This window comes from Shewanella sp. 10B (genome assembly GCF_023475885.1).
Taxonomy (GTDB): Bacteria; Pseudomonadota; Gammaproteobacteria; order Enterobacterales; family Shewanellaceae; genus Shewanella; species Shewanella mangrovisoli.
In genome coordinates this window covers 1-57,671 of sequence record NZ_JAMDJO010000010.1, presented here as the reverse complement: position 1 = coordinate 57,671, position 57,671 = coordinate 1, and the positions used below count along the sequence as shown (strand labels likewise).

The window sequence follows — 57,671 nt, the reverse complement described above, 5'->3', positions numbered from 1 at the left end:
AACACCTTGGTAAACCTGAGATTCTACATAACGAACCAATAAGGTATCCAAAAGGGCTTTTGGATCTGGCTCGTAGATGTAGTCCCAACGATGAGCAACCTCATCATCTTCCGATTTAGGCAAAGGTAGCAGCTGCTCGATCACAGGAGTCTGCGTCATAGTGTTTACAAACTTGTTGAACACTACGTACAGACGATCCAGTTTGCCTTCGTTGTAAGCATCTAGCATTACACGTACTGTCCCGATCAGGTCAGCGAGCTTTGGCGCATCGCCTAAACCTGAAGCATGGGCAGATACTTGACCGCCAAAGCTTTTGAAAAACTGAACACTACGAGCACCGATTGGGCAGAATTCAAATTCTGCACCTTGCTCTTTCCAGCTTTTCACGTCTGAAACAACCTTTTTAAAGAGGTTGACGTTCAAACCACCACAAAGGCCACGGTCGGTTGCTACAACAATGTAACCAACCCGCTTGGCCTCTCTCACCTCTAAGTAGGGGTGTTTATACTCGAGAGAACCTTGCGCTACGTGACCGATCACCTTACGCATGCTTTCCGCGTATGGACGGCTTGCAGCCATGCGTTCCTGCGCTCTGCGCATTTTGCTGGCTGCCACCATTTCCATGGCGGACGTGATCTTCTGAGTGTTTTTCACACTCGCGATCTTGGTTTTAATCTCTTTAGCGCCGGCCATCTCTACTCTCCAATCTGGACCTGAGGTGCCTTAAGACACCTCTATCATTGTTACCAGGTTTGGGTTGCTACGAACTTGTCGAGGCCAGCTTTTAATTCAGCTTCGATATCGGCGTTATAATCGCCAGTCTCGTTGATAAGCTTGATTAAAGCAGCATGCTCGCTGTTCATGTACGAGAGCAGAGCGGCTTCGAAATCACCAACTTTTTTCAGCTCAACGCCCTTCAGGTAACCTTTTTCAGCTGCGAAAATTGACACAGCTTGAGCGGCTACGCTCATAGGAGCATATTGTTTTTGCTTCATCAGTTCGGTAACACGCACACCATGCTCAAGTTGAGCACGAGTTGCATCGTCTAAGTCAGATGCAAACTGTGAGAACGCAGCAAGTTCACGATACTGTGCAAGAGCGGTACGAATACCACCAGACAGTTTCTTGATGATCTTAGTCTGAGCCGCACCACCAACACGAGAAACAGAAATACCTGGGTTAACCGCTGGACGTAAGCCAGAGTTAAACAGATCGGTCTCAAGGAAGATCTGACCGTCGGTAATAGAAATTACGTTGGTCGGTACGAATGCAGATACGTCACCCGCCTGAGTTTCAATAATAGGCAGCGCGGTTAAAGAACCGGTTTGACCTGTTACAGCACCCTTAGTGAACTTCTCTACATATTCTTCGTTTACGCGTGAAGCACGCTCTAATAAACGAGAGTGTAGATAGAATACGTCACCAGGATAAGCTTCACGGCCTGGTGGACGCTTCAGCAGTAACGAGATCTGACGGTAAGCAACAGCTTGCTTAGACAGGTCATCGTATACGATCAGAGCATCTTCACCGCGGTCGCGGAAGTATTCACCCATAGCACAACCAGAGTATGGTGCTAAGTATTGCAGTGCTGCAGCCTCAGAAGCTGTTGCTACTACAACGATAGTGTTAGCTAATGCACCGTGCTCTTCTAGTTTGCGTACTACGTTAGCGATAGTAGAAGCCTTTTGGCCTACTGCTACGTACACACATTTGATGCCAGAATCGCGCTGGTTGATGATTGCGTCGATCGCCATCGCTGTTTTACCAGTTTGACGGTCGCCAATGATCAATTCACGTTGGCCACGACCGATTGGGATCATAGCGTCAACGGCTTTATAACCAGTTTGAACTGGTTGATCTACTGACTTACGCTCGATAACACCAGGTGCGATCACTTCAACAGGAGAGAAACCATCGTTATCGATAGCGCCTTTTCCGTCAATTGGCTCACCCAGAGTGTTAACTACACGGCCTAACAGGCCGCGACCGACTGGAACTTCCAGAATACGGCCAGTAGTTTTAACTTTTACGCCCTCTGCTAAATCAGCATAAGGACCCATTACTACGGCACCGACAGAATCACGTTCAAGGTTCAACGCGATTGCAAAACGGCTACCAGGCAGTTCGATCATTTCACCTTGCATCACATCGGCCAGGCCGTGGATGCGGATAATGCCGTCACTTACCGCAACGATAGTACCTTCGTTACGAGATTCGCTAACGACTTCGAACTGCTCGATCCGCTGCTTAATCAGATCGCTGATTTCAGTGGAATTCAGTTGCATGCTCAAACTCCCAATTACGACTGCAGCTTTTCAGACAGACGCGATAACTTACCGCGGACAGAGCCATCAATGACTAAGTCACCTGCCTTAATAATTACACCGGCGATGAGCGCGGCGTCAGTGCTGCAATTCAGCTTAACTTTGCGTGCGAGACGTTTCTCTAAAGAATTACTGATCTGCTGCTGTTGTTCAGAGCTGAGCTCAGCTGCAGAAACCACATCGGCTTCCACTTCTTTTGCCCACTCATTACGGTATTGAGCAAAAAGCTCAGATACAGCAGGTAGTACCTTTAAGCGACCGTTTTCAGCCATTACCTTTATCAAGTTCTGACCTTGCTCATTGATTTGCTCACCACACACACTAATAAAGAGTGCAGCAAGTTTAGTACTGGCTAAAGAACCAGTTAGCAGTGGCTGCATGGTTTCGTTTTCACTCACCAGTGCGGCGAACGTGAGCATTTCTGCCCAGGTATCCACTGCATTGTGTTCAACAGCAACGTCAAAAGCTGCCTTTGCGTAAGGGCGAGCGATGGTGGTTAATTCAGCCATAACTCAAACTCCCTTATCAAATTTCAGCGACTAGTTTATTAACTATGTCACTGTGGGCGGCTGGATCAATAGAACGCTCAAGGATCTTCTCAGCACCCATGATGGCAAGAGTAGCAACCTGCTTACGCAGATCCTCTTTCACGCGATTACGTTCAGCTTCAATTTCTGCTTTACCCTGAGCGATGATTTTTGCACGCTCAGCGTCTGCTTCGGCTTTAGCTTCTTCAACTATTTGAGCTTTACGCTTGTTAGCTTGCTCAATAATTTCGTTAGCAGTCACCTTGGCTTCTTTTAGTTGGTCAGTCGCTTTCGCTTGAGCCAACTCTAGGTCTTTTACCGCACGATCAGCATCAGCTAGACCGTCAGCAATCCTTTTTTGGCGCGCTTCGATGGCATTCATCAAAGGGGGCCATACAAACTTCATGCAGAACCACACGAAGATGATAAAGGCGACCGTCTGACCGATTAGGGTAGCGTTGAAATTCACAACAGCCTCCTATTTAGAGTTAAGACAGAAGCGTTTTCTTACAGCATTGCACCCAGTGGGTTGGTGAACAGCATGAATAATGCGATACCAACACCGATCATTGTTACGGCGTCTAACAGACCCGCTACGATGAACATTTTAACTTGCAGCATAGGAGCCATTTCTGGTTGACGCGCAGCGCCTTCCAGGAACTTGCCACCTAATAAGCCGAAACCGATTGCAGTACCAAGAGCACCCATACCAATCAGCAGAGCAACAGCGATAGCTGTCATGCCTAAAATCGTTTCCATCTGTATCTCCAGTATCTAAAATCTAAATCTAATTAGTTGATGATTTAGTTTAAAATTTCTTCAGCAATCCTTAATGATCTTCATGCGCCATGCTTAAGTAAACAATGGTCAACATCATGAAGATAAACGCCTGCAGCGTGATAACCAAAATGTGGAAAATTAACCAACCTAGTTGCAGAGTCACACCCAGGGAAGATAATAACAAGTTGGTACCATACATCAGCGCAATAAGGATGAAGATCAACTCACCTGCGTACAAGTTACCGAATAGACGCAATGCCAATGAAATTGGCTTAGCAACTAAAGTAACAGTCTCTAATAGGAGGTTGACGGGTATCATTGCCTTATGGTTAAAGGGCTGTAGCGTCAGTTCTTTAACAAAACCAGACACGCCTTTGACCTTAATGCTGTAGTAAATAATCAGCACAAACACACCAATAGCTAAGCTGAAGGTGATGTTTACGTCAGTTGTCGGAACCACTTTCAAGTATGGAACGCCCGCTAAACTTGCTAACCAAGGCAGCCAGTCAACAGGAAGCATATCCATGAAGTTCATCATGAATACCCATACAAAAATGGTCAGAGCTAAAGGCGCGATCAGGGCATTGCGGCCATGAAAACTTTCTTTCACGCTGTTATCAACGAACTCAACGATCATCTCGATAAAGCATTGCAGCTTACCGGGAACCCCTGAAGTCGCTTTTTTACCAACACTACGGAAAATCCACAGGAACAGAACACCAAGACCAACCGAAAAGAACAACGAATCAATGTGCCATGTCCAGAAACCTTCACCAACATGTAAGTTGGTAAGGTGATGCTGGATATAGCCCTGCGGTGTTAACGCTTCACCAGGTGCAGCCATGATTCATCCCACTTAACTTTGCTTGAAGTATAAAGGAGCTGTCCAATGCACTATTAACGTCAGTACATAACAAACAAAAAGCGGCAAAAATGCCACCTCAAGCTTGCTAAACACCAATGAAAACATTGCGATGGTTAACAGCAACTTTACCGCTTCCCCCCAGTAAAAAGTTTTTATCACTTTTGCTGCTGAACTTGCTCCCGTATGAGAGAAAGCGAGGGTTGCGAATACAAAATTAGGGAGCACAGCAATTGAACCACCTGCTAACGCAGAATAGCCAAACTGAACTCCCCACACGACGAAAAAGAGAATTGAAGCACCCCCAGCCACCGCCGCCTGCATCATCACCAATTTATAGGCTGACCATCGGCCACGACGCGCTAAAACCTTACTCAACTCATCCTCTCCGCATTCATACTTTTTGTTTCGATGACCGGATGACAAATATCCGTATTTTTGTCGATGCACAAAAAGCTTGCGAAAGTATACCTTTTCACGCCTTCATTGCAACTTTGAGATAAGGAAAAACAGCACTTTTAACGTGATATAGCGCCAAAACAGTCAAAATCCAAAATTAACATATGTCACAAATTTACATTAAAAACTGTTAATCTACAGACATTAACGAATTTTGCTAAGAATTCCGTCTAATTCAGCCAGATTCTGATAGTTAATTACAATTTTCCCCTTACCCTTACTGCTATGAGCGATCGAAACCTTGGCACCTAATCTTTCAATTAACTGCTGCTCTAAACGACAAACATCTTGATCTTTAGTCGTAGTTTCGACGGGTTTGGGCGGATTTAAGGTTTGATTAATCAATCGTTCAGTTTCCCGAACGGTTAATTCCTTGGCAGCCACTAATCTCGCCAGATTTGTTTGTTCTTCACCCTCAATTGCGAGCAAAGCGCGTGCATGGCCCATATCAATGTCGCCATACTCGAGTAAACGCTTAACCGGTTCATTTAAACCGTTTAACCGTAACAAGTTAGATACACTCGCGCGAGATTTTCCCACAACATCGGCAACCTGTTGGTGAGTCAGCTCAAATTCTTGCATCAAACGTTGTAATGCAATGGCTTCTTCCATGGCATTTAAGTCTTCACGTTGAATGTTTTCAATCAACGCAATAGCAACCGCCGCTTCATCGGGAACCGGTTTAACGATACAAGGGATTTTTTCGACACCCGCCAATTGGGAAGCACGCCAACGGCGCTCACCGGCGATGATTTCATACTGGCTATCGCTGACAGGACGTACCACAATCGGCTGAATAATGCCTTGATTGCGGATGGAATGGGCGAGTTCTTCTAACGCCTCGGGAGACATATCCTTACGAGGTTGGTATTTACCCGGTTGTAGCAGGTCGAGATCTAGATGAATAAGTTCTTCTTTTTTATCGACAACAACCACTTCTTCCGTGTGTTTTTTACTCGCGGCGTGGCTGTTACTCAGTAAAGCATCTAAGCCTTTGCCTAACCCTCTTTTCTTTAACGTCATGGTTATCCTTTACGCTCGCTTAGCCTGAGTTTTCTGTTCGGAACGGCGGATCATCTCGCCCGCTAACGCTAAATATGCCTTAGCCCCCGCACTCGATTTATCGTAGTACATGGCAGGTGCACCAAAGCTCGGCGCCTCGGCCAAACGCACATTACGTGGGATCACAGTGCGATAAACCTTATCACCAAAATGCTGTTTTAGCTGATCGGACACATCATTAGACAGGCGATTACGCGGGTCATACATGGTCCGCAAAATCCCTTCAATACCCAAACCAGGATTCACCACCGCCGCTAATTTGGTGATGGTATCAATCAAGGCGGTTAAGCCTTCCAGTGCAAAGTACTCACACTGCATTGGCACAAGTACGGAATCCGCCGCCGACATGGCATTCACAGTCAACATGTTGAGCGAAGGCGGGCAATCGATAAAGATATAATCGTATTGATCTTTTATCGGTGCGAGCGCATTACGTAACCGCACTTCACGGGCAAAAAACTCCATGAGTTTAATTTCTGCCGCAGTCACATCACCGTTACTGGCAATCAGATCGTATTTTCCCGTGGTGTCTTTGACCACGATCTCATCGAAGGGCTTTTCTTCAACCAGCAATTCGTAAGCCGTGTTTTCGACTTCGTATTTATCGACACCGCTGCCCATGGTGGCATTGCCCTGAGGATCGAGATCGATCAGCAGCACTTTACGCTTAGTCGCGGCTAAAGAGGCGGCTAAGTTGACACAAGTTGTTGTTTTCCCTACGCCACCTTTTTGGTTGGCCACGGCAATTACTTTACCCACAATGTCACCCTGTATGTAAATTCTGGTTTATTGCCTACTTAAAAATCCATATGAAATGAGGAGCTTTAAGCCTGTTATTCTTTGATTATTTTGAGTAAATGTCTTTGCTCATCGAGTCTAGGCACTTGGAGTTCGATGGTTTCGGTCACCACAAATCCAGCGGGGATTTGTTGCATCTCTTCATCACTCAGTTGTCCCTTGAGCGCATAAAATTGTCCATGCTCGGCAGGCAAATGATGGCACCATGTCAACATATCATGGATTGAGGCAAAGGCGCGGCTGAGCACTCCATCGAACTTTTGCTCGGGTTGATAGGCCTCGACTCGGCTTTCTATCGAACTAATATTGTGGATCCCGAGCTCAAAGGCCACTTGCTTTTGAAAACGGATCCGCTTGCCTAAGCTATCGAGCAGCACAAAGGTTTTATCTGGATTCATAATCGCTAAGGGAATGCCGGGCAAGCCAGGGCCAGTACCTACATCGATAAAGCGCTCGCCCTGCAAATGGGACGACACTACTAAGCTGTCCATGATATGACGGACAAGCATCGCCTCAGGATCTCTTACCGAGGTTAGGTTATAGGCTTTATTCCATTTGTTGAGCATGCCAACAAAATCAAGCAGTTGTTTTTTCTGCTCAGCCGTGGCGGGCAGATTAATTTCGGCTAAATAGGCCTCTAACTGGGCAGATAACACTGAACAACCTCAATAAAGATACGATTATAAACTCGCTGGCTATTATGAAGCCCTGAAACGTCGAAGGGAAGCCTGAATGCTTCCCTTCTGCGACCAAACTGGCGATTAAGCTAGCTTTTACGCGCTCTTGCGTAATAAACCGCGTTTTTTCAGATGCACCAGCAGAATTGAAATCGCTGCTGGCGTAATACCTGAGATACGCGATGCTTGGCCAATGGTTTCAGGCTTATGGCTATTTAACTTAGCAATCACCTCATTTGAAAGCCCTGGAACCTCTTTATAATCAAGATTCAATGGCAAACCTGTGTTCTCATTGCGTACCGCTTTGTTGATCTCTTCCTGCTGACGTTGGATATAGCCAGAGTACTTCACTTGGATCTGTACTTGCTCGGCAGCGAGTGGATCGGCAAGCCCTGGACCAAAACCTTCAATCTGCATCAACTTGCTGTAATCCATTTCTGGACGACGCAGCAACTCTTCAAACGACGCTTCACGGGAGATCGGCGTGTTTAAATGCGGATTTAACACTGGCACCAATGGTGAATTTGGATGGATCCATTGGCTACGTAGACGTTGCAGCTCTAACTCGATCGATTCCATTTTTTCACTGAAAGAGGCCCAGCGGGCATCATCCACTAAACCCAGTTCACGGCCTTTTGCGGTTAAACGCAGATCGGCGTTGTCTTCACGCAGCAATAGGCGGTATTCGGCGCGGCTGGTAAACATACGGTAGGGTTCTTTAGTCCCTAAGGTTGATAAATCGTCAACCAATACACCTATGTAGGCTTCATCACGGCGAGGACACCAAGCTTCTTTACCCTGAACCTGCAGTGCAGCGTTCATCCCCGCGAGTAAACCTTGGGCTCCAGCTTCTTCGTAACCCGTGGTACCGTTGATTTGACCCGCGAAGAACAAGCCATTGATGGTTTTGGTTTCTAACGAGTTTTTAAGATCCCTTGGATCGAAATAATCGTACTCAATCGCATAACCAGGGCGAACAATCTCAGCATTTTCCATACCTTGGATCGAACGAACCAGATTTAGCTGCACATCGAAAGGCAAGCTGGTGGAAATACCGTTAGGGTAGATCTCGTTGGTGTTTAAGCCTTCGGGTTCGATAAAGATCTGGTGCGATGATTTATCTGAAAAACGGTGGATCTTGTCTTCGATAGAAGGGCAATAACGTGGACCAATCCCTTCGATCACGCCTGAATACATAGGGCTGCGATCTAAGCCACCACGAATAATATCGTGTGTCTTTTCATTGGTATGGGTGATCCAACAAGAAATTTGTTTCGGGTGATGGCTTACATCGCCCATAAACGACATCACAGGTAATGGCGTGTCGCCTTTTTGCTCTGTCATTTGGGTAAAATCGATGGTATTGGCATCGATACGCGGTGGCGTACCGGTTTTTAAACGGCCAACACGGATTGGTAACTCGCGTAAACGGTGGGCGAGTGCGATAGATGGTGGATCGCCAGCACGACCGCCACTGTAGTTTTCTAAACCAATGTGAATCTTACCACTGAGGAAAGTACCCGCGGTTAAGACCACTGCTGGTGCTTCGAAGGCTAAGCCCATTTGGGTCACTACGCCAACTACGCGATCGTTCTCAACAACCAGATCATCAACGGCTTGTTGGAAAATACGTAAGTTGGCTTGGTTTTGCAGAATATTTTGGATCTTCTGACGATATAAAGCGCGATCAGCCTGAGCACGAGTCGCTCTTACTGCAGGGCCTTTGCTCGAGTTTAGGGTTCTAAATTGGATCCCTGCATAGTCGGTTGCGATCGCCATTGCACCGCCTAAGGCATCGATTTCTTTTACCAGATGACCTTTGCCAATACCGCCGATCGCAGGGTTGCATGACATTTGGCCTAAAGTATCAAGATTATGCGTCAGCAATAATGTCTTAGATCCCATTCTTGCTGCAGCCAATGCGGCTTCAGTTCCGGCATGACCACCACCTACAACAATAACATCAAACCGTTCATGAAAATGCATGACCCTACCTTTAGTAACTTAAGAGACCCAACGTGAGCCGATCATTTTAGCATTTGCTTTGAATGAGGTGAATGATCATTTTTAGAAAATGGATCCATAGGATCGGGACTAATAGATCTTAAGATCTTTATATAGATCTTCTTATTATGTTTACTATTAGGATCGCATTTTCCTGTGGGTAAGCTTATTTTCTTATTTATATCAAACAGTAACGAGCTTTTATTCTTGTGATCTAGCCGAGATCTACTGCCAGAAAAGGTGGGGATAGATCGGCTATTTATCCACAAGGGGGATCTTTAAGCAGATCAGGTTGTGAATAGCACAGAGGTTGATCAGATCTAAATAATAGTTTATCCACAAAAATATACATTAAAGTAGTTTTTTGTGGATAAATAAGATCTAAACTGTGGGTGGTTTGGTATGTTTTCCAAGAGAGGATCTTAAATTTGATCTTGCCATTGTGCCAACCACGCTAAAGCTGGGTCTTCTGGCACTGGATCCTGTTGTACATCGATCTGGATCTTATCCACAATGACTTTTGCACCGCTGTATTCCAGCGCTTCAACTAACTTTTCTGGGCCTTGGCAAAAGGTGTCATAACTCGAATCGCCAACCGCACATAAGGCGAACTGAACTTGGGTCAGATCCGGTGTGTTTAGCAGCAGTTCTTTACTAAATGGCTGCAAATTGTCGGGCAGATCGCCGGCACCATGGGTCGACGAAACGATGATCCAAAGGGGATATGATTGCAATTCATCCAATGTTGGGCTCAAAAAGGTATCGACTTCATGGCCTAATGGAGTGAGCTGGGCCTGCATTTCATCCGCTATATATTCACTGCTGCCGAGGGTGGTGCCGACTAATATTGCGATCTTGGTCATTGTTACTGCTCTCTGTGGTCGTTAATTTCTATCATTTTTGGGGCTTACATCTACTTACAGTGTTTTGCTGTATAAATTTACTCACTATTGATTTGCAGTCTGCTAGTATCTTTGGCTGCAATCGAGGTTTTATACCTATGACTGTAAATTTTTATAACAATTATAATAGGATAACAGATGACTACTCCTGCCGATGCGCCAAAGTGGCCACGCCAAATACCCTATATTATTGCCAGTGAAGCGTGTGAGCGTTTCAGTTTTTATGGCATGCGCAACATTCTAACACCATTCTTGATGACGGCACTTTTGCTCTCTATTCCCGAAGATCTTCGCGGAGCTGTAGCCAAGGATGTGTTCCACTCGTTCGTAATTGGGGTGTATTTTTTCCCCTTACTCGGTGGTTGGATTGCAGATAGATTCTTTGGTAAGTACAACACGATTCTGTGGTTAAGCTTACTTTACTGTGTGGGCCATGCGTTCTTGGCGATTTTTGAGCACAGTGTGCAAGGCTTTTACACTGGCTTATTTTTAATTGCCTTAGGTTCAGGCGGGATTAAGCCTTTAGTTTCTTCGTTTATGGGCGATCAGTTTGATCAGAGCAACAAGTCTTTGGCGCAAAAAGCCTTCGATATGTTCTATTTTACGATCAACTTCGGTTCCTTCTTCGCATCCTTATCTATGCCATTGTTACTCAAGAATTTTGGCGCTGCAGTGGCTTTCGGGATCCCCGGAGTGTTGATGTTTATCGCCACGGTATTTTTCTGGTTAGGTCGCAAACGTTATGTGCATATGCCACCAGAGCCTAAGGATCCCCATGGATTTTTACCTGTGATCCGCAGCGCCTTGCTTACTAAGGTCGAAGGCAAAGCCAATATCGGTTTAGTGTTAGCCCTAATTGGTGGTGTTTCAGCCGCTTATGCGCTGGTGAATATTCCGACCCTAGGGATTGTGGCTGGTTTGTGTAGCGCTATGGTGCTGCTGATGGGATTTGTTGGCCTTGGGGCGTCATTGCAGCTTGAGCGCGCGAGAGGGCTTCATCCTGATGCGGCCGTGGATGGCGTACGTTCAGTGCTGCGTATTTTAGTGTTGTTCGCCTTAGTGACGCCATTTTGGTCATTGTTCGATCAAAAGGCGTCGACCTGGATTTTGCAGGCTAACGATATGGTTAAACCTTCGTGGTTTGAACCGGCGATGATGCAGGCATTAAACCCACTGTTAGTGATGCTATTGATCCCATTTAATAACTTCGTGTTATATCCTGCGATTGAGCGTATGGGCGTGAAATTAACTGCACTTCGTAAAATGGGGACGGGGATCGCGATCACTGGCTTAAGCTGGATTGTGGTTGGGACGATTCAGTTGATGATGGACGGTGGCTCGGCGTTATCTATCTTCTGGCAGATCTTACCCTATGCCTTACTGACCTTTGGTGAAGTATTAGTTTCGGCGACGGGTTTAGAATTTGCCTACAGCCAAGCACCTAAGGCTATGAAGGGCACTATTATGAGTTTTTGGACCTTATCGGTTACCGTCGGTAACCTTTGGGTATTACTCGCCAATGTGAGTGTAAAAAGCCCTGCGGTGACGGAACAAATTATTCAAACCGGGATGAGTGTGACGGCATTCCAAATGTTCTTCTTTGCGGGATTTGCGATCTTGGCGGCGGTCATCTTCGCGCTCTATGCTAGGTCCTATCAAATGCAGGACCATTATCGCCAAGTCTAGATAAACCATTTAAGACAAAGCGCTTTTAAATAAAAAAATCAGCCCCTAAGCGAACTTAGTGGGCTGATTTTTTTATGGCGTGTTTAACTAACCGCTAAAGCGAAATTATTTGCCGATACAGAATGAGCTGAAAATTTTGCCCAGTAGATCGTCTGAGGTGAAGCGGCCGGTGATTTCAGACAGGGCTAATTGCGCCATTCTCAGTTCTTCCGCTAACAGTTCGCCTGCGAGGTAAATCTCTAATTGTTCTTTACCGAGTTGTAGATGGCTTGCGGCAACATCTAATGCTTCGAGGTGGCGGCGACGGGCGATAAAGCCACCTTCGAGATTACTCTGATAGCCCATCAAGGATTTAAGGTGTTGCTTTAATTCCTCGACGCCTAGACCGGTTTTGGCCGAGATCCTATACACGCTGTAACCTTTTTCTTCGGTCATCGCGAGGTTTTCACCGGTGAGATCGGCCTTATTGCGGACAACGGTCACGCCTAAATTGGCGGGCAGGCGATTGATAAAATCGGGCCAAATATCGTGGGGATCGACCGCATCCGTGGTGGTGCCATCGACCATAAATAACACCCGATCGGCGCTGTTGATTTCGTTCCACGCGCGTTCTATACCGATTTGTTCAACCGTATCTGTGGTGTCGCGCAGGCCTGCGGTGTCGATAATATGCAGTGGCATACCATCTAAATGGATGTGTTCGCGTAATACGTCACGGGTGGTGCCTGCAATTTCGGTGACAATCGCTGACTCTTTACCTGCGAGCGCATTAAGTAGGCTAGATTTTCCGGCATTGGGACGACCAGCAATCACCACTTTCATTCCTTCGCGGATAATCGAGCCTTGCTTAGCACTGGCTTGCACGGCGCTGAGTTTGTCGATGATTTTGTAGAGTGCGTTGGCAATTTTACCATCACTTAAAAAGTCGACTTCTTCATCGGGGAAATCAATCGCTGCCTCGACGTATAAACGCAGATGGGTGACTTGATCCACCAGCTCATGGACTTCCTTCGAAAACTCACCTTGCAGTGATTGCAGCGCGCTTTTGGCGGCTTGCTCACTGGTGGCATCGATAAGGTCGGCAATGGCTTCGGCCTGGGTTAAGTCAAGCTTGTCGTTCATAAAGGCCTGTTCGCTAAACTCGCCTGGTTTGGCGATGCGAATACCTTCGACTTCTAATACGCGCTTGATCAGCATATCGAGGACGATTTGACCACCGTGGCCCTGCAGCTCTAATACATCTTCACCAGTGAAGGAATTAGGGCCTTTAAAAAACAGGGCGATACCTTGGTCTATCACTTGGCCTGAAGCATTTTTAAAGTCGCAGTAATCGGCGTAACGGGGTTTAGGTAAATGACCCAATACGGCCATGGCCACATCGGTTGCCTTATCACCAGAGATACGAATGATACCCACGCCGCCCCGTCCGGGCGCGGTGGCCTGTGCCACGATAGTGTCAGTTGTCACGGAAATACCCATTAATTCGATCAAATCATCTAAAGGAAAAGGCGGCTCATTAAGCCGCCTTTTTGCATATGCTGAGCCGTTAGCTCTTATCTAGCGCTTGGGCTTATTTTAAGCCTTTTTTCTCTAGACCTGCATAAATAATCTTCTGCTGGATGATGGCAACAATGTTACCCACTAACCAGTACAGTACTAGACCCGATGGGAACCACAGGAAGAATACGGTAAAGATCACTGGCATCCATTGCATCATCTTCACTTGCATTGGGTCCATGGTCGGTGCAATGGGTTGCATTTTTTGCATCACAAACATAGATACACCCATCAGCAACGGCAGAATGTAGTATGGATCTTGTACCGATAAGTCGTGGATCCATAACATAAATGGCGCGTGACGCAGCTCGAAACTTTCTAACAATACCCAGTACAAGGCAATGAAGATTGGCATCTGTAGCAGGATCGGTAAACAGCCACCCATAGGGTTCACTTTTTCCTTCTTGTACAGTTCCATCATGGCTTGACCCATCTTTTGACGGTCATCGCCGAAGCGTTCTTTTAGATCCTGCAGTTTTGGCTGTAGGTTACGCATCTTCGCCATTGAGGTGTACTGCGCTTTAGTCAGCGGGAACAGTAAACCACGAACGGTTAAGGTGATCAGAATAATCGCCACACCCCAGTTACCCACAAAGGATTGATAGAACATCAATAACCAGTGGATAGGGACGGCTAACCACCAAAGGAAACCGTAATCAACAACGAGGTTTAAGGTATCTGATAACGCAGATAGCGCTTTTTGATCCTTAGGACCAACATAAAACTGTGAGCTAATTTCTTGAGTCGCACCTGGTGCGATATCGTATACCGCGCCACGGAAACCAATGTTAGCTAAACCGCCAGCACTGACACTCGAGAAAATGGTGTTGCTATCGGTTGCTGGTGGGATCCAAGCCGATACGAAGTAATGTTGCAGCATAGCCGCCCAACCACCGAGAGTCGGTTGATTGAGGTTGCTCTTGCTCATATCTTCAAACTTGTACTTCTCGTAACGTACATCTTGAGTCGAGAACGCTGCGCCACGGTAAGTTGGCATCATCATGCTGCTTTCAGATGGCTTGATGGTCTGTTTAATCTGACCGTACATCTGAACTTGCAATGGAGCAGCTGAGGTGTTGTTGATTTTGTAATCGATATCAACGTTAAACTTGCCACGATGGAAGACAAACACTTTTGTGTAAGTCACACCGTTATCAGCCACATAGGTCAGTGGTACTTCTAAGGTGTCTTGGCCATCGGCTAAGGTAAATTCAGTTTTGCTGGCGGCAAATGCGGCGCGACCTTTAGCACTGCTATCGATACCATCACGGCCAATCAGGCCACTCTGAGCGATATAGGTGAAATCTTTGGTTTGCTCAAGCAAAACAAATGGCTGGTCTTTACCCTGTTCCAGTTTGTGTGAAACCAGAGCTGCAAAAACGATGTCACCACCCACTGGGTTGATTTGTACATCGAGCTGATCGGTTTTAACTGTAATCAGATTTTGCGTTGCCGTTAAGGCTGCTGGCACACCTGTGTCTGCTTCTGGAACATCAGCACTATGATTTGTGGTTGCATTCGCCACTACAGACGATTCGGTTGCAACGGGTTTTGGAGCTTTGTCTGCTTGCCACTGTTGCCACAGCAAAAAGCTGACAAACAGTAGTCCTATTAGCAATATATTGCGTTGAGATTCCATAGCCTATTTATTACACCTGTCATTTTTAGGGGGGACGGGATCACTACCGCCGGGATGCAAAGGGTGACATTTTAATATGCGTTTCAATGCAAACCAACAACCTTTCGCGGTTCCGTGCACTTTTATTGCCTCAATGGCGTAATGCGAGCATGTGGGATTGAAACGACATCGAGGCCCTAAGAGGGGGCTGATGAAGATTTGATAGCCACGAATAAACGTGGTTGCTAGCCATTGTAGCGGCGACTGAGTTTGCGCCATAGCTTTTCTATCAACTTGTTGATCTCTGCATTTTCCATTTCCATCACCCCATTTCTGACCAGCACAACAATATCAAGGTGAGGGATGTCGTGTTGATTGAGGCGAAAACTATCTCTGATAACTCGCTTAATGCGATTACGCTGATTGGCGCGTTTTACATAGCGTTTAGCTACAGTAAGACCCAAACGCGGATGTTGTTCCGAATTAGGAATAGCAAGCAGAGTGATTTCAGCAGAAGAAGCTTTGATGGGATTGGAGAATACAGATTTAAATTGCGCGGGAGTTAGCAAGCGTAACTCCCGCGTAAAGGTATAGCTAGTCAACTAGTTACCTACTTAACTTATTAAGCAGATAAACGAGCGCGACCTTTCGCACGACGACGTGCAAGCACCTTACGGCCGCCTGCAGTAGCCATACGAGCGCGGAAGCCGTGAGAACGCTTGCGCTTCAGGTTGCTAGGTTGAAAAGTACGTTTACTCATGATGGCAATCCGTCTTTGTTATAAGTGAACATATCCTTATCTCTGGTGACAGAGGTAAGGGTAAAAAAGAGGCCGAATTGTAATCACTTTACCTGTCCCCGTCAACAACGAAAGTCAGCAAGTGGCTTATTTCTGCCCGTGTATCCTTTGATCAATTTCCCGCATACACCAGAAGATGTGGATAACTCTGTGTATTGGCACTACATGTAGTAGTGAAGGGGATCTATCAAGAGATCAAAGGGGCGCCATTATAGATCAATGTGGATCGCTTAATAAAGCGGGATTTGCCCTATTTGTTGAATAAAAGGATCGAATTTGATCTTTGATGATCGGGGATATCTCCATAGAATGATCTTGTTGGGGATAATTATTTTTTAAGGATAGCGATCATTGAGATCTCGCTATAGAATACACCTCTTTTTGATGATCTTTTGGGGATAACTTAGTGGCGGTTTCACTTTGGCAACAATGTATCGGAAGACTGCAAGACGAGCTTTCTGCTCAGCAGTTCAGTATGTGGATCAGACCGTTACAAGCCGAAATGGATGGAGATACTTTGGTGCTTTATGCGCCTAACCGCTTCGTGCTCGATTGGGTTAGGGATAAGTACATCAATATCATTAATCAGTTTTTTACTGAGCAAATGGGTAATGATGCACCTAAGTTACGCTTCGATATCGGTAGCCGTCCGTCAGCGAAAAAGCCCGAGCCAGCCCCAGTTGCGGCTGTGCGTGTGCCTAATCCCCAAACCAAAGCCTCTGTAGGGACTTCATTTAATACTACTGAGCCTGTTGGTAACGCTAATCATCGCAGCAATATCAATCCCACTTACCAATTCGACAACTTCGTCGAGGGTAAGTCTAACCAACTCGGTAAAGCGGCTGCACTACAGGTTGCTGAAAATCCGGGTGGTGCCTATAACCCACTGTTCCTTTATGGTGGTACGGGTTTAGGTAAGACCCACTTATTACATGCAGTGGGTAACGGCATCATCAAAAATAATCCCGATGCGAAAGTCGTGTATATGCACTCAGAACGTTTTGTGCAAGACATGGTGAAAGCGCTGCAAAACAATGCGATCGAAGAGTTCAAACGTTATTACCGCAGTGTCGATGCCCTGTTTATCGACGATATTCAATTCTTCGCCAATAAAGACAGATCGCAGGAAGAATTTTTCCATACCTTTAACGCGCTGCTCGAAGGTAATCATCAGATCATCTTGACATCGGATCGTTATCCCAAAGAGATCGACGGGGTAGAGGACAGATTAAAATCTCGCTTTGGTTGGGGCTTAACGGTTGCGATTGAACCGCCAGAGCTTGAAACCCGTGTGGCGATTTTGATGCGTAAAGCTCAGGAGAGCGGTATCAATCTTCCCGACGAAGTCGCCTTCTTTATTGCTAAGCGCTTACGCTCAAACGTTCGCGAGTTAGAAGGCGCGTTAAACCGGGTTATCGCCAACGCTAACTTTACTGGCCGCCCAATTACCATTGATTTTGTGCGTGAAGCCCTGCGTGACCTCTTGGCACTGCAGGAAAAATTAGTCACTATAGACAACATTCAGAAAACCGTAGCTGAATACTACAAAATCAAGATGGCTGATATGTTGTCTAAGCGTCGTTCGCGCAGTGTTGCGCGCCCTAGACAAGTGGCCATGGCGTTATCCAAAGAATTAACTAACCAGAGCTTGCCGGAAATTGGTGATGCCTTTGGTGGTCGAGATCACACCACAGTGTTACATGCCTGTCGTAAGATTGCTCAGCTACGGGAAGAGAGTCACGACATTAAAGAAGATTATGCTAACTTGATTAGAACCTTATCTTCTTAAAATCAAGGAATTTGGACACTATGAAATTTTCAATTGATAGGGACGCCCTATTAAAGCCGCTTCAATTGGTTTGTGGTGCGGTAGAAAGACGCCATAACTTGCCTATTTTGGCAAATCTCCTTGTAGAAGTTAGTGGGCACTCACTCAAAATGACAGGTACCGACCTCGAAGTTGAGTTGGTGGGCCAGGCGGTCGTTCATGGTGATATCGAAGAAGGTCGTACTACAGTTCCAGCTAAGAAGCTGTTAGACATAGTTAAATCCTTACCCGAACAAAGCGAGCTTAAGGTCGAGCAGCAAGATAACAAATGGTTATTGCGCTCAGGCCGTAGCCGTTTCTCGCTGGCAACCCTGCCCGCAGAAGAATACCCCAATGTGGAAGCCTTTCAGGCGGAAATCGAGTTCTCTCTTAAGCAGGGTGTGCTGAAGTCACTGATAGACGCGACTCAGTTTTCGATGGCGAACCAAGACGTTCGTTACTATCTGAATGGTTTATTACTCGAAACCGAAGGTAATGTGCTGCGTGCCATTGCCACCGACGGTCACCGCTTAGCCTTAAGCCACAGAACCATAGATGCACAATTACCTGAAAAACAAGTGATTGTGCCCCGTAAAGGCGTGATGGAAATGGCGCGCTTGTTGGAAGCCGATGATTTAGATATCGCAATTGCCATTGGCGATAATGCGATTCGTGCGACCACCAGCACTACAGTTTTTACCAGTAAATTAGTCGATGGTCGTTTCCCTGATTATCGCCGTGTGTTACCGAAAGGTGGTGATAAAATCGTTATCGCCAGCCGTAACCACTTCAAGCAAGCCTTAAACCGTGCTTCTATTTTATCGAATGAGAAGTTCCGCGGTGTACGCATTCAGTTAGAAGCGGGATTACTGAAAATCACCGCCAATAACCCAGAGCAGGAAGAAGCGGAAGAAATCATCGATGTGGATTACAACAATCAGCCACTCGAAATTGGTTTCAACGTCAGTTACTTATTGGATGTGTTAAACAACCTTAAGTCCGATGATGTGCGTATCACCCTAATCGATGGTAACTCGAGTGCTTTATTGGAAAACCACTTGGAAGAAGATTCCATGTATGTGGTTATGCCGATGCGCTTATAGTATTCCATTGCCTACTTTGTGCCATACGCCGCTTTTTAGCGGCGTATATGTCTTCAAGCCTTATCCCTTGTTGCCTTATTTACTCGAATGGATGTGAATTGCGGTATGATGACTGTTCTGAGTCTTGGCCTAAGCCGTCGATGCGGTTTGATGAGTAACGCATGAGTCTTATCCGTCTTAATATTGATTCTTTTCGCAATATTCAATTGGCGCAGCTGAGCCCGACTGCAGGGATCAATCTGATTTACGGTCAAAACGGCAGTGGCAAAACCAGCATACTCGAGGCTATTTACTTTCTCGGCATGGGGCGTTCGTTTCGCAGTCATTTATCCCAACGAGTGATCAATAACGAACAGGATAAGTTAACCCTGTTTGCGACCTTAAATTTGCCCCGTGGCGACAGTAAAATCGGCTTGCGACGTTTCCGTAGTGGCGAAACCGAAGTCAAAATCGACGGGGAAAAGGTGAAAAGGCTATCGACATTAGCCGAAACCTTACCCATCCAAGTGATCACGCCGGAAAGCTTTTCGCTCCTGTTTGAAGGTCCTAAATCCCGTCGGCAATTTATCGATTGGGGCGCCTTTCATTCTGACCCGCAGTTTTATGCGGCATGGGTGAACGTGAGACGGGTTCTAAAGCAACGAAATCAACTGCTTAGAAATAATTCTTCCTATGATCAAATCCAATATTGGGATAGGGAGTTTGTCCGTTATACCGAGCAGGTCACAGAAATACGAAACCGTTATGTAGACTCGTTAAATGAGCTACTTAAGGGTATAATCGGGGAGTTTTTACCGCAGGTAGATGTTAAGGTTTCATTTACTCGCGGCTGGGATAGCAAAACGGATTTTGCACAACTTCTCGAATCCCAATATCCCAGAGATTTGGCTACGGGTCATACCGTCAGCGGTCCCCATAAAGCTGACCTCAGACTTCGTGTAGGTAGTTTACCGGCGCAGGATGCCCTGTCCCGTGGTCAATTGAAATTATTAGTCTGTGCACTGCGTATTGCACAGGGAAAGTTGCTCAAACAACAAATAGATAAACACAGTATTTATCTTGTGGATGATCTTCCATCCGAGTTGGATGCACAGCATAGGCAGCTATTGCTTAAGCAGCTAGTGGACACTGGTGCACAAGTGTTTGTCACTGCCATTGAGCCTGCAGCAATAGTCGATTCGTTACACACTCCTCCCAGTAGGATGTTCCATGTGGAACAGGGACGTGTAACGGTAATTGAATAACCATTGAGAGAATAATATGTCAGAGAATAGTTACGATTCTTCGAGTATTAAGGTCCTTAAGGGCCTTGATGCAGTACGTAAGAGACCTGGGATGTATATTGGTGACACCGACGACGGTACGGGTCTACATCATATGGTGTTCGAAGTAGTCGATAACTCTATCGATGAAGCCTTAGCCGGCCATTGTACTGATATCACTATTACTATCCATGTGGATGGCTCGGTCTCCGTTCGCGACGACGGCCGTGGTATTCCTGTGGCGATTCACCCGGAAGAAGGCGTGTCTGCCGCCGAGGTGATCATGACCGTACTGCACGCGGGTGGTAAGTTCGACGATAACTCTTATAAAGTGTCAGGTGGTCTGCACGGCGTGGGTGTGTCGGTAGTTAACGCGTTGTCTAAAAAGCTGCAGTTAACCATTCGCCGCGAAGGTAAAGTCCACGAGCAGTTTTATACCCACGGTGTACCTGACGAGCCAATCAAAGTGATCGGCGATGCGACTAAAACTGGTACTGAAATCCGTTTCTGGCCAAGTGAAGAAACCTTCAGCGATGTTGAGTTCCACTTCGAGATTCTGGCCAAGCGCGTGCGCGAACTGTCATTCCTCAACTCAGGCGTGGGTATCCGCTTAGTCGACGAGCGTGACAATAAGAATGAATTCTTTAAATACGAAGGCGGTATCAGCGCATTCGTTGATTACCTGAACCGTAATAAAACGCCAGTAAACAAAGACGTATTCCACTTTATGCAAGAGCGTGAAGATGGCATTACCGTTGAAGTGGCGATGCAGTGGAACGATGGTTACCAAGAAAGCATTTTCTGTTTTACCAACAACATTCCACAGCGTGATGGTGGTACTCACTTAGCGGGTTTCCGTAGTGCGTTGACACGTAACCTCAACAACTATATGGAAAACGAAGGCTATAACAAGAAAGGCAAAACTAACGCGACAGGCGATGACGCCCGCGAAGGTTTAACGGCCGTGATTTCAGTTAAAGTGCCTGATCCTAAGTTCAGCTCGCAAACCAAAGACAAGTTAGTGTCTAGCGAAGTGAAAGCCGCGGTTGAACAAACCATGGGTGAGAAGCTAAATGACTATCTGCTGGAGAATCCTGCCGATGCTAAGTTAATCGTCGGTAAGATTGTCGATGCGGCTCGTGCCCGTGAAGCGGCGCGTAAAGCCCGTGAAATGACCCGTCGTAAAGGCGCACTCGATTTAGGTGGTTTGCCAGGTAAGCTGGCGGATTGCCAAGAGAAAGACCCTGGTCTTTCTGAAATCTACATAGTGGAAGGGGACTCTGCTGGCGGTAGCGCTAAGCAGGGACGTAACCGTAAGAACCAAGCGATTCTGCCACTGAAAGGTAAAATCTTAAACGTTGAGAAAGCGCGTTTCGATAAAATGCTTTCTTCTCAAGAGGTTGCAACGCTAATTACGGCACTTGGCTGTGGTATTGGTCGCGACGAATACAACCCAGATAAGACGCGTTACCACAACATCATCATCATGACGGATGCTGACGTCGACGGCTCGCACATTCGTACCTTGCTGTTGACCTTCTTCTTCCGCCAAATGCCTGAGCTGATTGAACGTGGTTATGTGTATATTGCTCAGCCGCCTTTATTCAAAGTGAAGAAAGGTAAGCAAGAACAATATCTCAAAGACGAAGCAGCACTGACTCAATATCTGACCACTCAAGCGTTAGATGGTACTAGCATTTACCCATCTCAAGGTGCGCCAGGTATGTCGGGTGAACCATTAGAGCGTTTAGTGACTCAGTATCGTGAAGTGGAAGCGATTGTGGCCCGTTTAGAGCAACGTTACCCAACGCAGATCACCAACCGCATGCTTTATCATCCAATGATCAACAACGAAATGTTGGCGGATGAAGGCAAGATGAAGGAATGGATCGACGCCTTTATCCATGAGCTGGTGGAATTAGAAAATAGCGGTGTGTTGTATTCTGGTGAGCCTGTACTCGATCCTGAGCGTAAAGTGTATCTGCCGAAGATCACTATCCGTAAACACGGTATCGATACACACTACCTGTTCAGCTACGACTTCTTCCAATCAACTGATTACCAACGCATTGGTAAGTTAGGTGCGGCGCTCGAAGGCCTGATTGAAGTCGGTGGTTATGTACAGCGTGGCGACCGTGTGAAGGAAGTGGGTAGCTTCATTGAAGCGTTAGATTGGACCATCGGCGAAGCCAAGCGTGGCCTCTACATCCAACGCTATAAAGGATTGGGTGAGATGAATCCTGAGCAATTGTGGGAAACCACGATGGATCCTGAATCGCGCCGCATGCTGCAAGTGACGATTGATGATGCCGTTGGTGCGGATCAGCTGTTCACTTGTTTGATGGGCGACCAAGTGGAACCACGCCGTGACTTTATCGAAGCCAACGCGCTGAACGTGGCTAACTTAGACGTTTAACATCTATATCGTTAGCTATTGATAAAAAAGGGAAAGCTTAGCTTTCCCTTTTTGTTTGGTAGAAAATTATCTATCAACACCAGCTTCGTCGATGTCCACTATTTCAGTCTCGGCTTTGGCGGCTTGTATCCAGGCCTGCATTTCCGGCTGGCTCACAATAAATTCCATATAAGCTCGACTCGCTTGGGAGACTTCAATCTCATAGGTGAAGAAGCGCATCACAACTGGCGCAAACATCATATCGGCTATCGACCACTTGCCAAATAGCCAAGTGCCTTGGGCGGTGGCAAACTCTGCCATTTGCTGTGACCAGATATTGTCGATGCGGGCAATATCCTGCAACACGGCAGGGCTTAATTCGACATAACGATGGGCGCGGATATTCATCGGCAGGGCATTTCGTAGGGCATGAAAACCTGAATGCATTTCACAGGCGAAGGAGCGAGCCTTAGCTTTTTGTTTCGGGTCTTGTGGCCAGGCAGAGCCTGAAAGATAAGTATCGTTGATATATTCGCAAATCGACAGCGAATCCCAAACCGTAATATTTCCATCGATGAGTGTTGGAACTTTTAGGGTAGGCGAAATGGATTTGAGCCGCTGATAAAAGCTCTCGGTATCGAGTTGCAATAGCACTTCATCGAACTGAACACCTGATTTTGCAGCCATTAACCAAGCGCGGAGCGACCAGCTAGAGTAGTTTTTATTGCCAATGTAGAGTTCCATTTTCACCTTCCTGTTTGGGGTTGTGCTTATCAATATAGGCGCTTGTACTTTGCATGACTAACGAATAGATTTGATGTCATCTATCAGCAAAATGAATAGATAGACTGACCTCAGATAGGAAATATTATGGAAATAGAAGCGCTGCGCAGCTTTGTGGCTTTTGTCGATACAGGGAGTTTTACCCGTGCGGCAATGCAAACCTATAAGACTCAATCTGCCGTCAGTATGCAAATGAAGCGCTTAGAGCAAGAGTTGGGAAAAACGCTCTTTGTAAAAGAGGGGCGAAACTTAGTCTTATCTACCGAAGGCCAACGTTTTGGTTTGTACGCTAAGCAATTACTGCAATTGCACGATGAGACTGTCACTACCATTAAGCAGACCCAAGTCGGCACACAATTGTATTTGGGCTGTCCAGATGACTATGTCGAATCCGTGTTGCCGCGGATAGTGACGTTGTTACATGGTCACATTAAGCAACTCGATCTTCAAATTACCTGCGCCTCGAGCCAAAAGCTGCGGATCATGCTGGATTCTGGGCAGCTCGATGCGGCGATAGTGACTCGTTTGCCCGAGTCCGATGAAGGCTACTTATTACAAACCTCGAAAGGCGTTTGGGTGAGCGCGAATGGTTCGAACTTGAGTGATGCCGATCCCTTACCTATAGCGCTATTCCAAAAGGACTGTAAATTCCATATCGCGGCGTTAGATGGATTGATGAAGCAAGATAGGCATTATCAGTTGTTAGCCTGTAGCAGCAGTGCTGCGGCTCTTAAAGCGATAGTGGCTAAGGATTTGGCCATTAGTGCCATGGCCGAATGCAGTGTATCGGCACCGCTGAATATTATCGATTCTGAAACTCTTCCAGCCTTGCCTGTGGTCGCCGTCGCACTGGTTATTTCCGCTAAAGCTTATTCACCAATCAATGCGGAGTTGGCCAAGCAAATTGCGCGGGCCTATCAAGGCTACTTGGAATAAGGTTTCACGTGAAACATTTGATTTGATAATGCAGCCTTAAGCCTAGGTACATATAGTAAAGCTGCGCGTAATACATGATGCGACCACTAGTATATGAACTACAATGGACTGATAATTATGCAGGGTCAGTTAACTCAGCTCTTATAGGTTGGAACGTCTTGATTAAGTCCATATTTAATAAAATTTTTAATATCCGCGAAGAGACAACACTGGAGCGACCTAAAAGCTTTAGTCAAACCGATCTCAGTAAATCGTTGGACAAAGTTTCAGCCCCTAAACGCCAAGAAGAACCCGTTGATACCGTGGTGAGTATTGACCTCGCGGCACTGTTTTACAGCCTGTTGTTTCCCGCCAGAACCAAAGATGCTGGTGGCGTTGCCAATAACCTTGAGCGGCGCGTCATGGCTGAAATAGAGCTCGCCTTAGCATCGCCACAAGTGATAGCAGAAAAGGTGCTTAAGCTTCCCTCAAAGGTTTTAGAATTAGACCGTAAATTAGCTGAGCCACAGTTTGATACTAAGGACTTGTTGGCGTTAATCGAGAAAGATCCCTTACTAAGCGTCGAAGTGCTTAAGTTGTGTAACTCACCAGCCTTTAAGCGTGGAGATAGAGAGGTCACAAGCCTGCAGCAGGCTTTAGTGCAGCTCGGCCGTGAACAGTTACGCCGCTTTGTGACGAGCTGCCTAGTGCGTGAAATGCTCGATATTAAACCCATTTATTTTCGGCGCTTTGGTGCCGAAATTTGGCGTCATTCGATGCAGGTTGCCTTTTTAACCAGCGAACTGAGTGAAGAAGATAGAGACACGGCATTCCTATTAGGATTACTGCATGATGTGGGTAAGCTCGCCATCTTTAAAATGTTGCTCGATGCCTTTGTGCAAGCAGAGCCTGGGGAGCAGCCAAATTCTTGGTTATTCCGACAAGTGATGACAGCCAAATCACTCACCTTAAGTGCTTTGTTGGCAAAGCATTGGCAATTGCCAAGTACCTTTGAAACCGAGCTGGATAAATTAGCCCATGTCCACACTCGGCCGAATGAGGGAATTGCCGCTGTGGTTTGGCGCGCCAATATCATCAGTGAGGTTTCGATGTTGCAGCAAGCGGGTAAACTGCCTGCTGGTATGTTGAGCAACTTGTTAGCCTTGGTTGGACTCGAGCCAGCTCAATTCGAAGCGTTGCACGAGAAACTTCAGCAGTTTTAATATATTGCAGCCAATAAAAAACGCGCTATATGCGCGTTTTTTATTAAGACTCTAACGTGCGACTTACTGGAGCAGAGAAATATCCGCTACATGTAAGAACTGTTCACGTAGGTTATTTAGCAGAGCTAAGCGGTTGTTTTTCAATGCTTCGTCATCCGCCATAACCATCACGTCTTCGAAGAACTGGTCAACGCTTTCACGCAAGCTCGCCAGCAGTGTTAATGCCTGTTGGTAATCAGCATTAGCGAACAGCGGAGCGAGTTGAGGCTGCAGTTCGGCAAGCTTAGCGGCTAATGCTTGTTCTGCGGCTTCGGCTAACAGAGCTGAGTTAATCGCGGTAGGTAATTCGCCTTCCACTTTCGCCAGAATGTTAGATACACGCTTATTCGCCGCTGCCAGAGCGCTAGAGGCTTCTAAGCTTCTGAAATGTGACACCGCATTGATACGGCTATCAAAATCAGCTGGGCGAGTTGGGCGGCGTGCTAATACGGCGAGGATCACGTCAACCTCGATACCTTTATCTTGGTACCAAGCACGGAAACGCGCCATTAGGAACTCAAGCACTTCATCGCTTGCATTCGCGTTGCTTAAGTTAGTGCCATGGAGTTCTTGAGCCTTAGCAATCAGGGTCACTAAGTCCAGTGGCAACTTGTTCTCAACGATAATGCGTAGCACACCGATAGCGGCACGGCGCAGTGCGAATGGGTCGGCAGCGCCCTTAGGTGCCTGACCAATACCGAAGATACCGACTAAGGTATCGAGTTTATCCGCTAAGGCTACTGCGCAAGATACAGCTGCAGTCGGAACTGTATCGCCAGAGAATTTGGGCTTGTATTGCTCTTCCATGGCTAAGGCGACGGCTTCAGTTTCACCATCTAGGCGGGCGTAATGCATGCCCATGGTGCCTTGAGTATCGGTAAACTCCATCACCATATTGGTCATTAAGTCAGTTTTAGACAATAAACCAGCGCGCGCTGCATCAACGGCGTTAGCGCCAGTTTGCTCGGCAATAAAGGCGGCTAGGGCAGAGATACGAGTGACTTTGTCTTTTAAGGTACCGAGTTGTTGTTGGAACAAGACGGTCTCAAGACTCGGTAAACGTGATTCGAGCGTGTGCTTTTTGTCGGTATTGAAGAAGAACTCGGCATCGGCCAAGCGTGGACGAACCACCTTCTCGTTACCCGCAATGATTTGTGCCGGATCTTTTGATTCTATGTTCGCGACAAAGATGAAGTTTGGCAGTAATTTGCCAGCATCATCGAATACAGGGAAGTATTTCTGATCGCCCTTCATCGTATAAACCAAGGCTTCTGAAGGTACGTTTAAGAACTTCTCTTCAAAGCTTGCGGTTAATACGACTGGCCATTCAACCAAAGAGGTGACTTCTTCAAGCAGGTCATCTTCGATATCGGCGGTGCCACCAATCTTAGCGGCCGCTTTTTCGGCATCGGCTTTGATTAAGGCTTTACGGCTTTCGTAATCGGCGATGACTTTACCTTTTTCTTTCAGTAGCGTCAGGTAGTTGTCTGCATGGTCAAGCTCGAAGCCTGTACCCATAAAGCGATGGCCACGAACATTGCGTGCCGATTGAATGCCGAGTAATTCACCTTCGATTAACTCACTGCCTAACAGCATAGTGGCGGTGTGAACAGGGCGAATGAATTGTGTCTTGCTGCTTCCCCAGCGCATTGGCTTAGGAATCGGTAACTTATCCAGCGCACGTTGCGCTATAGCTGCGATTAAGCTCTTGGTTTCAACGCCTTCAACCTTAGCGTTGTAAACCAGCCATTCACCTTTATCGGTGACTAAGCGTTCAGCTTGGTCAACGGTGATACCGTTACCACGTGCCCAGCCTTCTGCGGCTTTCGTTGGTTTACCTTCACCGTCGAAGGCCGAGCTTACTGCTGGGCCGCGTTTTTCAACAACTTTATCGGCTTGAGCAAGTGCCAGTTCGGTTACGTTAATCGCCAGACGACGTGGCGCTGCATACCAAACGGCAGATTTAAATGCTAAATCGGCTTTAGTCAGTTCTTCGGTAAAGTTCGCTAAGAAAGACTCAGCCAGTTTACGCAGCGCCTTTGGCGGCAGTTCTTCAGTGCCTAACTCGATGAGTAAGTTTTCAAAATTCATGTGTTACCTCTACTTACACATTGGGAAGCCAAGCGCTTCGCGTGCCTGATAATAGGATTCAGCAACGGCTTTAGCCATGGTACGAACGCGCAGGATATAACGCTGACGTTCAGTCACTGAAATGGCGTGGCGTGCATCGAGCAGGTTGAAGGCGTGAGAGGCTTTCATCACTTGCTCATAGGCGGGTAGAGGTAATGGTTTTTCAAGCGACAATAAATGCTGACACATTTTTTCGCATTGATCGAACAGGGCAAACATAAAGTCGACGTCTGCGTGTTCAAAGTTATAGGTTGATTGCTCAACTTCGTTTTGGTGGAACACATCGCCGTAGGTGATGCGACCCATAGGGCCATCGGTCCATACTAGGTCATACACGCTATCTACACCTTGAATATACATAGCGAGACGTTCTAAACCGTAGGTGATTTCACCGGTGACAGGGCTACACTCTAGACCACCGACTTGTTGGAAGTAAGTAAACTGAGTCACTTCCATGCCGTTTAACCAGACTTCCCAACCTAGACCCCAAGCACCTAATGTTGGTGATTCCCAGTTGTCTTCCACAAAACGGATATCATGGATTTGTGTATCAATACCAAGGGCTTGCAGAGAACCTAAATAGAGTTCTTGGATATTATCCGGTGACGGTTTTAACACGACTTGGAATTGGTAGTAGTGCTGCAGACGGTTTGGGTTTTCACCGTAACGGCCGTCGGTAGGGCGGCGCGATGGCTGCACATAGGCACTGCTCATTGGCTCAGGCCCTAAAGAGCGTAGGAACGTTTGTGGGTGGAATGTACCTGCACCGACTTCCATATCTAGAGGTTGAACGATTGCACAGCCTTGCTGCGCCCAATATTCCTGCAGGGTTAGAATGAAACCCTGAAATGTTTTTACGTCGTGTTTCGTCGTCATGTCTACTTGTCTACTGCCGTCAGCTTTAATAGAAAATGGTTTCGATTATACCTTGTAGATCTCTGCTTATGTAGGTTATTTTTTACCTTCTTCGTTAAAACGTTAAGGTAGATAGGCCATGGAAGAAATCCGCTGTAATTGGGTCAGCGATGATCCCTTGTATCGTGAGTACCACGATAAGGTGTGGGGACGCCCAGTTTATGATTCGAAGGAGTTGTTTGCCAAGCTCTGTTTAGATGGGCAACAAGCTGGGTTGTCTTGGATTACTATCTTAAAGAAGCAGCAAAACTACGAACAAGCCTTTGCGGATTTTGAGCCAGCAGTGATTGCAACTTTTGACGACGCTAAAGTCCAGGAGTTGATGGCTAACCCAGGCATTGTGCGTAATCGCCTTAAGATCCATTCGATTATTCGTAATGCAAAAGGTTACTTAGCCTACACTGAGGATGGCAAAGATTTTTCTGAATTTCTGTGGAGCTTTGTTGGTGGCAAGCCATTGGTGAATCAATTTACCTCCATGTCGCAAGTGCCTGCGCAAACACCTGAATCAGAGGCAATGTCTAAGGCATTAAAAAAGCTTGGCTTTAACTTTGTTGGTCCGACGATTTGTTATGCTTTTATGCAGGCGGTGGGGATGGTGAACGATCATCTAGTTGATTGCATTGCCTATGATGCTTGCTGTGGCGGCAAATAAGTCATACATCTAATTTAGCTTAAATCCAAAATAAAAAGGCATGTTCCACGTGGAACATACCTTTTGTTATTTCACTTTGTTGAGATTAGATTTTCTCGAAGAAGAAAGGCTTACGCTGTTGTTTGTTACCATTCAGCTCGTTCATCGACTCAGCATCAAACAACTTACCATTGACCATAGTATAAGTGACTTTATCTGTGACTCTAATATCCGCTAATGGGTCGCCATCAATAACGATTAAGTCTGCAAGCTTACCGGTTTTAATTGAGCCAAGTTGATGCTCTAGACCGAAGGTGGTGGCAGGGTTGATGGTCGCAGTTTTCAGCACATCCATATTGCTCATGCCACCTTGGGCGAACATCCACATTTCCCAATGTGCGGCTAAACCCTCTCGCTGACCGTGGGCGCCAATGTTTGGATGTATGCCTAGCTTATTAAACTCATTCGCCACTTTAGCAACATTGAAGTGGTTGTAGTGACTGTCTGGGGCGTGGGGGCGACGCATTGAGCGAGCCTGCAAAATGTCGCTTGGCACATACATAGACAAACGAGGATGTGCCCACACATCGGTCTTATCGTACCAATAGTTTTCACCCGAAATACCGCCGTAGGCGACGACTAAGGTTGGGGTATAACCGACCTTAGTTTGGCTCCAGAACTGTTTAATATCGTTATAAATACTCGCCACGGGTAACGAGTGCTCTACGGTTGTATGGCCATCGGCAACCATGGTCAGGTTATGTTGTAGCAAGCTGCCACCCTCTGGCACAACCATCATTTCGAGTTCGCGAGCAGCGGCGATAACCTGTTGCCTTTGATTACGACGCGGTTGGTTGTAGCTCTTAACACTAAAGGCTCCGACTTTTTTGAGTCGCTCTAAATGAAATTTTGCATCATCGAGTGAGTCGATATGCGAGGTGTAGCCGGGAGCATTTGCGCCATAAAGAATCGTTCCTGTGGAGAAAATCCGTGGACCAACGATGTGACCAGCCTTTTGCTGTTCAGAGGCTGCAAAAATCTCAGTGGTATCATTCGATGGATCATGGATGGTTGTTACACCCAAAGATAGCCCTGAGTAGAGTGCCCAGTTTTGTTGAGGCACGATTTCATCATCGGCCTGGGCATCATGGGCATGCGCGTCGAACAGGCCAGGCATAATGGATTTGCCGCTAATATCGATAACTTGTGCATCCTTTGGAATCGCCGTGTTTGCATCGCCAACGGCAACAATATGATTGTCTTTGACGATCACCACACCCTTATCGATGACTTGGTCATTTTCCATGGTGATCACTTTGCCGCCGACAAAGGCGACTGTTCCACGTGGAACATCGGCCTTTTCTGTAAAGCCTAAGTTGATAATACTTGGCTTGGCTTGCTCGTCCTTTTTAAGATACTGGGAATCCACATTGGCTTGGTACAGTTCTGGGCCAAGAGTCCAATAGAGTTGGTTACTCTTGCTATTCCAGCTGATACTTTCGCCGGCCCGCACACTTAATTGAGTAACAGGAAGATTGCTGGCATTAGGGCCTATTTCAACGGTTTCACCATGTTTAGCGAAGGGGGTAACCCAAACTTTAAAACGCTCGGCAAAGGCCAGTTGTTCGCCATCGGGTGAAACTCTAAATTCGGTTGCATGCTTACTGCTGTAGTGAACGCGTTTATCAAACCCATCTAAGTTAATTGAGGCAAGCTGTGGCGTGTCGTTATCACCAGTGTTCATAAAGAAAATGCGATCGGCCGAAGCGCCGAATTGTGCTTGATAACCCTCAGCGCTAATTTTCTTATTTTGTTTGGTTTTTAAATCGACCTTGTACAGGCCGGGTTCCTGCGACCAAGTACGAGGTGTAAGGTGTCCACCTTGGGTTTTGCGATACACTACCAGTTCACCATTGGGTGAGAAGGTTGGCTCAACGTATTTGCCTGGCTCAGTGGTAAGTTGTTTCGCTTTACCACCTTTTGCACTGATCACTTGAACTGTGCCTTGGTCTTGGTCATTCCAAGTTGCGAAGACAATATTTTTGCCATCACGCGACCACTGAGGATAAAGCTCTTCAATGTCGTTACCTAACTCGGTTAAGCGTGACATCTTGCCATCGGGAAGTGTCTTCAACCAGATTTTACCCAATGCTTCGAAGGCGACCTTGCTGCCATCCGGTGAAACTTGTGCCATTCGCAGCATCTTTACGTCGAATACATCCTTATCAATATCTTGTTTAAAGCGTACTGAAGGCTGCACGTCTAACTGGGTTTTGACGCTGAAGGGAATATTGGTGATCGTTTTATTGGCAACATTTAGGCAATTGATTTTGCCCTTAGCCCAGAAGAAAATATCTTTGTTATCTTGAGTCCAAGCCATGGTGGGATAGACACCATGGATGGCCCAAGTCTCTTGCATATCGCGATCTAAATCGCCATACAGCTTAGTCGTTTCGCCGGATTTCAAATCGAGCAAATACAAAGAGGATTGGAAATCATCTCGCTTGATATACGCCAGTTTAGTGCCGTCAGGACTCGGTGTTGGGCGAATGGCACCACCGGTTCCTTCGATCAAGATTTCAATATCACCCGTTTGGGTATCGTAACGCTTGATTTTATAGATGCCGTTTACTGAGTCCTTGGAATAATGGAATGTTTTGCCAGGAGTGTCATCTTGGCTGAAGTAAATGTAACGGCCATCGGGTGAATAAGCTGGCTCCCCTAAATCCTTTTCATCGTTAGGACGTTCGGTGAGTTTAACACCTTCGCCACCTGCGACATGGTAGAGCCAGACTTCACCGGCGCCTAAGCTCCGACTGGCGGTAAAATGTTTACGACCGACTAAATATTGGGAATCAGGACTCCACGCTGGACTGTTAAGTAAACGAAAGGTCTCTGTCGTGACTGTGCGTGGATTGCTGCCATCGGCATCCATAATCCAAATATTGTCGCCACCATCCGCATCTGAGGTGAAGGCTATGTGCTTACCATCCGGGCTATACACGGGCTGCATTTGCCAAGCTATGCCTTGAGCTAACGGTTTTGCTTCACCACCCGTGACTGGGATTTGATAAATATCACCCAGTAAATCAAACACTAAATGTTTACCATCCGGGCTGACACTGATGTTCATCCAAGTGCCTTCGGTTACATCTATGGTCACTTTTTCTAGGGGGGCATTGGCTGGCGCATTGACGTCCCAACTGGGTTTTTGGGCATCTGTTGCCTGTACGGTATGGGAACTAAGGCCAAGCATCAGGGCGATATAAAGCGGTGTCAGCTTAGGTTTCAACATGTTATGTCCTGTTATCGTTATTCTAGGGCTTTGCTGTTATCGGATTAGATAAACTTTTGTTAATGCTGCGCTAAGTTATCGCACAAATACCCAGTAAGGAAAACGGAAATACTGTTTCAATTAATGACCGAGTGGAGAAGCTGAGGCGGGGTAAACTGTGGGAGAGTAATGTGGCTTACTCTCCGCGAAGTATGATTAGTCTAATGTCACGGGATCGCCGATGTGGATCATGGCGTCATTGATGACACGGCAGGTGACGCCACCTCGCCAATCGGGAGTAAGTGCGGATTCCAAGCCTGCATGAGTCTGTTCCATCTTCTTGCAGGGATCGGTTTCACCTGTCACTTCGAGGCAGAGATCACCAATGCGCAGCTGCTTACCCACATCAGCCGCCCCAAAACTACAGCCATCGACTAATAGGTTTGCTCGGCGAGTCGTCCAAGGTAAATTTGCATCTATGCTCTGACACGCAATTTGCCACTGTTGCAGCGAGAGTACCGTGACTTGCCGTTTACCTGGGCGACCAAATACATCTTTTTCGACACCGCTGTGCTGGGTGACATTCGCGCATAGCACTTCGTTCATTGGCCCGCGTTTAACCGTTTTGTAGGCGATAGAAACTAGTTTCGGCATGTTTGATGTCCTTATCCTGATGTCGATGTAGAGACTCAGAGTCCCTTTTTAATCAAATATTGATAGGGAGTTTGGCTGGTTTCACTGGCGACCAGTGTGTGGTCCATAAACTCACAAAAGCTGGGAATATCACGTGTAGTCGCAGGATCATCTGCGATGATTAGCAAGGTTTCACCTTGTGCCATTTGTCTTACCGTCTTTCGCACCATCATTACCGGTTCTGGGCAGCGTAAACCAAGAGCATCCAGTTTGTGTTGTGCGGTTGAGAAAACGTCGTTCATATGACCTCTAGTGAACGGTTAAACAGAATTGGCTAATGTTACTCCAGTGGTTTGGATAAACCAAGTTGATGGGTTGAATTTGTGATGGGGCGAGGCATTTGCTCTTGCCGATTTATTTACCGCTAGCAGAATGTTTCACGTGGAACATTTCTATTACTCGGCAACTTTGTTTATTCCTTGAGGTTGCTGAATGTTATGCACTATGGTTGGCGGAATTGCCGTTTGAGGTGTCCCCACTTGAGAAGCGGACTGAGGCATATCGGATTTTATATCATTTGCCGCCATCGATACTGTGCCTTGCTGCTGCAACTTGGCAGCACGTTTATAGCTATACATTTTTTGATCCGCTTTATGGATCAAGGTATTGGCATCATCGTAATCATAGGGGCCTGTATCAACAATTCCGTAACTGAGGGAGATGTTGTTTAGGTGCAGTTTAATGTTTTGATTAAAGCGCTCGATGAAGTTGTCTCTAGCTTGGTCTTCTCGACAATTGGGCATGATGATGCAGAACTCATCTCCACCGTAGCGAAAACTATGATCCTCTACGCGGGTGCTTTCTTTGATGGCCTGCGCGACGGCGCAAAGCACTTCGTCTCCAGAGCGGTGGCCTTGGGTATCATTAAAGGATTTAAAGTCATCAACATCTAAATAGATTACGCTTACCGGCTCGGCTCGTCTCTGTGCTGCTCTTAAAATCCGAGTGCCAATTTCTTGTAGATGTCGCACATTTAATAGCCCCGTTAACGGGTCGGTTTGAGATAATTCTTCGAGCTGTTGTGTACGTTCTTTGACTTTGCTTTCCATGCTTTGCGCGTAACGTTCAGCCTTGTCTTTGGCGTTCTCAATTTCAGATACTAGGCTTCGAATATAGGTATCGAAGACGAGGGTGACGTCGAAGAGAACAAGTTTATCTATGGCGACTCGAATGCGTTCATTTTGCAAGTCATCAGCAACCGAGTTATTAATCTCCGCATAAATCAGTTCTTTTAGAGTATGGACGGCAGAAAGGTAGAGTTTAGGTTCGACGCCGATACGCTTGTGTACCAATCCAATCCGCAAGCGGTTGTTAACGTACTCTAAATCGTACACACCATTAAACAGATCGAGCACATAGCGTCTCTGTGCGGTACGTAAACGAGCGAGTGTATCGGAGTCACCGATCAGCAGAGCAATCTCGGACACACTGGTTTGTAGACCGTAAAAGTCATCAACGATTTTGTCTATGTTCTCTTCAATCACAGGTTTGAAGGATTGCAGCGCTCTGACATCGGCTAAGGTAAAAGAGAACAAGGACTTGCGAAAATCAATCTCAAGCTCAGTGATCCGCATTTGTTCGAAAAGCGTTTGTTCCGTTTGCAGCATTGAACATCCCTCTCGTAGCCTAAAGAATGAAACGCATCCATGCTTCTTAGCAGTGTCGTAATGACGGTCAAATGCGGAGAAGTGCATTAAGGATATTTATCAAGTTAAGTCGAAAACTGCCTGATTTTCAAATTGAAGCTGAGTAGAAAGGAAGATAATTAAGGCGCTATCGCAAATAAAAAAGCCGGAACTGAGTCCGGCTTTGAAGGAAGAATCGTTAAGGATTAAACGCGTTCGAAAACGGTCGCAATACCTTGGCCTAAACCGATACACATAGTCGCTAAACCTAAGGTCGCATCTTTGTGTTCCATCAGGTTGATCAGCGTCGTCGAAATACGCGCACCAGAACAGCCCAGTGGATGGCCAAGTGCGATAGCGCCACCGTTCAGGTTAATCTTGTCTTCTACCACATCGAGCAGACCTAGGTCTTTAACGCAGGGTAGAGACTGAGCAGCGAATGCTTCGTTCAGCTCGATAACATCCAAATCATTGACTGTAATGCCTGCGCGGGCCAGTGCTTTTTGAGTTGCAGGTACTGGACCGTAACCCATAATTGCCGCGTCACAACCTGCAACAGCCATTGAGCGGATACGGGCACGAATTGGTAGACCCAAAGCGCGTGCTTTAGATTCTTCCATCACTAACATTGCCGAAGCACCGTCAGATAATGCTGAAGAGGTACCGGCAGTAACTGTACCGTTGGCTGGGTCGAATACTGGGCGCAGCGCCGCTAATGATTCCATTGAGGTTTCTGGGCGAATCACTTCATCGTGAAGCACTTTAATCAGCGCGCCGCTAGCATCATGGCCTTCGATGCCATAGATTTCCTTGGCAAAGCGGCCTTCAACTGTGGCTGCGTGAGCGCGTTGGTGTGAACGTACAGCAAAGGCATCTTGCTGCTCACGGCTGATGCCGTGAAGCTTACCTAACATCTCGGCGGTTAAGCCCATCATGCCAGATGCTTTGGCGACGTTATTGGCTAAACCAGGGTGGAAGTCCACACCATGGTTCATGGGCACGTGACCCATGTGTTCAACACCACCGATGATAAAGGTGTCGCCCATGCCAGTCATAATGGCGCGAGCGGCTTGGTGGATGGCTTCCATTGAAGAACCACATAAGCGGTTGACTGTCACAGCGCCAGCGGTTTTCGGGATACCTGCCAGCAATGATGCGTTACGGGCAATGTTGAAGCCTTGCTCTAGGGTTTGCTGCACGCAACCCCAAATAACGTCTTCAATAGTATTGGGATCTAATTGCGGGTTACGCAGTAATAGACCTTTCATTAATTCGGCAGAGAGAGTTTCTGCACGTACATTACGGAACACCCCAGCCTTAGAACGGCCCATAGGAGTACGAATGCAATCAACGATAACAGCTTGTTTCATAATTAAATTCCTTTCCCGCTAATTAGGCTTGGTAGTAGCTACCGTTGTTGGCTGCAAGGGCACGCATGGCGTCGGTGACTTGATACAAACCACCTAAGTGAGCGTATTTGTCAGCTAAGGCGACAAAGTTCGCTACGCCCATAGTATCTAAGTAACGGAATACTCCACCACGGAATGGCGGGAAACCTAAACCATAGACCAAGCCCATATCCGCTTCGGCAGGCGATGCCACAATGCCTTCTTCTAAACAGCGAACAGTTTCGATAATCATTGGGATCATAGTGCGGGCGATGATTTCATCCGCATCGAATGTTTTTTGCTCACCAAAGGCGGCTTTCAGCAGCTCGTAGCTGGTTGGGTCGACATCTTTCTTTGGCTTACCGCGGCTATCCACAGAGTAAGCGTAGAAGCCTTTGCCATTCTTCTGACCGAGACGTTTGTTTTCGAACATCACGTCAATCGCGTCATTGCCGGATTTGCCCATACGATCGGGGAAGCCTTCGGCCATTACCGCTTGCGCGTGGTGACCCGTATCTAAGCCGACAACGTCTAGCAGGTAAGCTGGGCCCATTGGCCAGCCGAATTGCTTTTCCATCACTTTATCGATAGCGGCAAAGTCGCCCCCCTCGGCGAGCAGGCCGTTAAAGCCAGCAAAGTAAGGGAAGAGTACGCGGTTAACGAAGAAACCAGGGCAATCGTTAACAACGATAGGGGTTTTACCCATTTTGCTGGCGTAGGCGACAACAGATGCGATGGTTTCTTCTGAGCTGTGCTCGCCACGGATAACTTCAACCAATGGCATTTTGTGCACTGGATTGAAGAAGTGCATACCGCAGAAACGCTCAGGTTTCTTCATGCTCTTGGCGAGCAGGTTGATTGAAATGGTTGACGTGTTAGAGGCGATAATCGCATCTTCACTCACGTATTGTTCAACTTCCGCCAGAACTTGTGCCTTCACTTTTGGATGCTCAACGACGGCTTCGACAACCACGTCAGCATGTTTCACTGGAGCATAGTCTAAGGCTGGAGTGATGTTATTCAGCACTTTAGCCATTTTTTCAGGGGTAGAGCGGCCGCGAGCAACTTGCGCAGATAATAGTTTTGCGGCTTCGCCTAAACCTAAATCTAATGCAGGTTGAGCGATATCCTTCATCACTATTGGCGTGCCTTTGCTGGCGCTTTGGTAAGCGATACCGCCACCCATGATACCAGCACCTAATACGGCGGCGCTTTTCACTTCTTTAGCGAGTTTGCCAGCTTTCTTAGCCTTGCCTTTGACTAATTGGTCATTCAAGAAGATACCGATCAACGCCTTGGCAACATCAGTTTTCGCTAGCTTGATAAATGCTTGATGCTCAATTTGCAATGCGTCGCTGCGGCCTTTGGTCGCAGCTTGTTCAACAACGCTGACCGCCGCCATTGGTGCTGGGTAGTGTTTACCTGCAACCGCAAACACCATGCCTTTAGCCGTAGTGAAAGACATCATGGCTTCGAGTTTTGGTAAGGTCAGTGGTGACATCTTACGTTGGCGACGGGCTTGCCAATCAAGCTTTTCTGCTACTGCATCTTTTAGCATTTGAATGGCAGCGGCTTCTAAAGCCTCTGGCGCAACAACGGCGTCAACCGCGCCTACTTTTAAGGCATCTTCTGGACGTTGGTCTTTACCCGTGGTGATCCACTCAAGAGCGTTATCTGCACCAATCACACGAGGTAAACGTACTGTGCCACCAAAGCCTGGGATAATACCTAGTTTGGTTTCGGGTAGACCGATTTTGGCTGTGGTGTCGGCGATACGGAAATCCGTTGCCAGAATAGTTTCACAACCGCCGCCTAAGGCGAAACCTTTAATCGCTGAAGCGGTTGGGAAAGGTAAATCTTCGAGTTTGTTGAATACGGCGTTGGCCTGTTCAACCCAAGAGAGCAGTACCGCATCATCCTGTGCGAATAAGCCTAAAAATTCAGTAATGTCGGCACCCACGATAAAGGTATCTTTACCTGAGGTCAGCACTAAGGCCTGAATGTTTGATTGTTGTTTAATGCTGTCTAATGCGGCATCGAGTGAGGCGAGTGTTTCTCTGTCGAATTTGTTCACCGAACCGGGTGCGTTAAAGCACAGCTTGGCAATATTATCCTCGAGTAACTCAACCTGAATTGTAGGACTTTGGTAGATCATTGCTTGCTTCCTTTTGGCTTAAAAGTGATACCCACCATTATCTGTTGGTGTTAGTACGACTCTCTATCTCACAGCAGCTTCGGCCATCATTTGACCAGTTGTGTGCCAGTGTGCTTCGAAATTCGATAAATTACAACACCCAATTTAAACGACTGTTTAATTTCTTGTCGGCTAGAGTGAATTTTCAGCTTTGTGATACACTGCACAAAGTGTAGAAGTGCCAGATTACGCCAAAGAGTACGTGGTGGGAATTTGTACTTTAGCGGTATTACTCGCTGGCTAAATGGATAATTTTATTTTTAGAATTAAAAGCATAGGCTTAAATCGAGAATTTGCTAACCTGCGAAGTAATAGGGCGTTAGCGAAGGAAAACACTGAGCCTGTATGCTTTAGTCAGATTTGCGGTTTTTTTATTAACTATCGTTCATTACAGGATATGACACATGGATCACTTGGCTCATCACTATCATGCCCACATCGCCGAGCTTAATCGTCGAGTCGCTGAAATTGTATCGCGTGAAGCATTATCAGGTTTAGTGATCCACTCGGGTCAGCCGCATCGAATGTTTTTGGACGACATTAATTACCCTTTTAAAGCCAATCCCCACTTCAAGGCTTGGTTACCCGTGTTGGATAACCCTAACTGCTGGTTAGTGGTGAACGGCCGCGATAAGCCGCAACTGATTTTTTATCGTCCAGTGGATTTTTGGCATAAAGTGTCTAACGTGCCGGAGATGTTCTGGACCGAGCATTTTGAGATCAAGTTACTCACTAAAGCCGATAAGGTTGCCGAACTATTGCCTAGCGATATCGCCAACTGGGCGTATTTGGGCGAGCATTTAGATGTGGCTGAGGTGCTGGGTTTCACTAGTCGCAATCCTGACTCTGTGATGAGTTATCTGCATTTCCACCGTACTACTAAAACCGAATATGAACTCGAATGTATGCGCCGTGCGAACCAGATCGCAGTGCAAGGGCATTTAGCGGCTAAAAATGCTTTCTATAACGGTGCGAGCGAGTTTGAAATTCAGCAGCAGTATTTATCTGCCGTGGGACAGGGCGAGAACGAAGTACCCTACGGTAATATCATAGCCTTAAACCAAAATGCGGCGATTTTGCATTACACTGCACTCGAGCATCAAAATCCGGCGCGCCGCTTATCTTTTTTAATCGATGCGGGTGCCAGTTACTTTGGCTATGCGTCGGATATCACTCGTACCTACGCGTTTGAGAAGAATCGTTTCGATGAATTAATCACTGCCATGAACAAGGCGCAGCTCGAACTGATCGATATGATGCGCCCGGGTGTGCGTTATCCCGATTTACACTTGGCGACCCATGGCAAAGTCGCGCAAATGCTGTTGGATTTTGAATTAGCCACGGGCGATGCCCAAGGTTTAGTCGACCAAGGCATTACCAGCGCCTTCTTCCCCCACGGACTCGGCCATATGTTAGGTTTGCAAGTGCATGATGTGGGAGGTTTTGCCTTCGATGAACGTGGTACCCATATTCCGGCACCTGAGGCTCATCCGTTCCTGCGTTGCACCCGCATTTTGGCGCCAAACCAAGTGCTAACGATGGAGCCAGGTTTGTACATTATCGACACTTTACTCAATGAGCTAAAACAAGATAGCCGTGGCCAGCAGATCAATTGGCGCACCGTTGATGAGCTGCGACCTTTCGGCGGCATTCGTATCGAGGATAATGTGATTGTGCATCAAGATAGAAACGAAAACATGACCCGCGAACTGGGCTTAGCGTGAGTTTAGGGAGAGCGAGTGCTCGAAAGTTACCTGATACCGAGTGAAAATGTGCAGATAGAAGAAGAGATAAAGCATAGCCGCTTTATCTCTTTTCTATTTCATTGCACGAGTTTAGAACAATTGAAGTTAGTACTCACTGACATAAAGCGAGATTATCCCGGCGCCAGCCATTACTGCTATGCCTTTATCGCTGGAGCGCCTAACGACAGCATTGCCATCGGTTCGAGTGACGATGGAGAGCCTGCGGGCAGCGCAGGTCGTCCAATGCTCGCGGTATTGCAGGGCGCAGATCTCGGTGAAGTCGGTGCTGTGGTGGTGCGTTTCTATGGCGGTACTAAGTTAGGCGTAGGCGGTTTAGTGCGTGCCTATACCTCGGGATTACGCCAAGGTTTAGGGCAATTGCCGACGCGAGTGAAGCAATTACGTTATCCGGCAAAACTGCATTGTGATTACACCCAATTAAGGGATGTTGAGCATCTACTGCAGCAGTTAGAGGCGGTGATCATCGATAAGCAATTTGCCGAAGCCGTTGATATCCATTTTGAAATAGGCAAACAACAGCAGGGCATATTGAATGAATCGTTGGCAACTTTGAGTCAGGGCAGCCTGCGCGCAGAGTTTGAGCTGTGATGCCCGCGTAAATTATGCCAAAATATGCAAAATGCTGAAAATACCTTTGCAGCCAATGGAATAATTGAACAAGCGGAATGCAATACAAAACCATAATAAGAATCATAGGTCTGCTTATCGGCCTGTTTTCCATCACTATGCTGCCGCCAGCCTTAATCGCCATTTGGTATAACGATGGCGGTGGTACAGCGTTTATTCAGGCATTTTTTGTCAGCTTATTTATCGGTTTTTGGCTCTGGTACCCTAATCGTCGCTGCAAAGAGGAATTGCGAACCCGCGAGGGGTTTCTGATTGTGGTCCTGTTCTGGACCGTTCTTGGCTCCATCGGTGCCTTACCCTTCATCTTCTCAAGCCAACCCGATCTCAGCTGGACCGACAGTTTTTTCGAATCCTTCTCCGCACTGACCACAACGGGAGCAACAGTCATTGTCGGACTGGACTCCTTGCCTAAGGCCATTCTGTTTTATCGGCATATGCTGCAATGGCTCGGCGGTATGGGGATCATCGTTTTAGCCGTAGCGATTCTGCCAGTGCTTGGGGTTGGGGGCATGCAGCTGTATCGCGCCGAAATTCCGGGGCCAGTGAAGGACAGTAAGATGACGCCGAGGATTGCCGAAACGGCCAAGGCGTTATGGTACATCTATCTATTGCTAACCATTGCCTGTGCGGGCGCTTATTGGCTCGCGGGGATGAGCGTATTCGATGCCGTGTGTCACTCGTTTTCGACCATCGCCATCGGGGGCTTTTCGACCCACGATGCCAGCATGGGATACTTCGACAGCTCAGTGATCAACCTGATTTGTGTGTTCTTTTTGATTGTCTCAGCGGTGAACTTTAGCGTGCACTTTGCGGCATTTTCGCGCCGCGGGATCAATTTTAGAGTCTATTTTCGAGATACAGAATTCAAGATGCTGGTGGCGATTCAGTTGGTGCTAACGGCGATTTGCTTCTTAACCCTTTATCACTCAGGGATTTATGACTCGCCAGAAGAAACCTTAGATCACGCCTTATTCCAAGCGGTTTCGGTAGCGACGACCGCAGGTTTTGGTACCGAAAGCTTCCATATGTGGCCGCTGTTCCTGCCTATTCTGTTGATCTTCTCAAGCTTTATCGGTGGTTGTGGTGGCTCAACTGCGGGCGGGATTAAGGTGATCCGGGTTATCCTGCTGCTGTTGCAAGGTTCACGCGAACTTAAACGACTCGTTCACCCTAAGGCGATGTTCTCGATTCGTATCGGCTCCAAGGCGCTGCCTGACCGGGTTGTCGATGCCGTGTGGGGATTTTTCTCCGCCTATGCCTTAGTCTTCGTGCTGTGTATGTTAGCGCTGATGGCTATGGGGCTAGATGATATTACCGCCTTTAGTGCCACGGCGGCCTGCTTAAATAACCTAGGTCCGGGTCTTGGGGAGGTAGCAAGTAACTACGCCAGTATTGGTGATGGTGCTAAATGGGTGCTAGTGGTAGCCATGTTATTTGGTCGCCTCGAAGTCTTTACCTTGCTGATTTTGTTCACGCCAACTTTCTGGAGGGATTAACATGCAGACACTAATCATCTATTCGACAATTGATGGTCAAACACTGGAAATCTGCCGCAAAATCAAAACACTTGCCGAACAAGCGGGTGAGCAAGTGTCGTTAGTGAGCTTAGAACAGGCCGAAGCCTTAAGCCTTGCCGATTTCGATAAAGTGTTGATTGGTGCGAGCATTCGCTATGGCAAACATAGGCCCGATCTCTACCAGTTTGTGAATCGCAATCATGCTGTGCTGGACAGTAAAATCAACGGCTTCTTTACCGTGAATGTGGTGGCACGTAAGCCATTAAAGAACACGCCAGAAACCAATCCTTACATGCAAAAGTTCCTCAAATTATCCCTGTGGCAGCCACAGCAATTGGCGGTGTTTGCGGGCAAAATTGATTACCCTAAATACGGTTTATTCGACCGCACTATGATCCGCTTTATCATGTGGATGACAAAGGGACCAACCGATCTGAAGGGCACCTTCGAGTTTACCGACTGGGGTAAAGTCGAAGCCTTTGGGACACACTTTAGCAAGCTATAAAAATGATAAAGCCCCAGTCTCTGCTAGGGCTTTATTGCTACCGCCTGACACGATTTATACGGCGCAGTAACGGCTGTGGAGAATCGAAATCACTTGGGTGACTTGCTCATTCTTAAGCTTGTAATACACAATCTGCGAGCTCTTACGGGTATCGACTAAGTCTTCGGCTCGCAACACCGCCAAATGCTGTGATAGCGCCGACTGGCTCAAGGGCACAGTTGCATTCAGCTCGGTTACGCTCAGCTCTTTATCCAGCAATAGGCACAAAATCATTAAGCGATAAGGATTCGCTATGGCTTTGAGCCATTTAGCCGCACTTTCCGCATTAGTTACCATTGCATTTACATCAATATCATTTTGCATAAGGTACTCACTTTATCGCTTTTGATTAGATAATTCTAATTGAACATATTTCTATACGCAATCATACTGCTCGGCAATTCAGATCTCAATTTTTGCATTTCAGAATATGAGACAACGCTGATTTGTGATCCTATCAGGGGTTTATTTAACCAATGATTGCCACAATGGTGACATATTTTAATTGAACGGGAATACCCCATGACACGCATTCTGGTGCTTTATTTTACCCGTGGTGGCCATACGGCCAAGATAGCGAATGCGATTGCGCAGCAACTCACGCTGCGTGGCGCCAAGGTGGACTTGGTGGATATTAATAGTGCGGCGGCAACCAAGATTAACTGGCCCGATTATCAACTGGTAGCGCTAGGGGCTTGTGTACTCTATGGTACCTACGATAAGAGTGTATTTCAGTTTATAGAGCAACATGCCCCGGCTTTAAGTGCGTTGCCAAACAGCTTTTTCTGCGTCAACGTGGTGGCGCGTAACCCTGAGAAACGCATCCCCGAGAACAACAAATACCTGCAAAAATTCATTGCTTTATCACCTTGGACTCCCGCCGATTTGAAGATTATCGCCGGTAAGGTGGATTATCCCTCGTGGCCCTGGTACGACAGACTGATGATCCAGTTGATTATGAAAATCACCAAAGGACCAACTGATCCTAAGGCGGTGATCGATTATACCGACTGGGAAGATGTGAAGGTCTATGCCGACCATCTGCTAACCTTGGCCGAGGTTACTGAACCCGTCTAATAAAAATGCGCTCTGTGAGCGCATTTTTAGTTTTTGACTGATACGACTAGTATTTCCAAAAACTGGGATGGAACAGTACAGCCACGGTTAAAATCTCTAAGCGGCCGAGCAACATACCCAAAGAAAGCGCCCATTTAGCCAAATCGGGCAGCGTCGAGAAGTTACCCGCTGGACCAATGATGGGGCCAAGCCCAGGACCAACGTTGGTGACTGCGGTTATTGCGCCGGTAAAGCTGGTCATAGGATCGAGTCCCGTCAGCACCAGAATCACCGAAAGCCCAACAATCACAAACATAAACAGCAGCACAAAGGTGATCAGTGAGCGCACAATATCTTCACTAATCAGACGGTTGTTATAGCGCTCCCGGAAGATGCCATTGGGATGGCATTGCTGCTTTAACTGCTCGCGCATAATGGCGCCGGCAATTTGGAAGCGGAAGATTTTAATCCCGCCAGAGGTGGAGCCCGAGCAGCTGCCGACAAACATTAAGAATAAAAACGCGATATTCGCAAACGCGCCCCAGGCGCCGTAGTCAGTTAAACCATAACCTGTGGTGGTGACCACGGAAACCACGTTAAAGCTGGAGAGGCGCAGAGCGTCGATAAGGGCAATATCCCGCGTTTGCCACAGCCACAAGCCAATAAAACAAGACACAAAAGTGAGGAAAAACAAGAAGCCTTTGACTTGAGCATCGTTCCAGACGGTAAAGTCTCGCTGCTGGATCATCTGCACAAACATCAGCAGAGGTAAACCACCCGCCGCCATAAACACAACGCCAACCCAATGGGCCGAATTTGAAAACGCCGCCATCGAGTTATCTGAGGTCGAATAGCCCCCCGTCGACAGTGTGGTCATCGCATGGTTAATGGCTTGAAACCAAGTCATACCAGCAAGATGGTAGGCAACACAGCACATCACGGTCAGCAAGATATAGATAAAAAATAAATGCTTAGCCATGTTTTGGGTGCGGGGCACTGCCTTATCGCTCCAATCCGATGACTCGGTGCGGAACAGCCGCATACCACCGACGTTTAAGAAGGGCAGAATCGCCACCGCCATCACGATAAAGCCGATACCGCCTAGCCATTGCAGCAGCGAACGCCAGATTAAGATACTGTGGTCCATAGTATCTAAGCCCGAGAGCACGGTTGAACCTGTGGTGGTAATGCCGGACATGGTCTCGAAGAAGGCGTCTGTATAGCCAATGCCGTGGTACAAGGTAAAAGGCATGGCGGCAAACAGGCTCACGATCAGCCAAGTGAGGCTGGTGAGCAGAAACATATCGCGAATATTGAGGTTAATGGTTTTGCTCTGGCCGTTATGCAAACAGAGGCTGGCGCAAATCCCAGTGACTAAAGCCGACAGCATGAAAGCGCCCACGGTTTCCTCACCGTTGAACACGGCAAGGAGCAGGGGCGCTAACATAAAGGCTGTTAACATCGACAGAAACAGCCCCAAAATAAACAATAGCGGTCTAAAGTTCAGCATAAGATGATGACTTAGAAGAAGAAGGCGCTAGGTTGGAACAGTTTCTCGACTTCGCCGACAAACTTTTTGTTTACGAGGAACAGAATCACGTGATCCCCTTGTTCTATCACTGTCTTGTCGTGGGCCATCAGCACTTCTTCGTTACGCACTATGGCGCCAATGGTGGTTCCCGGCGGCAGCTTGATATCGCCAATCGCCTTGCCAACAACCTTAGAAGTGCTGGAGTCGCCATGGGCAATGGCTTCAATCGCTTCGGCGGCGCCGCGGCGTAAGGAATACACGTTACAGATATCGCCTTGGCGGATGTGGGTCAGTAAGGCGGAAATCGTCGCCTGCTGGGGTGAAATCGCGATATCGATATTCGCTTCCTGCACAATATCTACATAGGCTTCGCGCTGGATCAGCACCATCACCTTTTTCGCCCCCATACGCTTAGCGAGCAGGGCGGACATGATATTGGCTTCATCGTCGTTGGTGACGGCAATAAACACGTCAGTTTGGTCGATATGTTCTTCGAGCAGCAACTCTTGATCTGAGGCGTCACCACAAAATACTGTAGTGTTTTCAAGCTGCTCAGAGAGCGTTTCGGCGCGTTCAAACTTATGCTCAATCAGCTTGACTGAGTGGGTGCGTTCGAGGCGTTTAGCCAGGCCTAAACCTATGTTACCACCGCCAGCAATCATGATATTGCGGTAGGAGTTATCTAGCTTTTGCATCTCACTCATCACCGCGCGGATATGGCGACTGTCGGCCACGAAAAATACTTCGTCATCGGCTTCGATAATAGTCGTGCCGCGGGGCATGATAGGGCGACCTTGGCGGAAAATCGCCGCCACCCGGGTATCAATATTTGGCATATGCTCGCGAAGCGCGGCCAAGGCATTACCGACTAAAGGGCCGCCGTAATAGGCGCGAACCGCAACTAAACTTAAACGGCCTTCGGCAAATTCGAGCACTTGCAGCGCCCCTGGATATTCAACCAAACGTTGAATGTAAGCGGTCACTAACTGCTCAGGTGCGATAAGTTCATCGATCACAAAACCACCGCGGGGGCGCCCCTCACTATTTTTGGTTTCACTGTCGATAAATAATTTATCGCGCATCGCCAGATAAGGTTCGGAGCGAATACGGGCGATTTTAGTCGGTGTACCAAATAGGCTGTAGGCCATTTGGCAGGCGACCATGTTGCATTCATCGCTGTTGGTTACAGCAATCAGCATGTCAGCATCTTCGGCGCCTGCTTCTTTGAGTACATCGGGGTGGGCACCATGGCCCGCCACGACGCGAAGGTCATATTTATCCTGCAGGGCGCGTAATCTGGATTTGTCGCTATCGACTATGGTGATATCGTTGTTTTCACCCACCAAATTTTCGGCCAAGGTTCCCCCGACTTGACCCGCACCTAATATGATAATTTTCATGGCCTTGCTTACTTCCTAATGGGTCGCTTTCAATAAACGGGCGTAATAAAACCCATCCATGTTGTGTTGTCCCGGCGTGATTTGCCAACCTATATCTTGGCTTGAAGCCTGCTGGGCAAGTGTGTCTAGCTTAGCATCTGCGGTTCTGGCTAAAAATGCACTAATTTGGTCTCGATTTTCCTGCGGCAAAATAGAGCAAGTTGCATACAGGAGTGTGCCACCGGGTTTGAGCCACTTCCAGCAGTGATCGAGAATTTGTCTTTGCAGCTCAGCCAGTTCTTCGATGTCATGGTTTTTGCGTAACCACTTGATATCGGGATGACGGCGGATTACGCCCGTCGCTGAGCAAGGTGCGTCGAGTAAGATACGATCAAACTGTTCACCCTGCCACCATGAGTCGATGTTGGCTGCATCACCATGAATAACTTCCGCTTTTAATGACAAACGGTCAAGGTTCTGTTGCACGCGTTCCAGTCGTTTAGCATCGAAATCGACGGCGACCAGTTGGATGCTCGGCTCAAGTTCGAGTAAATGGCAGCTTTTGCCGCCCGGTGCCGCACAGGCATCGAGGACCAGTTCGTTGGCTTGTGGAGCCAGCAGGGTTGCGGCCCATTGGGCGGCGCCATCTTGCACCGAGGCCGCACCTTCGTGGAAGCGCGGCAATGTCGCCACATCCTTTGGATGGGCCAGCAGTATGGCATCATCACTGAGGCCCGCACTGGCTTCTATCCCTAGTTCACTCAGGGCAGCAAGATATGTATCGCGGCTTTGGGAGAGGCGATTGTTACGTAGCCACATTGGTGGACGCTCATGGCTTTGCTGGATTATCTCTTGCCAATTATCGGGATAAGCGGCTTTTAAACGCTTAATTAACCAGCCCGGCGTGTTGTAGCTTAAGGTCTCTGACTCAGTGCTTAGCGGCGTTAATTGGCGCTGAATATTACGCAGCACGCCATTGACGACCTTTACCATGCCCTCAAATTTTAACTGACGGCAGGCCTCGGCGGTTTCTGAGATGGCGGCATGGCTTGGAATGCGAGTGAAGTAAAGTTGATAACAGCCAACAATTAATAGCTGGTGGATGATCCTTTGCTTACCTTTCAGCGGCTTAGCCAAACACTCGGCCACGCGTTTTTCGATCTGCGGCAAAGTGCGCATCACGCCGTAGCAGAGCTCTGCGAGCAGGGCTTTATCTTTACCACTTGCTAGATGCTTTTGCTGTTCTGGCAGGGCAACTGAAAGTGATACGCCTTTCTCTAAGACTTCGAAGATGGCTTTGGCCGCCAGTGCACGCAAGTTCATCATTATTGCGCCTCGTTATTAAGACGAGTATTTGGGGTAAACCAATCGCCGCGGGCATTGAGTATGTCGGCCACGCTGAGTGGTTTTTTACCGGGTAATTGCATACTGAGCAGAGTTAACACACCATCGCCAGTGGCGACTTCAATGCCTTTTTTGCTGGCACTGATAATAGTGCCGGGTGCGGCATTGCTGCTGGTGGTGCTGACTTGGGTCTGCCACACCTTGATGGTATTGCCTTGGTGCTCAAAATAGCTCACAGGCCAAGGATTGAAGGCGCGCACTTCTTGCCATAACTGGGTCGCAGATTTACTCCAATCGAGTCTCGCTTCTTCTTTACTGAGTTTTTCGGCGTAGTTCGCTAAGGCTTCATCTTGTTTCTCGGCCGTTAGCGTGCCGTTGGCTAAACCTTCGAGTGCTTGCAGTAGCGCGTCTGGCCCCTGCAGGGCTAACTTCTCGTAAAGGGTGGCGGAAGTATCATCATCTTCAATCGGCAAGTAGGTTTTCAGTAGCATGTCGCCTGTATCTAGGCCGACATCCATTTGCATGATAGTCACGCCGGTTTCTTTATCGCCAGCCCATAACGCGCGTTGAATCGGCGCAGCGCCGCGCCAGCGTGGCAGAATAGAACCGTGAACATTAATACAGCCTAAACGCGGCGTGTCGAGCACTACTTTAGGCAGGATTAAGCCATAGGCGACCACCACCATAATATCGGCGTTGAGGGCGGCAAGTTCTTGCTGCGCGGGTTCTTTACGCAGTGAACCTGGCTGATAAACCGGAATGTCGTGGCTGACTGCGAGTTCTTTAACTGGGCTGGCGGTGAGTTTTTTACCGCGCCCTGCGGGTCTGTCCGGCTGAGTGTAGACGGCAATCACATTATGATGTGAGTTGATCAGCGCCTGTAAATGGCGAGCGGCAAAATCCGGTGTTCCGGCGAAGATGATATTGAGTGGTTTCAAATCTGATCCTAATGCTTATTTGGCGTCCTGTCTGGCCGCTTTTTCAAGTTTCTGTTTGATGCGTTGGCGCTTCAATGGCGACAGGTAATCGACAAATAACTTACCTTTCAGGTGATCCATTTCATGCTGAATACAAATAGCAAAAAGCTCATCGGCTTCAACGGTGAATTCATTACCGTGTCTATCCAGTGCCTTAACGGTAACAAACTCGGCGCGGTCGACCTTGGCATAGATACCTGGGACTGACAGACAACCTTCTTCGTTACAGAAATCACCGCTACTGGCAATAATTTCGGGATTGATAAAGACTTTAGGGCGATCGACCTCGTCTTGTAAATCCATCACGATCAGTTGTTTATGATAGTCGACTTGGGTCGCAGCCAGACCAATGCCTTTTTCTTGGTACATGGTATCGAACATATCATCGATTTGTGTTTGCAACTCAGCAGTAAACTCTGTGACCGGGGTCGCTTGAGTTCGCAATCTTTCATCGGGAAAGCGTAAAACTTTTAATAGTGCCATACTTAAACTCTTAACAAGTCTGTCAAATCTCAATCAGTTGGTTATACTGACTGAGGCTAATGGGCTAATTTTAATCTTTAGTGCCTATCAATAACAGTAAAAGCTCGATTTAAGAGCTAAACAACATGGACCGCACCATGAAACGGCTAATTTTACTTGCGTTAATGACATTTAATTGCACGTTGGTTTCCGCTGATACTCTCACGCTGAAAGCAGGGCATCCTGAGTCATATGTGGTAAAGAAGGGCGATACCCTGTGGGATATCTCGGCAACCTTTTTAAATGACCCTTGGAAGTGGCCACGTTTATGGGATGTTAACCCCCAGATTGCTAACCCTCATTTAATTTACCCCGGCGATCAGCTCACTTTAGTCTTTATCGATGGCCAACCCAGATTAGTGCGCAATGGCGCTAACGAGGGAAAACCCCATATTCGCAAAACCCCTGAGGGGCGCGTGATTGCTAAGAGCAATGCGGTTCCTGCGGTTGACTTAGCGTTAATCCAAAACTATCTGGTGCAAAACCGTGTGGTGGATGCCGACTGGTTTGCACAGCAACCTATGGTGCTCGCGGGTGAGAGCCCTTCACGTCACCATGTGGTTGGCGATGTGATTTATATCGACAGCGAACTGCCCTTAAACCAAAAGCTGGGCATGTATGAACGCGGCCGTGACTTCTTCAATAAACAAACGGGAGAAGCCTTAGGACAAGAAGCGATTCTGGCATCGACTGGCCAAGTTATCGAATCTGGCAAAGTGTCTAAGGTAAAAATCCTCAGCAACTACCGTGAAACCAAGGCGGGTTTTAGGGCGTTGCCGATGGAAGATGAAGCCTTAATGTCTGCCTATTTTACGCCAAAACCTGCAGAGCTTAAGACACCTGCGACCGTACTGGCGATTGAATCGAAAATGCGTGAGGCGGGTAAGCTGAATGTGGTGTACTTAGATAAAGGCACGCAGGATGGTGTTGAGCCTGGTGAAGTGTTCTCTATTTACCGCGATGGCGAAGAAATCGTGATCAATAACGATGGTCAACCTGTACCTACGGCCGAGCGCACCGCCTATGACAATGTGGTGGCATCTCTGTCGTCAGATCGCGCCATCAAGATGCCCGATATTTACCATGGCAAACTCTTAGTCTTTAAAGTGTTTGATAAAGCGAGCTTAGGTTTGATTGTCTCGACTGAACGTTCTGTTCGTGTCGACGATAAATTAATTGCGCCAGACTCCTTAGCCTTTAGAGGTGAATAATCCCTGAACATTTGGTCGATTGGTTAATTGTTAATGCGGTATCTGGGCTAGGACCCGCTCGGACACAACAATTATTAACGCACATGGATGTGGACGACCTCAGGCAAAGATTGGAGCATGAGAGACACTCGCTCCCCTTGTCTGACAATCTACTCCATAGCCTAGTCATTGATTATCAAAGGGTAGATGCAGCCCTCGAATGGCAACAACAGTCCGAACTACATCACCTCGTTTGTTTTACCGATCCCCTTTATCCTCCATTACTTAAACAGTTATCCGATCCTCCAAGCGTCTTATTTATCAAAGGCTGTGTTGAGGCGCTGTTGCTCCCATCGCTCGCGATAGTAGGGAGTCGTAATGCATCTCCCGGTGGATTACAGGTTGCTTATCAGTTAGCTCGAGAGATGTCCGCGCTAGGATTTAGTATTTGTAGCGGCATGGCGATGGGGATTGATGGCGCGGCCCATAAAGCCTGTGTTGAGCATGGAGGAAGAACGCTTGCCGTGCTCGGAACTGGGATTGATATTATTTATCCACGTCGACATAAGCAGCTTTATGAGGATATTCAGCACCAAGGCTGTATAATAAGCGAGTTTTGGCCGGATATTGGGCCATTTGCGGGCAATTTCCCGAAACGAAACCGCATTATTAGCGGTCTTTCTTTAGGTACGCTGGTGGTTGAGGCTTGCCGTAAGAGTGGTTCACTCATCACCGCAAGGTTGGCCATGGAGCAGGGGCGTGAGGTCTTTGCGGTTCCTGGCTCGATTCTTGGCGGCTTTCATCAAGGCTGCCATGATTTATTGCGGGATGGGGCAAAACTTGTGGAGAGTGCGGCCGATATAGTGGAAGAGCTGGTAAGTTTGACGGCTTTTCACCTTGAAGAAGTCAACACTCGCCACCATATACAGCAAGGTGAGATTTGTGATTTGCCATTTTCATCGCTGTTAGCTAGTGTAGGTTATGAAACTACAACAATTGATGCTGTAGTCGAACATAGTGGGAAAACGATAGATCTGGTGTTAGAACAAATGCTTGAACTTGAGTTGCAAGGTTGGGTTGTTGCAGTACCCGGTGGTTACGTCAGAGTAAAGAGGAGCTAGCCATGTTTGATATCCTCATGTATCTATTTGAAAACTATGTTCACAGTGAAGTTGAACTGTTAGTGGATGAAGACGAGTTAACCAAGGAACTCACTCGTGCTGGTTTTCACCAGTCAGAGATTTTGAAAGCCTTAACTTGGTTGGAGCGTCTGGCTGAGTTGCAGGAAGGGGATAAGCCTTACCTGTGTAATCATGATCAGCATTCATTTCGGATTTACACCAAAGAAGAAATGGAAAAGCTGGACGTGGAATGCCGTGGATTCCTGCTATTTTTAGAGCAAGTGAAAGTCCTGAATGTCGAAACCCGTGAGATGGTGATCGACAGAGTCATGGAACTCGATGAGCCAGCCTTGATCCTCGAAGATCTTAAGTGGGTGATTCTGATGGTGCTCTTTAATGCGCCCGGCCATGAGTCCGCCTATGAGCAAATGGAAGATTTAATTTTTGAGCAGCCTGAAGAAGGTCGGCTACATTCTTAAGCGTTGCGATGTGATGAATAATGAGAAAGGAGGCTAGCCCTCCTTTTTTGATGCCATAAGCTTGTTAATACCTGTGTGGTGAGTTATCTGCGGATTAGACGCAATGACTGGTGGTAATGATTATGTCTAAGATCGATGAACAACTATTTAGTGCCCATGAGCACGCGCTGGAAAAAGAATTCGAGCTATGCCCAGAGTGTGGCAGCGAGTTGTCGGTAAAACATAGCAAACATGGGAGTTTTATTGGTTGTAACAACTATCCCACCTGCCAATATACCCGTCCCTTAGTGCAGCATGAATCGATTGAAACCCAAGTGATTGAAGGCTCCAAGTGTCCCGAGTGCGGCCATGAGCTGGCGGTCAAATCGGGGCGTTTTGGTATTTTTATCGGTTGCACTCAATATCCCAGTTGTACCCACATAGAAAGGCCTGATCAGGAGAGCGATAAACCTGAGGTGGCATGTCCCGAATGCAAAACTGGCAAGCTTGAGCATCGTACCAGCCGTTTTGGTAAGAGTTTTTATGCTTGCAGTGCGTATCCCAAATGCAAATTCATCGTGAATTATCCTCCCGTTGCCGAAACTTGCCCGAGTTGTGGCTTTGGTATTTTAGTCGAGCGTAAAGGGGCCGCGGGGATGCGTTTAGAATGTCCGCAAAAAAGCTGTAAATACAAACGAGCGCTTTAGTGTGATCTGGCTCTAAAGATTTGGTCGTATAAACACCCTTGGGTATAATTCCCCATCGACCACGGATGGGGTGGCCAAGGGCTAAAAATGCCAAAACGTGTTTGTAGAAATCGATTCAATTCATAAGGTGATATTAAGATGTTACAGCTGCACCCATCTGAAATTAAAGACATAGTGCTAAACGGTGGCGTTATCGCCTATCCCACTGAAGCCGTTTATGGTTTAGGCTGCGATCCTGACAACGACACCGCCATCCAAAAATTACTCGCGGTAAAGCAACGTCCTTGGCAGAAGGGGCTTATCTTAGTGGCGAGCGAGTTTTCCCAGTTAGTGGATTATGTCGATGAGTCACAGTTGAGCGTCGAGCAACTCGAGTTTGCTTTTTCTAAATGGCCAGGCCCCTTTACCTTTGTAATGCCGATTAAGCAGCATGTTTCGCGCTATTTATGTGGTGAGTTTGATTCTATCGCCGTGCGCGTTTCCGCCCATGACGGAGTGCGCGCTTTATGCCAAGCCTTAGGTAAACCACTGGTTTCGACTAGCGCCAATTTAGCCGGCGAAAATCCTGCGCTGAGCGGTGATGAAATTCTTAATGCCTTTGAGGGTAAGATTGATGCCTTAGTGTTAGGGGCATTAGGCGAGCAGCGTCAACCTTCCACCATTATTGATGCCCGCAGCGGTAAGATATTACGTAACGGGCAATAACTGATTATAACGCAAAGGATAAAAGCAGATGAGCGTGCCAGATGCGACAGTGGTAAAAGCATTTTTACTCGATCTACAGAATCGAATTTGTGCGGGTCTTGAGCAGTTGGATGGGCAAGCAAGCTTTGCGGCCGATTCATGGACGCGCACCGAAGGCGGTGGCGGCACCAGTCGTGTCTTAACCCAAGGTGCGGTATTCGAGCAAGCCGGAGTGAACTTTTCCCATGTAACAGGTGCGGCCATGCCCGCATCAGCAACGGCTCATCGCCCAGAATTGGCGGGTCGTAGTTTTGAGGCCATGGGCGTGTCTTTAGTGATTCACCCTAAAAATCCTTATATTCCAACTACCCATGCTAACGTGCGTTTCTTTATTGCCCATAAAGACGGCGCGGATCCCGTTTGGTGGTTTGGTGGTGGTTTCGACTTAACGCCTTACTATCCTTTCGAGGAAGACGTACGCGAATGGCATCAAACCGCTAAAAATCTGTGTCTGCCCTTTGGCGACGACGTATATTCTAAATATAAGAAGTGGTGTGATGAGTATTTCTTCCTGCCACATCGTAATGAAACCCGCGGCGTGGGCGGATTGTTTTTCGATGACTTGAACCAAGCTGGCTTCGATAAGAGTTTCGATTTTATGCAAGCGGTGGGGAATGGCTTCTTAACCGCTTATGCGCCGATTGTTGAGCGCCGTAAAGAAACTCCCTATGGTGAGCGTGAGCGTGAGTTCCAATTGTATCGTCGCGGCCGTTATGTTGAGTTCAATCTGGTATACGACAGAGGTACCCTGTTCGGCCTGCAAACCGGTGGTCGCACAGAGTCTATTTTGATGTCAATGCCGCCATTGGTACGCTGGCAATATGCTTATACGCCAGAGGCGGGTAGCCCTGAGGCAGATCTTTACGATAACTACCTCAAACCTCGAGATTGGGTATAAGCACGCTAACATGAGTCGCGTAATCGTACTTTATTGATTACGCATATGATCGGCCAGAGTGGAAATCGCCTCATAGATAGCGGCGCGATGCTCTGGCTTTTTTATATGTTTTTCAATGGCAAACTTCATGCAAAATAGCCATTGATCCCGCATTGTCTCATCTACAGCGAAGGGCATATGGCGTGCGCGTAATGCGGGATGTCCATATTTTTGCTGATATAACTGCGGACCGCCGAGCCAGCCACTTAAAAACTCATAGAGCTTCTGCTCCGACTCCGCAATCGGTGCACGGTGAATTGCGAATAAAGCTTGTGTTTCTTCCGAGCTTGCCATTTTCTGATAGAAACAATTGGCAATTGCGCGGATCACTTTGTCGCCACCAATTAAATCATAGGCATTAGACTGATTCGGATCCCTGTCATCCGGCACGCTTGTGTGTTTACTAAAAATCTTTTTAAGCCAGTTCATAGGTCTAACTGCACTGCATCTACAATATTGATGCGCGCATTATAGCCTGAATGCCACTGCGAAACAGGAGGTCAAAGTCAGGTACAACAACTTAGACTCACCATCAAGCTGTGCTACCGCTCAAAAGCACGTTAGACTGCAAGCCACTCACAGCCAATAGAATCCCGCAGATGACAGATATGCCCTCAGTAACTATGCCAGAACGATATGCCGTGTTTGGCAATCCGATAGGTCACAGTAAATCGCCCTTTATCCATGGACAGTTTGCGTCTCTTACACAGCAGACTTTGAGTTATGAAGCGATTCTGGCGCCCATCGATGGTTTTGAGGCGAGTTTACGAGCATTTTTTCAGGCGGGAGGAAAGGGCGCGAATGTGACAGTGCCTTTTAAAGAGCAAGCCTTTGTCCTCTGCGATAGCTTAAGTGCCGAAGCGACGCTGGCGGGTGCGGTCAATACCCTAAGTTTATTGGCCGATGGCACTATTTATGGTGATAACACCGATGGTTTGGGGCTGGTGGCCGATCTTGTTCGCCATCTCGGCAGTTTGCAGCATAAGCGGGTACTCTTGGTGGGGGCCGGTGGTGCGGCGCGCGGCTGTATCTTGCCATTGCTTAAGGCCGAAGTGGGGCAATTGATTATCACCAACCGAACCCAAAGTAAGGCACAGGCCTTAGTGGATATTTTTAGCCAAGTACAAGAGGGGCGCTACAGCGATAAACTCCAGACTGTATCGATGCCAGAGTTGTCGGGAGAGTTCGATTTAGTGATTAACTCGACCTCAGCGAGTCTAGCGGGAGAGTTACCGCCACTACCACAGTCCATCATAGGCAACAAAACGGCTTGCTACGATATGATGTATGGCGCTAAACCAACGGCATTTAATCAATGGGCTTTGCAACAGGGCGCAGCGCAAGTGATTGATGGATTGGGTATGCTTGTCGGTCAAGCGGCGAAGAGTTTTGCACTCTGGCGTGGCGTCGAGCCAGATACCTCAGGAGTGCTTAAATTGCTCAGGGACAAACTACAGGCTGACGCGCAATAGAGGCTCAAGAGGAAGATAAGATGAATCAGAGTATTTTATTCCCCGATCTGCAACATTGGGATGAAACCCAAAAACACATTTGCTTTATTGCCCAGCAGCAGGGAATGAACATTAAGTGCTATATCAGCGCGCAGAAGCTGGCGCAGTTAAATGACTTTTCGCCTCAGCCCAATAGCGATGAAGCGGCCGCCATGTTAGCGCTATTTGATGCGGTGCGATTCGATGCGGAAGAAATGGCGGAAGCCTTAATTGAAGCAGAAGAGTTTGATGAGTTTGGCGCAGTACACTTAGGCTAAGTACAACGCAATAGGCTAAGCACAACATAAGCAAGATGGCAGCTTAAATACTGCCATCTTGATTTAATAGAAACATTACTCTGGCTGAGGTTCTGCCAAGTATTCGTTTTTCAAGCGCACATAGTTATCCGCGGATTCAGGTAAAAACTTCAATTCCGCTTCGGTTAAAGGTCGCGCCTGTTTTGCTGGGCTGCCGACATATAAGTAGCCGCTCTGCAGCACCTTACCTGGCGGTACTAACGAACCCGCACCTAAAATCACATCGTCTTCTAATATGGCGCCATCGAGGATAATCGCGCCCATCCCCACTAATACACGATTGCCAACCTTGCAGCCATGCAGCATCGCCTTATGCCCAATCGTCACATCATCACCAATGATCAATGGATGACCGTCAGGACGAGAGGCGGATTTACGGGTCACGTGCAATATGCTGCCATCCTGCACATTGGATCGCTTACCAATACTAATGTGGTTTACGTCACCACGCGCCGCCACCATAGGCCAAATGCTGGCGTCTGTATCTAAAGCGATATCGCCAACGAGTACCGAAGCTGGGTCTACATACACATTATCGCCGAGTTGTGGATGAATCCCTTGGTAAGTTCTGAGTGGCCCTGACATAAAAAAGTCCCTAATTGAGTGGTTTTTCGCATTATAAAGGCTAAAAACTGACTGGTCAGGTCAAATATCCAACGAACAGTGTAAAAAAGCCAATTATCTTTAATTTAGGGGTTGCACAAAAAGTTCTGCTGCCTATAATGCGCATCCACTGACACGGCAGACAGCGAAAGCAACCGCAGTATCAGTGCGAATCGAATGCAAAATGTGCAGTTGATTCGAAAGCCTCAAGAAGTTTGCAAAAACGCCTTGACGCAACTCGGGAAATGCGTAGAATACGCAGCCCTGACCCGCTGAGCGGTAACGCGAAAGTCGAGGTCAAATGCTCTTTAACAATCTAAACAAGAAATCTGTGTGGACACTCACAGGTGTTGAGTTAATCGAAATTACTCTGCCGTTTGGCGAGTAATCAAAATTTAAATCAATG

Annotated in this window: 55 protein-coding genes (1 of these 55 running past the window's edge); 21 read left to right on the top strand and 34 right to left on the bottom strand. The window is 47.4% G+C overall.

Annotated elements, in window-relative coordinates; translation table 11 throughout:
- The 12 genes from atpG to mioC all read right to left on the bottom strand — a co-directional run.
- Positions 1-693, bottom strand: the 5' portion of a protein-coding gene (gene atpG, locus M0415_RS20035; protein ID WP_011718833.1) for a F0F1 ATP synthase subunit gamma. The gene continues 168 nt to the left of window position 1, outside the view; the window shows 693 of its 861 coding nt (coding positions 1-693); it begins with the start codon at positions 691-693; its stop codon lies beyond the left edge, outside the window.
- Positions 694-743: 50 nt separating this feature from the next.
- Complete coding sequence (gene atpA, locus M0415_RS20030) at positions 744-2,285, bottom strand: F0F1 ATP synthase subunit alpha (RefSeq protein WP_011718834.1); 1,542 nt, start codon at positions 2,283-2,285, stop codon at positions 744-746.
- Between the two features lie 14 nt (positions 2,286-2,299).
- Positions 2,300-2,833 (bottom strand): F0F1 ATP synthase subunit delta, encoded by a 534-nt coding sequence (atpH, locus tag M0415_RS20025; RefSeq protein WP_011718835.1) that lies wholly within the window; start codon positions 2,831-2,833, stop codon positions 2,300-2,302.
- A gap of 16 nt (positions 2,834-2,849) precedes the next feature.
- On the bottom strand, positions 2,850-3,320 hold the full coding sequence (gene atpF, locus M0415_RS20020; RefSeq protein WP_011624650.1) for a F0F1 ATP synthase subunit B: 471 nt from the start codon (positions 3,318-3,320) through the stop codon (positions 2,850-2,852).
- Between the two features lie 38 nt (positions 3,321-3,358).
- A complete protein-coding gene (atpE, locus tag M0415_RS20015) occupies positions 3,359-3,610 on the bottom strand; it encodes a F0F1 ATP synthase subunit C (RefSeq protein WP_006083840.1) in 252 nt (83 codons plus the stop codon).
- Positions 3,611-3,680: 70 nt separating this feature from the next.
- A complete protein-coding gene (atpB, locus tag M0415_RS20010) occupies positions 3,681-4,475 on the bottom strand; it encodes a F0F1 ATP synthase subunit A (protein WP_011718837.1) in 795 nt (264 codons plus the stop codon).
- Between the two features lie 12 nt (positions 4,476-4,487).
- Entirely contained in the window at positions 4,488-4,871 is a 384-nt protein-coding gene (locus M0415_RS20005; protein ID WP_011718838.1) for an ATP synthase subunit I, read from the bottom strand.
- A 225-nt stretch (positions 4,872-5,096) separates the two neighbouring features.
- The gene (locus M0415_RS20000; protein WP_011718839.1) at positions 5,097-5,975 is read right to left on the bottom strand and encodes a ParB/RepB/Spo0J family partition protein; all 879 of its coding nucleotides are present in this window, start codon (positions 5,973-5,975) and stop codon (positions 5,097-5,099) included.
- 9 nt (positions 5,976-5,984) lie between these two features.
- Positions 5,985-6,773, bottom strand: coding sequence for a ParA family protein (locus M0415_RS19995; protein ID WP_011718840.1), 789 nt, complete (start codon positions 6,771-6,773; stop codon positions 5,985-5,987).
- Between the two features lie 74 nt (positions 6,774-6,847).
- Positions 6,848-7,468 (bottom strand): 16S rRNA (guanine(527)-N(7))-methyltransferase RsmG, encoded by a 621-nt coding sequence (rsmG, locus tag M0415_RS19990; RefSeq protein WP_249556560.1) that lies wholly within the window; start codon positions 7,466-7,468, stop codon positions 6,848-6,850.
- 117 nt (positions 7,469-7,585) lie between these two features.
- Positions 7,586-9,475, bottom strand: coding sequence for a tRNA uridine-5-carboxymethylaminomethyl(34) synthesis enzyme MnmG (gene mnmG, locus M0415_RS19985; protein ID WP_086903509.1), 1,890 nt, complete (start codon positions 9,473-9,475; stop codon positions 7,586-7,588).
- 440 nt (positions 9,476-9,915) lie between these two features.
- Entirely contained in the window at positions 9,916-10,356 is a 441-nt protein-coding gene (gene mioC / locus M0415_RS19980; RefSeq protein ID WP_088212846.1) for an FMN-binding protein MioC, read from the bottom strand.
- Positions 10,357-10,533: 177 nt separating this feature from the next.
- On the opposite strand from mioC, the gene M0415_RS19975 reads away from it, so the two are divergent.
- Positions 10,534-12,081 carry a POT family MFS transporter gene (locus M0415_RS19975; protein WP_249556561.1) on the top strand — a complete coding sequence of 516 codons (1,548 nt, stop codon included), beginning with the start codon at positions 10,534-10,536 and terminating at the stop codon, positions 12,079-12,081.
- 105 nt (positions 12,082-12,186) lie between these two features.
- Here M0415_RS19975 and mnmE read toward each other — a convergent pair whose 3' ends face one another.
- The 5 genes from mnmE to rpmH form a co-directional block, all read right to left on the bottom strand.
- Positions 12,187-13,548, bottom strand: a complete 1,362-nt coding sequence (gene mnmE, locus M0415_RS19970; protein WP_088212876.1) for a tRNA uridine-5-carboxymethylaminomethyl(34) synthesis GTPase MnmE — start codon at positions 13,546-13,548, stop codon at positions 12,187-12,189.
- A gap of 103 nt (positions 13,549-13,651) precedes the next feature.
- Positions 13,652-15,277 carry a membrane protein insertase YidC gene (yidC, locus tag M0415_RS19965; RefSeq protein ID WP_088212848.1) on the bottom strand — a complete coding sequence of 542 codons (1,626 nt, stop codon included), beginning with the start codon at positions 15,275-15,277 and terminating at the stop codon, positions 13,652-13,654.
- A gap of 3 nt (positions 15,278-15,280) precedes the next feature.
- A complete protein-coding gene (yidD, locus tag M0415_RS19960; protein ID WP_011624661.1) occupies positions 15,281-15,535 on the bottom strand; it encodes a membrane protein insertion efficiency factor YidD in 255 nt (84 codons plus the stop codon).
- Complete coding sequence (gene rnpA / locus M0415_RS19955; RefSeq protein ID WP_007652336.1) at positions 15,502-15,858, bottom strand: ribonuclease P protein component; 357 nt, start codon at positions 15,856-15,858, stop codon at positions 15,502-15,504. Before rnpA ends, yidD begins: the two co-directional genes overlap by 34 nt.
- A 20-nt stretch (positions 15,859-15,878) precedes the next feature.
- Positions 15,879-16,016: a 50S ribosomal protein L34 gene (rpmH, locus tag M0415_RS19950; RefSeq protein WP_011070423.1), complete on the bottom strand. Its 138-nt coding sequence runs from the start codon at positions 16,014-16,016 to the stop codon at positions 15,879-15,881.
- Between the two features lie 445 nt (positions 16,017-16,461).
- Between rpmH and dnaA the strand changes: the two genes are divergently transcribed.
- The 4 genes from dnaA (at position 16,462) to gyrB (ending at position 22,643) form a co-directional block, all read left to right on the top strand.
- Complete coding sequence (gene dnaA / locus M0415_RS19945; RefSeq protein ID WP_249560517.1) at positions 16,462-17,844, top strand: chromosomal replication initiator protein DnaA; 1,383 nt, start codon at positions 16,462-16,464, stop codon at positions 17,842-17,844.
- 20 nt (positions 17,845-17,864) lie between these two features.
- Positions 17,865-18,965: a DNA polymerase III subunit beta gene (dnaN, locus tag M0415_RS19940; RefSeq protein WP_023266046.1), complete on the top strand. Its 1,101-nt coding sequence runs from the start codon at positions 17,865-17,867 to the stop codon at positions 18,963-18,965.
- 161 nt (positions 18,966-19,126) lie between these two features.
- Positions 19,127-20,209 (top strand): DNA replication/repair protein RecF, encoded by a 1,083-nt coding sequence (gene recF, locus M0415_RS19935; RefSeq protein WP_249552792.1) that lies wholly within the window; start codon positions 19,127-19,129, stop codon positions 20,207-20,209.
- 16 nt (positions 20,210-20,225) lie between these two features.
- Entirely contained in the window at positions 20,226-22,643 is a 2,418-nt protein-coding gene (gene gyrB, locus M0415_RS19930) for a DNA topoisomerase (ATP-hydrolyzing) subunit B (protein ID WP_011620841.1), read from the top strand.
- Positions 22,644-22,709: 66 nt separating this feature from the next.
- Here gyrB and M0415_RS19925 read toward each other — a convergent pair whose 3' ends face one another.
- Positions 22,710-23,366 carry a glutathione S-transferase family protein gene (locus M0415_RS19925; RefSeq protein WP_249552803.1) on the bottom strand — a complete coding sequence of 219 codons (657 nt, stop codon included), beginning with the start codon at positions 23,364-23,366 and terminating at the stop codon, positions 22,710-22,712.
- A 126-nt stretch (positions 23,367-23,492) separates the two neighbouring features.
- Between M0415_RS19925 and M0415_RS19920 the strand changes: the two genes are divergently transcribed.
- Positions 23,493-24,341 (top strand): LysR family transcriptional regulator, encoded by an 849-nt coding sequence (locus M0415_RS19920; protein ID WP_249552805.1) that lies wholly within the window; start codon positions 23,493-23,495, stop codon positions 24,339-24,341.
- Between the two features lie 158 nt (positions 24,342-24,499).
- Complete coding sequence (locus M0415_RS19915) at positions 24,500-25,543, top strand: HDOD domain-containing protein (RefSeq protein WP_249552807.1); 1,044 nt, start codon at positions 24,500-24,502, stop codon at positions 25,541-25,543.
- 63 nt (positions 25,544-25,606) lie between these two features.
- Here M0415_RS19915 and glyS read toward each other — a convergent pair whose 3' ends face one another.
- Positions 25,607-27,673, bottom strand: a complete 2,067-nt coding sequence (gene glyS, locus M0415_RS19910; protein ID WP_249552809.1) for a glycine--tRNA ligase subunit beta — start codon at positions 27,671-27,673, stop codon at positions 25,607-25,609.
- 9 nt (positions 27,674-27,682) lie between these two features.
- Positions 27,683-28,588 (bottom strand): glycine--tRNA ligase subunit alpha, encoded by a 906-nt coding sequence (gene glyQ, locus M0415_RS19905; protein WP_011070431.1) that lies wholly within the window; start codon positions 28,586-28,588, stop codon positions 27,683-27,685.
- Positions 28,589-28,706: 118 nt separating this feature from the next.
- Between glyQ and M0415_RS19900 the strand changes: the two genes are divergently transcribed.
- On the top strand, positions 28,707-29,282 hold the full coding sequence (locus tag M0415_RS19900) for a DNA-3-methyladenine glycosylase I (protein WP_220056913.1): 576 nt from the start codon (positions 28,707-28,709) through the stop codon (positions 29,280-29,282).
- 85 nt (positions 29,283-29,367) lie between these two features.
- Here the strand turns inward: M0415_RS19900 and M0415_RS19895 are convergent, their stop codons facing one another.
- From M0415_RS19895 to fadB, 6 genes are all read right to left on the bottom strand, one after another.
- Complete coding sequence (locus tag M0415_RS19895) at positions 29,368-32,556, bottom strand: amidohydrolase family protein (protein ID WP_249552811.1); 3,189 nt, start codon at positions 32,554-32,556, stop codon at positions 29,368-29,370.
- A gap of 195 nt (positions 32,557-32,751) precedes the next feature.
- Complete coding sequence (locus M0415_RS19890) at positions 32,752-33,189, bottom strand: MOSC domain-containing protein (protein ID WP_249552812.1); 438 nt, start codon at positions 33,187-33,189, stop codon at positions 32,752-32,754.
- A gap of 35 nt (positions 33,190-33,224) precedes the next feature.
- Positions 33,225-33,470 carry a sulfurtransferase TusA gene (tusA, locus tag M0415_RS19885; RefSeq protein ID WP_011715314.1) on the bottom strand — a complete coding sequence of 82 codons (246 nt, stop codon included), beginning with the start codon at positions 33,468-33,470 and terminating at the stop codon, positions 33,225-33,227.
- A gap of 153 nt (positions 33,471-33,623) precedes the next feature.
- Positions 33,624-34,835, bottom strand: coding sequence for a diguanylate cyclase domain-containing protein (locus tag M0415_RS19880; protein ID WP_249552814.1), 1,212 nt, complete (start codon positions 34,833-34,835; stop codon positions 33,624-33,626).
- 224 nt (positions 34,836-35,059) lie between these two features.
- A complete protein-coding gene (fadA, locus tag M0415_RS19875; RefSeq protein ID WP_249552817.1) occupies positions 35,060-36,223 on the bottom strand; it encodes an acetyl-CoA C-acyltransferase FadA in 1,164 nt (387 codons plus the stop codon).
- A gap of 22 nt (positions 36,224-36,245) precedes the next feature.
- Positions 36,246-38,396, bottom strand: coding sequence for a fatty acid oxidation complex subunit alpha FadB (fadB, locus tag M0415_RS19870; protein WP_249552819.1), 2,151 nt, complete (start codon positions 38,394-38,396; stop codon positions 36,246-36,248).
- Positions 38,397-38,839: 443 nt separating this feature from the next.
- Between fadB and pepQ the strand changes: the two genes are divergently transcribed.
- The 4 genes from pepQ to hemG (M0415_RS19850) all read left to right on the top strand — a co-directional run bounded on the left by pepQ (position 38,840) and on the right by hemG (M0415_RS19850) (position 42,850).
- Positions 38,840-40,159 (top strand): Xaa-Pro dipeptidase, encoded by a 1,320-nt coding sequence (pepQ, locus tag M0415_RS19865; protein ID WP_249552821.1) that lies wholly within the window; start codon positions 38,840-38,842, stop codon positions 40,157-40,159.
- A gap of 15 nt (positions 40,160-40,174) precedes the next feature.
- On the top strand, positions 40,175-40,789 hold the full coding sequence (locus tag M0415_RS19860; RefSeq protein WP_249552823.1) for a YigZ family protein: 615 nt from the start codon (positions 40,175-40,177) through the stop codon (positions 40,787-40,789).
- Between the two features lie 77 nt (positions 40,790-40,866).
- The gene (locus M0415_RS19855) at positions 40,867-42,324 is read left to right on the top strand and encodes a TrkH family potassium uptake protein (protein ID WP_011620857.1); all 1,458 of its coding nucleotides are present in this window, start codon (positions 40,867-40,869) and stop codon (positions 42,322-42,324) included.
- 1 nt (position 42,325) lies between these two features.
- Positions 42,326-42,850, top strand: coding sequence for a menaquinone-dependent protoporphyrinogen IX dehydrogenase (gene hemG / locus M0415_RS19850; protein WP_144376484.1), 525 nt, complete (start codon positions 42,326-42,328; stop codon positions 42,848-42,850).
- Positions 42,851-42,904: 54 nt separating this feature from the next.
- Here hemG (M0415_RS19850) and M0415_RS19845 read toward each other — a convergent pair whose 3' ends face one another.
- On the bottom strand, positions 42,905-43,213 hold the full coding sequence (locus M0415_RS19845; RefSeq protein WP_011715321.1) for an ArsR/SmtB family transcription factor: 309 nt from the start codon (positions 43,211-43,213) through the stop codon (positions 42,905-42,907).
- Between the two features lie 198 nt (positions 43,214-43,411).
- Here M0415_RS19845 and hemG (M0415_RS19840) point away from each other — a divergent pair, with 198 nt between their 5' ends.
- Positions 43,412-43,966, top strand: coding sequence for a menaquinone-dependent protoporphyrinogen IX dehydrogenase (gene hemG, locus M0415_RS19840; RefSeq protein ID WP_249552825.1), 555 nt, complete (start codon positions 43,412-43,414; stop codon positions 43,964-43,966).
- A 46-nt stretch (positions 43,967-44,012) separates the two neighbouring features.
- On the opposite strand, the gene M0415_RS19835 is transcribed toward hemG (M0415_RS19840), so the two are convergent.
- Genes M0415_RS19835 through def form a run of 5 tightly spaced genes read right to left on the bottom strand, consistent with a single transcriptional unit; the run spans position 44,013 to position 49,659 of the window.
- Positions 44,013-45,455: a TrkH family potassium uptake protein gene (locus M0415_RS19835; RefSeq protein ID WP_249552827.1), complete on the bottom strand. Its 1,443-nt coding sequence runs from the start codon at positions 45,453-45,455 to the stop codon at positions 44,013-44,015.
- Positions 45,456-45,466: 11 nt separating this feature from the next.
- On the bottom strand, positions 45,467-46,876 hold the full coding sequence (gene trkA / locus M0415_RS19830; RefSeq protein WP_011620862.1) for a Trk system potassium transporter TrkA: 1,410 nt from the start codon (positions 46,874-46,876) through the stop codon (positions 45,467-45,469).
- 15 nt (positions 46,877-46,891) lie between these two features.
- Entirely contained in the window at positions 46,892-48,178 is a 1,287-nt protein-coding gene (gene rsmB, locus M0415_RS19825; protein ID WP_249556562.1) for a 16S rRNA (cytosine(967)-C(5))-methyltransferase RsmB, read from the bottom strand.
- A gap of 2 nt (positions 48,179-48,180) precedes the next feature.
- Positions 48,181-49,137: a methionyl-tRNA formyltransferase gene (gene fmt / locus M0415_RS19820; protein ID WP_220054304.1), complete on the bottom strand. Its 957-nt coding sequence runs from the start codon at positions 49,135-49,137 to the stop codon at positions 48,181-48,183.
- Between the two features lie 15 nt (positions 49,138-49,152).
- Complete coding sequence (gene def, locus M0415_RS19815) at positions 49,153-49,659, bottom strand: peptide deformylase (protein WP_249552829.1); 507 nt, start codon at positions 49,657-49,659, stop codon at positions 49,153-49,155.
- A gap of 125 nt (positions 49,660-49,784) precedes the next feature.
- Here def and M0415_RS19810 point away from each other — a divergent pair, with 125 nt between their 5' ends.
- From M0415_RS19810 to hemF, 6 genes are all read left to right on the top strand, one after another.
- A complete protein-coding gene (locus M0415_RS19810) occupies positions 49,785-50,909 on the top strand; it encodes a LysM peptidoglycan-binding domain-containing protein (RefSeq protein ID WP_220054305.1) in 1,125 nt (374 codons plus the stop codon).
- A 137-nt stretch (positions 50,910-51,046) separates the two neighbouring features.
- Positions 51,047-52,009, top strand: coding sequence for a DNA-processing protein DprA (gene dprA, locus M0415_RS19805; protein WP_502957023.1), 963 nt, complete (start codon positions 51,047-51,049; stop codon positions 52,007-52,009).
- A gap of 2 nt (positions 52,010-52,011) precedes the next feature.
- Positions 52,012-52,488: a DUF494 family protein gene (locus M0415_RS19800; protein WP_011620868.1), complete on the top strand. Its 477-nt coding sequence runs from the start codon at positions 52,012-52,014 to the stop codon at positions 52,486-52,488.
- 122 nt (positions 52,489-52,610) lie between these two features.
- Positions 52,611-53,174 (top strand): DNA topoisomerase family protein, encoded by a 564-nt coding sequence (locus M0415_RS19795; protein ID WP_011620869.1) that lies wholly within the window; start codon positions 52,611-52,613, stop codon positions 53,172-53,174.
- Positions 53,175-53,312: 138 nt separating this feature from the next.
- Positions 53,313-53,879 carry an L-threonylcarbamoyladenylate synthase type 1 TsaC gene (gene tsaC / locus M0415_RS19790; RefSeq protein WP_249552833.1) on the top strand — a complete coding sequence of 189 codons (567 nt, stop codon included), beginning with the start codon at positions 53,313-53,315 and terminating at the stop codon, positions 53,877-53,879.
- 28 nt (positions 53,880-53,907) lie between these two features.
- Positions 53,908-54,816 (top strand): oxygen-dependent coproporphyrinogen oxidase, encoded by a 909-nt coding sequence (gene hemF / locus M0415_RS19785; protein WP_220054307.1) that lies wholly within the window; start codon positions 53,908-53,910, stop codon positions 54,814-54,816.
- A gap of 30 nt (positions 54,817-54,846) precedes the next feature.
- Here the strand turns inward: hemF and M0415_RS19780 are convergent, their stop codons facing one another.
- Positions 54,847-55,284: a group II truncated hemoglobin gene (locus M0415_RS19780; protein WP_249552835.1), complete on the bottom strand. Its 438-nt coding sequence runs from the start codon at positions 55,282-55,284 to the stop codon at positions 54,847-54,849.
- Positions 55,285-55,454: 170 nt separating this feature from the next.
- On the opposite strand from M0415_RS19780, the gene aroE reads away from it, so the two are divergent.
- Positions 55,455-56,327 carry a shikimate dehydrogenase gene (gene aroE / locus M0415_RS19775; protein ID WP_249552837.1) on the top strand — a complete coding sequence of 291 codons (873 nt, stop codon included), beginning with the start codon at positions 55,455-55,457 and terminating at the stop codon, positions 56,325-56,327.
- 20 nt (positions 56,328-56,347) lie between these two features.
- Positions 56,348-56,623: a DUF1488 family protein gene (locus M0415_RS19770; RefSeq protein WP_011620874.1), complete on the top strand. Its 276-nt coding sequence runs from the start codon at positions 56,348-56,350 to the stop codon at positions 56,621-56,623.
- A gap of 75 nt (positions 56,624-56,698) precedes the next feature.
- On the opposite strand, the gene M0415_RS19765 is transcribed toward M0415_RS19770, so the two are convergent.
- Positions 56,699-57,247, bottom strand: a complete 549-nt coding sequence (locus tag M0415_RS19765; RefSeq protein WP_249552839.1) for a gamma carbonic anhydrase family protein — start codon at positions 57,245-57,247, stop codon at positions 56,699-56,701.
- Positions 57,248-57,671 lie beyond the last annotated feature (424 nt).

Excerpts from the sequence above, each read along its gene's own strand:
- atpA (WP_011718834.1), bottom strand. The coding sequence starts at position 2,285 with ATGCAACTGAATTCCACTGAAATCAGCGATCTGATTAAGCAGCGGATC.
- atpH (WP_011718835.1), bottom strand. The coding sequence starts at position 2,833 with ATGGCTGAATTAACCACCATCGCTCGCCCTTACGCAAAGGCAGCTTTT.
- atpE (WP_006083840.1), bottom strand. The coding sequence starts at position 3,610 with ATGGAAACGATTTTAGGCATGACAGCTATCGCTGTTGCTCTGCTGATT.
- atpB (WP_011718837.1), bottom strand. The coding sequence starts at position 4,475 with ATGGCTGCACCTGGTGAAGCGTTAACACCGCAGGGCTATATCCAGCAT.
- M0415_RS20000 (WP_011718839.1), bottom strand. The coding sequence starts at position 5,975 with ATGACGTTAAAGAAAAGAGGGTTAGGCAAAGGCTTAGATGCTTTACTG.
- mnmG (WP_086903509.1), bottom strand. The coding sequence starts at position 9,475 with ATGCATTTTCATGAACGGTTTGATGTTATTGTTGTAGGTGGTGGTCAT.
- mioC (WP_088212846.1), bottom strand. The coding sequence starts at position 10,356 with ATGACCAAGATCGCAATATTAGTCGGCACCACCCTCGGCAGCAGTGAA.
- M0415_RS19975 (WP_249556561.1), top strand. The coding sequence starts at position 10,534 with ATGACTACTCCTGCCGATGCGCCAAAGTGGCCACGCCAAATACCCTAT.
- yidC (WP_088212848.1), bottom strand. The coding sequence starts at position 15,277 with ATGGAATCTCAACGCAATATATTGCTAATAGGACTACTGTTTGTCAGC.
- yidD (WP_011624661.1), bottom strand. The coding sequence starts at position 15,535 with ATGGCGCAAACTCAGTCGCCGCTACAATGGCTAGCAACCACGTTTATT.
- rpmH (WP_011070423.1), bottom strand. The coding sequence starts at position 16,016 with ATGAGTAAACGTACTTTTCAACCTAGCAACCTGAAGCGCAAGCGTTCT.
- dnaN (WP_023266046.1), top strand. The coding sequence starts at position 17,865 with ATGAAATTTTCAATTGATAGGGACGCCCTATTAAAGCCGCTTCAATTG.
- recF (WP_249552792.1), top strand. The coding sequence starts at position 19,127 with ATGAGTCTTATCCGTCTTAATATTGATTCTTTTCGCAATATTCAATTG.
- gyrB (WP_011620841.1), top strand. The coding sequence starts at position 20,226 with ATGTCAGAGAATAGTTACGATTCTTCGAGTATTAAGGTCCTTAAGGGC.
- M0415_RS19925 (WP_249552803.1), bottom strand. The coding sequence starts at position 23,366 with ATGGAACTCTACATTGGCAATAAAAACTACTCTAGCTGGTCGCTCCGC.
- M0415_RS19920 (WP_249552805.1), top strand. The coding sequence starts at position 23,493 with ATGGAAATAGAAGCGCTGCGCAGCTTTGTGGCTTTTGTCGATACAGGG.
- glyS (WP_249552809.1), bottom strand. The coding sequence starts at position 27,673 with ATGAATTTTGAAAACTTACTCATCGAGTTAGGCACTGAAGAACTGCCG.
- glyQ (WP_011070431.1), bottom strand. The coding sequence starts at position 28,588 with ATGACGACGAAACACGACGTAAAAACATTTCAGGGTTTCATTCTAACC.
- M0415_RS19900 (WP_220056913.1), top strand. The coding sequence starts at position 28,707 with ATGGAAGAAATCCGCTGTAATTGGGTCAGCGATGATCCCTTGTATCGT.
- M0415_RS19895 (WP_249552811.1), bottom strand. The coding sequence starts at position 32,556 with ATGTTGAAACCTAAGCTGACACCGCTTTATATCGCCCTGATGCTTGGC.
- M0415_RS19890 (WP_249552812.1), bottom strand. The coding sequence starts at position 33,189 with ATGCCGAAACTAGTTTCTATCGCCTACAAAACGGTTAAACGCGGGCCA.
- tusA (WP_011715314.1), bottom strand. The coding sequence starts at position 33,470 with ATGAACGACGTTTTCTCAACCGCACAACACAAACTGGATGCTCTTGGT.
- M0415_RS19880 (WP_249552814.1), bottom strand. The coding sequence starts at position 34,835 with ATGCTGCAAACGGAACAAACGCTTTTCGAACAAATGCGGATCACTGAG.
- fadA (WP_249552817.1), bottom strand. The coding sequence starts at position 36,223 with ATGAAACAAGCTGTTATCGTTGATTGCATTCGTACTCCTATGGGCCGT.
- fadB (WP_249552819.1), bottom strand. The coding sequence starts at position 38,396 with ATGATCTACCAAAGTCCTACAATTCAGGTTGAGTTACTCGAGGATAAT.
- pepQ (WP_249552821.1), top strand. The coding sequence starts at position 38,840 with ATGGATCACTTGGCTCATCACTATCATGCCCACATCGCCGAGCTTAAT.
- M0415_RS19855 (WP_011620857.1), top strand. The coding sequence starts at position 40,867 with ATGCAATACAAAACCATAATAAGAATCATAGGTCTGCTTATCGGCCTG.
- hemG (WP_144376484.1), top strand. The coding sequence starts at position 42,326 with ATGCAGACACTAATCATCTATTCGACAATTGATGGTCAAACACTGGAA.
- M0415_RS19845 (WP_011715321.1), bottom strand. The coding sequence starts at position 43,213 with ATGCAAAATGATATTGATGTAAATGCAATGGTAACTAATGCGGAAAGT.
- hemG (WP_249552825.1), top strand. The coding sequence starts at position 43,412 with ATGACACGCATTCTGGTGCTTTATTTTACCCGTGGTGGCCATACGGCC.
- M0415_RS19835 (WP_249552827.1), bottom strand. The coding sequence starts at position 45,455 with ATGCTGAACTTTAGACCGCTATTGTTTATTTTGGGGCTGTTTCTGTCG.
- trkA (WP_011620862.1), bottom strand. The coding sequence starts at position 46,876 with ATGAAAATTATCATATTAGGTGCGGGTCAAGTCGGGGGAACCTTGGCC.
- rsmB (WP_249556562.1), bottom strand. The coding sequence starts at position 48,178 with ATGAACTTGCGTGCACTGGCGGCCAAAGCCATCTTCGAAGTCTTAGAG.
- def (WP_249552829.1), bottom strand. The coding sequence starts at position 49,659 with ATGGCACTATTAAAAGTTTTACGCTTTCCCGATGAAAGATTGCGAACT.
- M0415_RS19810 (WP_220054305.1), top strand. The coding sequence starts at position 49,785 with ATGGACCGCACCATGAAACGGCTAATTTTACTTGCGTTAATGACATTT.
- M0415_RS19800 (WP_011620868.1), top strand. The coding sequence starts at position 52,012 with ATGTTTGATATCCTCATGTATCTATTTGAAAACTATGTTCACAGTGAA.
- M0415_RS19795 (WP_011620869.1), top strand. The coding sequence starts at position 52,611 with ATGTCTAAGATCGATGAACAACTATTTAGTGCCCATGAGCACGCGCTG.
- tsaC (WP_249552833.1), top strand. The coding sequence starts at position 53,313 with ATGTTACAGCTGCACCCATCTGAAATTAAAGACATAGTGCTAAACGGT.
- hemF (WP_220054307.1), top strand. The coding sequence starts at position 53,908 with ATGAGCGTGCCAGATGCGACAGTGGTAAAAGCATTTTTACTCGATCTA.
- M0415_RS19780 (WP_249552835.1), bottom strand. The coding sequence starts at position 55,284 with ATGAACTGGCTTAAAAAGATTTTTAGTAAACACACAAGCGTGCCGGAT.
- aroE (WP_249552837.1), top strand. The coding sequence starts at position 55,455 with ATGACAGATATGCCCTCAGTAACTATGCCAGAACGATATGCCGTGTTT.
- M0415_RS19770 (WP_011620874.1), top strand. The coding sequence starts at position 56,348 with ATGAATCAGAGTATTTTATTCCCCGATCTGCAACATTGGGATGAAACC.
- M0415_RS19765 (WP_249552839.1), bottom strand. The coding sequence starts at position 57,247 with ATGTCAGGGCCACTCAGAACTTACCAAGGGATTCATCCACAACTCGGC.